Below are 57671 nucleotides of genomic sequence, written 5' to 3'. Positions count from 1 at the left end.
TTGCTTTAGCTTGTCCAAAATCGGTCTGCCCGGTATGCGTACGGGTATTATCGTGGCCGATGCGAAAGTGATCGAAGCGGTCAGCGCGATGAATGCCGTGGTGAACCTAGCACCGACACGCTTTGGTGCCGCGATTGCCACGCCATTGGTCGTAAACGATCGTATCAAGCAGTTGTCTGATAATGAGATTAAACCATTTTATCAAAAGCAAGCAAAACTCGCGGTGAAGCTATTAAAAGACGCATTGGACGATTATCCGCTCATGATTCATAAGCCTGAAGGCGCAATATTCTTTTGGCTATGGTTTAAAGACTTACCGATTAGCACGCTTGAGCTATACGAGCGGCTAAAAGAAAAAGGCACCTTGATTGTGCCAAGTGAGTATTTCTTCCCCGGTGTCGATGTCAGCGATTATCAGCATGCACACGAGTGTATTCGCATGAGTATCGCGGCGGATGAGCAGACGCTAACAGATGGTATTAAAGTGATTGGTGAGGTGGTTCGCGAGCTGTATGATGAGGCTAAAAGCAAGTAACCATACCTGCAACTCAAAAAGTAAAAAACGGACTGATTAATAGTCCGTTTTTTTATGGCGTCTGGTCAATGCAGTGGGTTTATTGGTTGGTCGAAAGACAGTCGTCCATTTATTCAGCGCAAAAAGCACATAGGTCAGCAAGCACGTATTAATCAAATCGCGGATACTTGCGACCAGCTGTTCTCGGCTTAAGCCTGCCAAACCTAGCGAGTCAATCGTCTCTCGATTGTCTAAATACTCGCCCAAAAACGCAATACCAGTCACAATGATTAAGGCAATAAATGATCGGATACCTTGGCTTTTGATGATAGGACGTAGCGCCATCAAACAAAGCAGATAAATACCGACGCCAACGTAGATATGTAAAGCGTCTTTGGCAAGGCCAGTTGTTTCAACAACATTGAGTTTAAAATCGGTAAAATCCACTGAGATATTCCAAATATAAGCGAGCAGAAAATAATTGAGCGTATCACTAAACAATAATATAGTCAGTGAAACATAATATCGATACATCACGCTCTGCTGATATTAATTTTCTTGCTGGCTGTGCCTACGCAGACAGAGGCTACAAAAAATTGATATCAGCAGTACCGTAGCGTTTTTATAGTATGTTGACAATAACTAAAAATGAATTTTGAAGAATGACAGTAGTAGACAGTAAAAAAGGTAGATTATACAAGTGATAATCTACCTTTTGCTGAATTAAATCGTCAACTCACGTTGATCGTCTATTTATACATTCCACTCTACAAAATTCTTTAATAACTGCAAGCCATCAGTATGGCTTTTTTCTGGATGAAACTGAGTCGCAAACAAATTATCTTGAATCACACTGGCACAAAACGGTTGACCATAATCACATACCGCCGCCACTTGCGCGCTATCTGCAGGTTCGCAATAATAGCTATGTACAAAGTAAAAATGCGCATGGTCATCAATACCCTGCCAAAGTTGATGGTCAAAATCCATACCGCTGATGGTATTCCAACCCATATGTGGCACTTTGATGGTTGCGCCTTGCTCATCTGTCCACGTCGGATCGAACGCTTTTACTTGCCCTTTTAGAATATCAAGACAAGCGGTGCCGCCGTTTTCAGTAGATTGCTCAAATAACGCTTGCATACCGACGCAGATGGCCATCACAGGCTTACTAAATATTGCCTGCCGTACGACGTCATCAATGCCTGCATCACACATGCCAGCGATACAGTCGCGCATGGCACCGACACCTGGGAAGACGATCTTGTCTGCTGCTGCCACGACTTTTGGGTCGTTGGTGATCGTAACGTCAGCACCGACATTGGATAGCGCCTTACTCACAGAGTGCAGGTTACCCATGCCATAATCTAATAATGCTACTTTGGTCATTAAAACGCCTCTTTAGTCGATGGCAGGGTGTTGAGCGCGCGCTCATCATACTCACAAGCCATACGTAGCGCACGTGCAAATGCTTTAAAAGTTGATTCGATTTGATGATGGCTGTTTTTGCCTTTGAGATTGTCCAAATGCACCGTCATCCATGAGTGGTTGACGAAGCCATAAAAGAACTCACTAAACAAATCAACATCGAAGCGGCCGACGTGCGAGCGCGTAAACGGAATGTCCATATGCAGACCCGGACGTCCTGAAAGATCCACAACAGCGCGCGTCAATGACTCATCTAATGGCGCATAAAAATGCCCATAACGACGGATGCCTTTTTTGTCACCAAGCGCTTTATTAAATGCTTGTCCAAGCGTGATGCCCGTGTCTTCAACGCTATGATGGTCATCGATAAAGGTATCGCCTGTACATTTGATGTCCAAATCAAACAAACCGTGACGCTTAATTTGATCGATCATATGATCCAAAAATGGCACACCCGTGTCTACCACGCCTTTACCCGTTCCATCAAGGTTGACGGTACAAGTGATTTGCGTTTCGGCAGTATTGCGTTCCACTGTTGCGATACGCTCAGGGCGACCATATAAATTTAGGTTTGTTGCTTGATTTTGCTCAGTTGCATTGGCTGTCATGGCTATTCTCTATCCGTTTTTTATCAGTGAAAAGCGGTCAATTATAAATAGGACAAAATATCGCCCATTACTGTATATTACCTCGCCGCTAGTGCTTCGATCAGCATCAGCAAAAAATGATATATACAAATAATATCAATATATTAGGGTTTGTACGTATGACATATTACTTAGCCTCATCATAGCAAACCCTAACATTTACTGCCACGACCAAGCGTCAAACCACGCACAAATTTATGTCATTCTGCTAAAATAGTGACTTTAATTTAATCAATCATCACCTAAACTCAATCAATCATCACCGACTCTATCACGCCGCGTTGTACTGGCTTATAAAAACGGTCTGTTTATAGGAATTCACATGCCTTTAGAAGCGATTGCCATCAATAGCTTGGATACGCCCCTGATTAAAAAGCCTGCGCGCAAGAATGAGCTATCAGAGCGTCTGCACGCCTTATATGACAGTGATGATGCGCAGCCTAGTGGCGCAGAAGTCTTAAGTCTCGTTGAGCAAGGTTTTAAACGCGGGCAATATCTCTACGTCGGTATGTTCAATGACAAACCGATCGCCGCTGTTGCCTGTTTCGACGATGGACAAACCGATGCCAAACGTTTGCAATACCTGACCGTCCATCCGCAAAACCGCGACCGCGCCATCGATGCAAAGTTCATAAAACTGGTCTATGATGCCGAGGTCAAAAAAGGCGTCCGTGAATTTGTCCCTGCCGATGCCGATATTCATCGCATTATGAGCGAGTACGAACTACTGCGGGTTAAAGGCTAAATGAGGCAAAAAAGCCATTGATTTTGACCAAATCAAATTATTTATGATCTTTTATCATATATAATGCAGAAATAGCTTGACAGTGGCACGTATATTTAGTTTAATAGCGTCCTCAACGAAGACGGCTCGATAGCTCAGTAGGTAGAGCAACGGATTGAAAATCCGTGTGTCGGCAGTTCGATCCTGCCTCGAGCCACCATTCGTTAATAGATTCTAAAAAGCCCCGAACAGCGATGTTTGGGGCTTTTTTTTATGTCTGAAATATTTTAAGCAATACTGGTTACGACAAGCGTCTTCGCAACAAGACCTCGCAGCGCTCGCGTGAGTCCAAATCATAAATCGTTGCGCGGTAATCAATACCGTGACGCCCTTCAAAAAACACCACTCGATCACCCACAGCTAGGAAGCAAGAGCTACGGGCATCATAGATAAACCCATCAATGACAAACGCCAAATCACGATCAATCTCTCTGACTGTGTAGGTCTCGCCTTGCGGTACTAGATTTTCGAACCACGCACTATGGGCAACTGGCGTCGCTAAAGTCCCTACCGTCAACATTGCCGACATGGTGATGCCAATTCTTGACGACCTCATAAAAGACGAGCAAAGGGTCAGTATTTTATTCATGATCGATGGAGTCCTGATTATTGATTACGCTGGCACGCTTGCCGTATTTTATAACAACTCGTCTGCAAATAACGCTCAAATTGTCACAGCTGCACAACATTTTTGGCCTGTTTTTTCAACCGCTTGGCTCAGTATACTAAATATCCATGGTCTTAGCAGGTGATGTGATGAGAGAGTTTGATTACGATTTGGATTATAAGCATTTAGATTTACGGGCGCAGCCTGAGCTATATCGTGTCGGGCGCGGTGAGCAAGGCGTCTTATTGGTTGAGCCTTATAAGTCTGAAATACTGCCATACTGGCGCTTTGCCACGCCTGACATTGCCCACGAGAGCAGTGAGACGATCTATCAGATGTTTTTAGATTATCTGGCAGCGGATGATTTTGTCGGTGCGGACATGGCGCGTAAATTTATTCAAATGGGTTATACCCGTGCGCGTCGTTATGCCAACCACAAAGGCGGCAAAAAATACAAAGGCCCTGTACCCGATGATAAAAAAGGTCAAAGCGGTGCGCATGGACGCGACGAGCTGCCTCGGCAAGTCGAAGACCCAATCAAGGCAGAATCAGCACGTATTTTTAAAGCGAAATGGGACGAATGCCGTGAGAATAAAGACTATTTAAAAATGAAAAAAGCCCATCGCGAGCGCTATAAAGACGTTGAATAAGTAAAACTGAGTAAGCAGAAAAGTATCATTGATACCATAACGTTACCTTTAAAACACTCAGTCATTGTTAAAAACAATCGTGACTGCTGAAAAAATAGCCCCTATTAAAAAAATCAGTCTTAGTGACTCATTATGCTAAGGTAATGATAGCTGAACACTGTAGTCAGTCAACTGTGGTCAATAAACTATAGTAAGTTCAATATAAAAATAAGCCAGCGTGACTGGAATGCTTATATCTTTAAACGAGAAGTTTCGCAGCCTCTGTCTGCGAAGGTACAGCAAACAAGAAAAATTTATACCAGTTTAGCGTTGGCATATAATGTGTCTGGTTTATTTAGGGTCGACCATAAAAAATAAATACCTAATAATATAACGTGGAAAAATAATAATGAATCTAGATCGTAAAAAGCTTTTGATTTTTGATTTTGATGGCACACTAATTGACAGTGTACCCGATTTGGCCGATGCGACCAACGCGATGTTGACCACACTTGGCAAAGATACCTACCCTATCGACACGATACGCAATTGGATAGGGAACGGCTCGCGTCTACTCGTTGAACGCGCTTTGGTTGGCAAGGTAGACGTGGCAGAAGGCGATCTAACGGTCGAGGAAGCCGATCATGCCGAGCAATTGTTTTTTGAGGCGTATACTAATATTGGTGGTAGCAAAACCATCGCCTATCCTGATGTCGATAGCGGCCTAAAAAAACTGCATGCCGCGGGTTACACGCTTGCTTTGGTAACCAATAAGCCCATTCGTTTTGTCCCAAAAATCTTGCAAACGTTTGGCTGGCAAGACCTGTTTAGTGAAGTGATGGGCGGTGATAGTCTGCCTACCAAAAAACCCGATCCAGCACCCCTATTGCACGTCTGCGAAGCTCTAAACATCAGCGTCGCCCAAGCAGTGATGATTGGTGATTCTAGAAATGACATATTGGCGGGTCAAAACGCCAATATGGACACGCTTGGTCTGTCTTATGGTTATAACTACGGGCAAGATATCCGCGATTTAAACCCGACTGAAGCGTTTGATCATTTTGCAGACTTGGTGGATTGGATTATGCAAAATAACGCTTAATTTATCAAAAGTTACACTATAAATACTAACTCTCAAACGGTGGTTATTATTTACCACGATAGCTGAGTGCTTCTGACACATGCGCGCTTGTGATATCGACACTCGCCGCAAGATCGGCAATCGTCCGTGCCACTCTTAGGACGCGATGGTAACCACGCGCCGATAAATTTAGGCGCTGCTGCGCGAGTTGTAATAATTGCTGTTCGTTGTCACCTAACTGTATGTATTGATCAATCTCACTAGGACTAAGCTCGTTATTCACTTTCTGCTGTCGCTTCAATTGATACTCATAAGCCGCCGCGACCCGAGCGCGCACTTGCTCAGAGGTTTCTCCTGCTTGAGCATTTTGCAAATCTGCAATTGGTAGCGCAGGTACCGTAATATGCAAATCAATGCGATCCAGTAGCGGACCTGATAGTTTGTCTTGATAACGTCTGATCTGCTCGGGTCGACAGCGACAGCGCCCTGAGGTATCGCCATCGTAACCACACGGGCATGGATTCATCGCCGCCACCAACTGAAAATTAGCAGGAAAAGTCATTTGAGAGTTGGCACGGCTGATGGTGATTTGCTTAGCTTCTAAGGGTTGGCGCAATACTTCCAGTACAGTCCGATCAAACTCTGGCAACTCATCAAGGAACAAAACGCCTTTATTGGCGAGTGTAATCTCACCAGATTTGGGACGTGAGCCGCCGCCAACCAATGCCACTGCTGATATGGTGTGATGCACTTGTCTAAAGGGTCTGGTGCCATAATCATAATTGCTATCGGCAACCGAATACGTGCTGGCAACTTCTAACGCATCCTCAGGACTCAAATCTGGCAAGATGGTCGGTAGTCGTGAAGCCATTAATGTTTTGCCCGAACCGGGCGGCCCCTTGAATAGCAATGAATGCCCACCTGCTGCCGCAATCTCCAGCGCGCGCCTCGCATGATGCTGGCCTTTCACATCAGCTAAATCCACTTGATAGCCAACTTGCTGTGGCGCAGGACTTGGCTGCACTACCTGCAATTGCCTGTCAGAATCTATAACACCTGATAAAGACTGTAAATGGTCACAAACGTCTTTTAAGCTAGGTGCGGCGAGTATTGTTATGCCGTCAACTCGACTGGCTTCAGCACCATTGTGGCTCGGTACAATGAGGTGCGGCGTCGCTTGCAATGCCGGTAGTGTTGGGCTGTACGATTCGCCTTTATCCTCGATTGCTTGCGACATTTTAAGTGCCAATCCTTCAGCCTTGATTGCTCTTGCTACTGCCAGGCTACCAGTTACTTGTCTCAACTCGCCATTGAGTGCCAACTCACCAATAAACTCAAACCCTAATAGCACGTCTGGTGATAACTGTCCGCTTGCCGCCAATATACCTATCGCAATGGGCAAATCCAAACGAGCACCATCTTTAGGCAAGTCAGCGGGTGCCAGATTGATCGTTAGACGCCGATTGGGAAACTGAAAACCAGAATTAAGAATCGCAGAACGCACGCGATCTTTACTTTCTCGTACCGCCGCTTCAGGCAGGCCAACGATGGTGAGAGCTGGCAAGCCTTGTGATAAATGTACCTCAATGATGACTTTGGGTGCATGCAAACCAACGACTGAACGGGTATAAACTTGAGCAAACGACATGATGGCTTCCTAATGTAGGTAGAGGATGATGATAAAGTATTATGGATTAGTGCGCAAATGTCGTGTTTTAAGGCTCGATTTATTTACTGGCGTAGACATCAAAAATTGTTATATGATAAATGGGCAATAAAAGGATTTTATTGATCATATAAAGCTCAATGATGGCTGTTTTTCTGCAGCTTTATACAACCCTACTTAACCATGGATGGATAAGCTTATGAGCATTCAAGTGCTTAATCGGCGCGTGCCTAGACTCGCGTTTATTACAGTGGCGGTCTCAATAGGACTGTCTGGTTGTTTTGGAGATGACGACGATAACAACTCGACTCCTCCTCAACAAACTTACTCAGCAGATATACAGCGGACTGAATTTGGTATACCCCATATTACGGCCAGTGATTACAAAGGACTGGGCTATGGCGTAGGTTATGCCTTCGCCGAAGACAATATCTGCTCGCTCGCACGTGAAATCGTCGTTGCCAAAGGTCAAAGCATGTTGTATCTGGGCGATCAAGGCAACGTGGCAAGCGATGTTTTTTATACTTGGTATAACTCTTCCGAAAGACGTGCGACCTTCTTGGCCGCACAAGACAAACAAGTAGTCGACGCCGTCACAGGCTATGCAGCCGGTTATAGCCGATACCTACGTGACAAAGGGGTTGATAATATTGATCCTGATTGCGCAGGGGCTGACTGGGTACGTGAAATCACCATTGACGACTTACTAGCACTCTATGGCAAAGCCAACCTACGCGGCGGCTTATCTAACTTTGTCGGTCCAATCGTCGCTGCAGCGCCTCCCAATCAAGATGCCGTCATGAGCAGCAGTCGAATGCGTACCGTTGGCCCAGAGCCAGACGTTGAGTTCGATATGTCTACAATCAATGTGATGAATGGTGGCAGCAACGCTTATGCGTTTGGTAGCGAAGTCACTGGCACTGACAGCGGTGTGCTATATGGCAACCCTCATGAACCATGGGAGGGCGTGCAGCGTTTTTATGAGTTTCATTTAACCATGCCAGGCGAGCTTGATGTCATGGGTGTTGCACAACAAGGACAGCCCTTCCCCAATATTGGCTTTAATAAAGACGTGGCATGGAGTCATACCGTCTCTACGGCCAAGCGGTTTACCCTTTACCAGCTTAGTTTGGTCAATGGGGATCCGATGAAGTACAATTATAAAAACAGTGAAGGTGTCTTTGAGCAGCGCGATATCGAACAAGTGCCTGTCACCATCCAACTGCCAGACAATCAGACGTTGGTTCGCCCTATCTATCTGTCGCAGTATGGGCCGATGCTTGCCGCCAATTTACTCAATAGCCAACTGCCCACATGGGGCGCCAATAACTTAGCCTTCACCATTCGTGATGCCGCATCTGAAAACCCACGCGCACTCAATCAATGGCGCAGTATGAACCAAGCAAAAAGTGTGGAGGATTTGGTCGATAGAATGCAGGATACGCTTGGCCTTGGGTTTGTCAATACCATTGCTACTGACCGCTACGGCAAAGCCTTGTATGCAGATATCTCAACCGTACCGCACGTCACCAAGCAGCAACTAGAGGCTTGTAGCGCCAATGCAGGTCCATTCCTTGGCGCATTGATTGCTTCAGACTTGCCAGCGCTCAATGGTAGTACCGCTGACTGTGAATGGGGCAATGACGCCGACTCGCCGCAAGCAGGCATTTTTGGCCGCTCAAACTTGCCTTTTTTAATTCGTGATGACTATGTGGCCAACTCAAATGACAGCTACTGGCTAAGCAATCCTAAGCAGCCATTGACTGGCTTCTCACCTCTATTGCGTCGTCACCTAGTACCCTTCTTAGGGCCAAATCCTGTCAATGGGGTGCCACTATTGATGCGTACTCGCATGGGGTTAACTCAGATAGCTGACCGCTTAAGTAATAAAGACAACCTTGGTGGCAGTACCTTTAACCTAGATAACTTGCAAGACGTTGTCTATGGCAACCGCAGCTATGTCGCCGAGCTGGTACTGGATGATGTGTTGGCAGACTGCCGAGCCAACCCAGCGTTGCCATTGAGCAGTGGTGGTACAATTGACGCCACTCAAGCCTGTTCTGTACTTAGCAACTGGGACCGCCGTAACAATCTTGATAGTAAAGGCGCTCATGTGTTCAGAGAGTTTTGGCGCAAGGTCAAATTCGATGAAACCACTGACAATGCCTTTAGCGTAAAATTCGACGTTAATGACCCTGTGAATACGCCGCGTGGTCTTATTATTGATGACAATACACGTAAGGCGCTCGGCGATTCGATTGCTTTCTTCAACACCAAAAACATCGCTCTTGATGCGTCTTTGGCAGATTTGCAATACGTCATTGATGCAGGTAACAACGATACAAAGATTGCGATGCATGGCGGACTTGGACGTGAAGGCGTGTTTAACGTGGCTCAAGGTCCAGGTCTCAACGATGATGGTACTTACAAACCTATCAATACAGGGCCAACCTATATGCAGACCGTGACATTTGATAGTCAAGGCCCTGTTGTAGAAGCGCTATTGGCTTACTCACAATCAGCAGATAGCACGCGACCTTATCATCGCGATCAAACAAAGCGCTACTCAGCCAAAGACTGGATTCGCCTGCCCTTTAGCAAGGCTGAAATCAACAATAAAGCCGTTGGTAACCCAATTCAATTAAGAGAATAGCAGTCGCAAAATTCAAACGAAAGACAAAGACCTCAGCTCAACGCTGGGGTTTTTTGAATTAAGGAAAACAATATCTTTAATAAAGAAGGACACATGCTGACCACCCCACTGCAAATAAGGATTTGCTATAATGGTCGCTCTGTATGTAGCCATTGATGATATATAGTTAAAGAACAATAAAAGCGCTACGGTACGGCTCATATCAATTTTTGCAGCCTCTATCTGCGCACACGCAGCAAGCAAGAAAATTGATATCAACCATGCATGATGTATCGATATTACTTTTCACTGACTATATAAGTCACCATCCTAGAGTCAAAACAAGGAATACCGCATGACAGACCACTCAGAACGAAATGATCCGCAACCTTACAATCGTGCGGAAGAGCAACCGTCGACCACGCGCCCAGTTGTGCAAATAGAAAGCCCTTATGCCAGTACACGCGGCAGTATCACGACTAAGCAACTGCCCCCTTTCGATGAAACGATTATCAATAAATACAACCGTTCAGGGCCACGCTACACGTCTTATCCAACCGCTCTAGAGTTCACCCCTATTCCCAATGGACTTGAGACCAAAATCCTTCAAAATCGTGAAACGCGTGCCCCCTTGTCTTTATATTTTCACATTCCGTTTTGTCGTCATCTTTGCTACTACTGCGCCTGCAATAAAATCATCACCAAAAAAAATAGCGATTCAGGGGATTACTTGCAGTATTTGATCGCTGAAATCAAACATAAGCGTCGTTTATTATCCACGTCTGAGGATGGCCGCAAGCCTTTGGTAAAGCAGCTGCATTTGGGCGGCGGTACACCCACGTTTTTACGGAATGAAGAAATAACTCAGCTGTGGACATTTTTACAGACCCAGTTTGAATTTTTGCCTGAAGAGGAAGGTGATTACTCCATTGAGATTGACCCACGTGAGCTGAGTGATGACACGCTAAAGGTACTACGCAGCCTTGGTTTTAATCGCATCAGCTTGGGGGTACAAGATTTAGAGGAGGCGGTTCAAATTGCGGTCAATCGGGTACATTCTGCGGAATTAATTGAAAATATTTTAAATGAGGCACGCGAATTGGGTTTTCACTCCATCAATATCGATCTCATTTATGGTCTGCCGCATCAAACACCAGAAACGCTAGACAGTACCGTGCGCCGCATCATTGAGATGTCACCCGATCGTCTGTCCGTGTTTAATTACGCGCATTTGCCTGAGCGCTTTAAAGCCCAACGCCAAATTAAAGACACAGATTTGCCAGACCCAGCGGCCAAACTTGCGATGCTTGGCAATACCATCAATACCCTGACAGAAGCTGGTTATCAGTACATTGGAATCGACCATTTTGCCAAGCCTGATGATGAGCTGTCAGTGGCTCAGCGCGAAGGCAAGTTACATCGTAATTTTCAGGGTTATACAATCATGGGCGACTGTGACTTACTCGGTTTTGGCGTGTCCTCTATCAGCCAGATTGCCAATGCCAATACTCGCTATATTCTACAAAACGATACCGACTTGGACGCTTATCAGACTAACATTGATGCCGCAAAAAACAACCCTATGGTCATGCCTGCGGTCAAATACATCAAAACCTCAATTAAAGATCGCTTGCGTGAATACGTCATCATGAATTTGCTGTGTCACGACTATATCGACTTCAAAGATGTGAATCAAAAGTTCGGTATCGATGCGATTACCTATTTTATTAATGAGATTCAACAATTGGGTGAAATGCAGTCAGATCGCCTCATTGATATGGATGCCGCAGGTATTCGTGTCTTACCCAGAGGTCGCCTACTTGGTCGCAACGTCGCAATGGTATTTGATGAATATCTTGATAAAACACACAAAAACCGTTTTTCGAAAGTCATTTAGAAAAATGACACTTTAAGCTACTATAGCCAATCCATTTTAAAAATGGCACAGATCTACTGGGATGAATTTTTCGAAGCATCTGTCACGCTTGGGAACAGCTAGCGAGAAGCATTTATACCAGTAGATCGTTACGATCTCACGTACTACTTTTACTTTGGATTGACTATATCAGCCACAAAAAAGACCTCAAGTGAGGTCTTTTTTTAGCATTGCTATATCTGATTTATACTTTTAACTTATCACCGACCATGCCTTTTACCGTACTCAAAATATCGGCCGGTAACACCACCATTTTTGCATTGTCAGATTCTGCCAACTCACGAATCGCTTTAATATACTGCTCACCCAACAAATAAACAATCGGCATCTCTTCGTCACCCATCGCATTGGTAATGAGTCGAATCGACTCTTCAGACCCTTTGGCAAGCACCACTTGCGCTTCTGCATCACGGCGCGAGGCTTCTAGACGGCCGTCCGCTTCTAAGATAGCAGCTTGCTTTTGACCATCGGCACGAGTCACTATCGCACGGCGTTGGCGCTCTGCTGCTGCCTGCTCTTCCATCGCCGTTTGCATAGTATCAGAAGGGTTGATGTCCTGAATTTCTACGGTTTTGAGGGTAATACCCCAATCAGAGATGTCTTCTGAGATGGCATGTTTGAGCTTGGCCTTGATTTCATCTCGGCTAGACAAGGCATTATCTAGATCCATCTCACCGATGATTGAACGTAATGAGGTTTGTACCAAATTACGAATGCCATACTCATAATCTTCAATACCATAGACCGCTTTATCAGGACGGACAATATTAATATAGGCAACCGCATTGGCGATAATCACAACGTTGTCTCGAGTGATCACTTCTTGTGATGGGATATCTAATACGATGTCTTTGGTCGTGACTTTATACGCCACATCATCAACAAAAGGAATAATCAGGTTTAGGCCTGGTTCTAACGTTTGGCTATATTTACCCAAGCGCTGTACCACCCATTTATACCCTTGCGGTACGATTCGAACCCCTTTAAAAATAGTGAACACAACCAGCGCAACCAGTACGATCATGACAATACTAAAGCTTTCCATATCTCACCCCTATTATTGTACGTGCATGTTTTTATTGATGACAGCTTGCGATTTCATACTACTCACAACCAGCTCGTTACCCACAATATCTGTGACCACGACCCGCTCACCGACTGCTATCGTCTCTCCTGTGGTACGGCACATCCATTCCGCCGCGCCGACAATCGGTACGCTAAAACGTACGACACCTGCTCTATCAGGTAGAGGTTGTACGACAATCATACCTGTTTCGCCAACGATGACACTGCCACCCAATCCGGCTTTAGTGCGATCTACTGACAACGGCTTCACAAACTTGAACCAAACCACCAAGAAGACAGCAGACAGTATCAACCAAACCATGATTTGAACAGAAATAGAAATAGGGAGTAACCAAGTCAGCGCCGCCACAATAATGGCAGCCGCCCCAAACCAAAGGCTTGCAAACGTTGGCACAAACATCTCAATAATCAGCAATATAAAACCCAGTACCAGCCAATGCCACGGTTCAATCATCCATAGAGTTTCCATAATTGCCACCTTCCCTATCGTTGCCATTCCAGTTTTTAATGTAACACACTTTTGGACTTTATAATTTCTTAACAATCATTAATATACGCTACGCGCACTACGAAAAATTTATTTATAAAAAGGGTATTAACATAAAAAAAACGACCACCTAAAGTGATCGTTTTTATACTTTATAACTTACTAAAGGTTTAGAATTTGTATTGTGCACCAATAGTCAATAGAGTCACGTCTTCAGCAACATAGTCATATTCTGCTTCAACACTCACATTAGGATTAAAGTTATAACCCAAACCGATACCACCAGCAACACCACTATCACTCTCGCTCGAACTCGCAGAGTATCCTAAAACATTATCTACAGAAACATCGATCTCAGCTTTAGCAAAACCTAATTTACCTTTAGCATATAGAGCAGTATTAGGGAACTGATAACGGTAAGTACCGTAAGCACCATAAGTTTTTAGATTATAGTCAGCATTGACACCACTAAGACCTGTATCAACATCAACGTCATTAGAACCTACATACTCAATTTCAGCACCAAAGTTAGAATCGAAGTTATAACCAGCATAAACACCATAAGCAGTAGGATCGTCTAGATCACTATCATCTACCATAAACTTACCAGCTTTGATACCTACGTAAGGCTGACCAGCATAATTCATTGCTGCTTGTGCGCTCATCGTCATTACTGAGCCGGCGATTACTGCAAGTAAAGCTTTTTGTAGACTTTTCATAAACTATTCTCAACCTTGGGTGCAATAAGCAAATAATTTGTTTAATATCAAATACTACTCAACTATTTTTCATTCGTAATTAGTAGTGACGGTATAATACCAAATTATTTTTTAAAGTAAACATGTGTTTTAAAATATTTTTTATACGCAAAAAAAACGACCACTTAAAGTGATCGTTTTTATACTTTATGGCTTACTAAATACTTAGAATTTTAGTTGAGCGCCAACCGTCATTAGGTCTGCGTCACTACCTAGCATGTCATACTCAGCTTCAACACTGAAGTCAGGATTCACTGAATAACCAAGGCCTACGCCGCCAGCAAGATTGGTATCTTTATCTGACTGTGATACGTTAACTGGACCAACGTTATAGTTAGATTCTACTTCAGTTCTAGCAACACCTAGCTTACCTTTTGCGTATAAGCCTGTGTTTGGGAAAGCATAACGGTAAGTACCGTAAGCGCCGTATGTTTTAGCATCGATATCGCCGCCTCTGTAGTCAGCGTCGTCTGAACCAACATACTCAGCTTCAATACCGAAGTTAGGATCGAAGTTGTAACCACCATAGATACCATAAGCAGTCGGATCATCAGCGCCATCAACGTCTAGATCGAACTGACCTACTTTTGCACCAACGTATGGTTGACCAGTGTAGCCATTGCCATAAGAGACAGCTGCTTGAGCACCCATACTTAGTAAAGAACCGGCTGCTACTGCAAGTAGTGTTTTTTGTAGAGTTTTCATTGTTAGCTCCTTAGAAAAGTTTTGACAAACAAGTTATCTATTTATATTGGTCTTTTAACCGCATCGCCTTGTTTGCTAACGATGAGTACATAGTAACAAACTATTTCAAACAATCTGTCAGTGTTTGATGGTATGAGAGTTAAGATTTGAAAGTATTTATCAGTGTGTGGGTTACAAACACTGAGATATGAAACTTTCTGTTACATCTCTTGATTTTGTGCAATACTTCCTACTCGCTATATCATCTATTGCTCTTAGCTCAGAAAATATCAAAGGACACTTCATTATGCTGGCTCCTATACATGACCGATTAAAAGCTGAACTTGCTCAGTTAAAAGACCAGCAACAGTACCGTCAACTGCCCAATCTTAAGCATCAAGGACGTCATGTCATTAGTGATGGTAAAACGCTCCTCAATATTGCCAGTAACGACTATTTGGGGCTGGGCGGTGACACCGCACTACAGCATGAGTTTTTTGAATACTTACAACAGCTGCCTGCTGCTGACTGTCCCAAGATGAGCGCTACTTCGTCACGTCTTTTGACAGGGAATGATGCGCAGCTACAACTATTAGAAGAAGAGCTGGAGCAATGGTATGAAATGGCAGCAGGTGAAAAAGACAGCGCCAGTAAAAAGGCAGCGTTGGTTATAAACAGTGGTTATCACGCCAATATTGGTATTTTGCCTGCCTTAACAGCACTGCCTATCAAAACACTTATTTTGGCAGATAAACTGGTACATGCCAGTATCATCGATGGTATTCGCTTAAGCCAAAACAAAGCGTGTACCTATCGGCGCTATCGTCACAATGACTATGAACATTTGGCAATGCTACTGACGCAAGCTGAAGATACTGTAGAGCGTATTATTATCATCACTGAAAGCATTTTTAGTATGGATGGTGACCGCGCAGATTTGCCAGCCTTAGTACGTTTAAAAGCCAAAGATGCTCGCATTGAGCTCTATGTAGATGAAGCGCACGCTGTCGGTGTGCTAGGTAAGCAAGGATGCGGGCTCGCAGAAGAAACGCAAACGCTTGCTGATATTGACTATGTGGTGGGTACATTTGGTAAAGCGTTCGCTTCGATTGGCGCTTATATCTTATGCGATGACACTGTGAAGTCATGGTTGGTCAATCACATGCGCCCGCTTATCTTTAGTACAGCGTTACCACCGATAAATCATGCATGGACCCGTTTTATTTTGGCAAAAATGCCAGAACTGCAAGCAAGCAGACAACATCTGGCTCAGATATCTGTCCAACTTGGCCACGCCATTAGCCCCTCACATCGAGCCTCATCAGCGCCACAAGACGTGTCTTATCAATCCCCTATTGTGCCTTATATCTTGGGCGATAATGCCAAAACCATCACTAAAGCAGCGCAGTTACAGGCAGCTGGATTTTATGCCCTGCCCATTAGACCGCCTACCGTTCCTGCCAATACCGCGCGCATTCGCTTGGTGATGAATGCCAAAATAACCACGGCAGACTGCGCGCGTTTGATTGAACATTTATAATTGATATAAACCCTATCAATGATATGGCTCACGTAACCATTTACACCATTTCGGATTGAATGAACATGATGGAAAACCCTACTCCTTGGTCTGATTTGAGTGCCCGCAAGCAGACCATCGCTCGTCATTTTTCCCAAGCCAATACCTATGATCAGCATGCTCATATTCAACAACATGTTTGCCAAGACCTACTGGCTCGTATCGCGCATCGGTCTCAAGACAGTGTGCTTGAGGTAGGCGCAGGTACAGGACAAATGACTCAGTTATTAGCAACATCGTTACAAAGTAAACGCTGGATCATTAACGAGCTGTGCGCAAAGCAAACTGCCCATTTGCAATCCATATTGCCCACAGCTCAGCTGCGTATTGGTGATGCTGAAACCATGGATTTGGATGCAAACCATAGCTTAATTATCAGTGCCAATGCCATACAGTGGTTTGATGATCCTCTGCGTTTTATATCGCAATCTTCTATGCGGCTAAAAACAGGCGGCCAGCTATTACTGAGTACCTTTACCGCCAATAATTTTTTGCAGATTAAATCCCTTACTGGTCAAGGACTGCATTATCCAGATATCACAGCGTGGCAAGCCGCATTGCATGACCATGGATTCGATCAGATTGAGCTATCGACGCAGCGCTTTGATATACCATTTACCAAGCCCTATGAGGTACTCAAGCATATGAAAGTGACTGGTGTATCAACCAATCAAACGCAATTACTGAGAGCAGGAGAAGCTTCAGAAGCCGCTCCTTTTACATGGACAAAAGCACGTTTGCAGCAGTTTGAACGTGAGTACTGGCAGAAGTTTTCGGGGCAGGATGACCACGGGCAGCCTTGCGTCTATCTGACCTATGAGGCATTGATAATCAATGCCTATCAGCCATAAAAAAACGCACCTCGAAAGGTGCGTTTTTTATATTGATACTAGCTGGCTTTAAGAAATATTATTTCTTATCGTCATTTACTTCAGTGAACTCAGCATCAACGACGTCATCGTCAGCTTGGTTGCTTTCTGCTGCATTATCCGCGCCTTGTTGGAACTGGCTTGGATCCATACCTTCTGCGCCTGCACCACTATCAGCATAAATCTTTTGGCTGATTGGCAAGAAAGCATTGTCTAATGCTTCAAGCTTGGCTTTGATGTCATCATGATCATCTTCTTTAGCCGCTGTTTCAAGTTCAGTGATCGCAGTATCGACGGTTGATTTTTCTTCGTCAGTCACTTTGTCGCCTGCTTCTTTCAACGCTTTTTGTACCGCATGGATACGACCATCTGCTTCGTTACGCACTTGCGCAAGATTCGCGAATTTCTCATCTTCAGCTGCATTGGCCTCAGCGTCACGAACCATTTGTTCGACTTCTTCATCCGACAAACCAGAGTCCGCTTTAATCTGGATGCTTTGCGCTTTACCAGTACCTTTGTCTTTCGCTGAAATGTTCATGATGCCATCAGCGTTGATGTCAAAAGTAACTTCGATCTGTGGTAGACCACGTGGTGCTGGTGGAATGTCCGTCAAATCAAAACGACCAAGCTGTTTGTTTTGGTTAGCGATTTTACGCTCACCTTGATACACCTGAATCGTTACCGCTGGCTGGTTATCTTCTGCCGTTGAGAATACCTGTGATTTTTTAGTCGGAATCATGGTATTTTTCTCAATGATTGGCGTCATGACACCGCCCATTGTTTCGATACCAAGCGTCAATGGCGTCACATCAAGTAGCAATACGTCAGTTTTGTCACCAGACAATACCGCGCCTTGAATCGCTGCACCAGCTGCTACTGCTTCGTCAGGGTTCACGTCTTTGCGTGGCTCTTGACCGAAGAACTCTTGTACGTTTTGCTGTACAAGCGGCATACGAGTTTGACCACCAACTAAGATGACGTCATCGATATCGCCGATTTTTAGACCAGCATCTTCAAGGGCAATTTTACAAGGGCCCATGGTGCGCTGTACCAATGCTTCAGTTAAGCTTTCTAGTTTCGAGCGGCTAATCGTTACCACCAAGTGCTTAGGACCACTGCTATCAGCGGTGATATATGGCAAGTTCACTTCCGTGCTTTGCGCGCTTGATAGCTCAATTTTCGCTTTTTCTGCGGCTTCTTTTAGACGCTGCATTGCCAAAGAGTCACCTTTTAGGTTGACGTCTTGGTCTTTCTTGAACTCATCAACCAGATAATCAATCAAAGCTGAATCGAAATCTTCACCGCCAAGGAATGTATCACCATTGGTTGCAAGTACTTCAAACTGCTGCTCGCCATCTACGTCAGCGATTTCGATGATTGAGATATCAAAAGTACCACCGCCCAAGTCATAAACAGCAACGGTGCTATCGCCTTGCTTTTTATCCATACCGTAAGCAAGAGCTGCAGCAGTTGGCTCGTTGATGATACGTTTTACATCAAGACCGGCGATTTTACCCGCGTCTTTAGTAGCTTGACGCTGTGAATCGTTAAAATAAGCAGGTACTGTTACGACCGCTTCAGTTACGGTTTCACCAAGATAATCTTCTGCTGTTTTTTTCATTTTTTTCAAGATTTCAGCAGAAACCTGTGGTGGTGCTAATTTTTTGCCGTTGATTTCAACCCATGCATCACCGTTATCTGCTTTGGCGATTTTGTAAGGCACCATGCCGATGTCTTTTTGCACGACTTTGTCATCAAAGCGACGACCGATCAAACGCTTAATCGCAAACAATGTGTTGTTTGGGTTGGTGACCGCTTGACGCTTGGCTGATTGTCCAACCAAAGTTTCATCGTTTTTATATGCGACAATCGATGGGGTGGTGCGAGTGCCTTCAGCGTTTTCGATGACTTTAACTTTGTCACCTTCCATCACTGCCACACATGAGTTAGTTGTACCTAAATCAATACCAATTACTTTACCCATAATCAATTACTCCTAATTGTTTTAAATATAAATGGTGTTAAATGCTGACCGCTATCGGTCACTTGTTGCTTTATATCGGTTTGTCTGTTGCGTTTTTCAAGTCAACAATCTAGCAAAATTGGTCTTTCCTGTGATTTTTTGTGATAAACCCTAATATAAGTAGGGTTTATCACAAAATCTTATTGTCCGACACGTACCATGGCTGGGCGCAAGAGACGACCATTCAAGCTGTAGCCTTTTTGCAATACAGTCCCGACGGTGTCTGCTTCGGCGTCTGCATCAATACCAACCGCTTCATGCAAGTCCGCGTTGAATTTTTCGCCTTGTGGATCCACGGCTTCTACACCGTTTTTGTTGAGGACGGCGACAAGCGCTTTATGCGTTAGTTGAACACCTTCAGCAACTGGATCGTTGGCATCTGCATTTTCCATCGCACGCTCTAAGTTATCGACGATTTCTAATAATTCTTTCGCGAATTTTTGTAACGCAAATTTTTTGCTTTTATCGGCTTCTTGTTCCATACGCTTTTGCGCATTATAAGCCTCTGCATTGGCGCGAGCAGTGCCTTCTTTAGCCTGCTTCACTTCGCCTTCTAACTCAGCAATGCGAGCTTTGAATGTGTCTAGATCGATCTCACTGTGGACAGTTAGATCTTCATCTGAGTTATTTCTTGGATCAAACTCTTTCATGGTCTCTTCTAAAATACTATCACTGTGCTCAATATTATCATGCGCCACATTTTGCTCTGGGGATTCGTGGTTGGTCTTTTGCTCGCTCATGATGACTCCTTAGAATGTTAATAATGACGATTGGTATTAGGCACAGTCAATTGGCTAATCGCTAGCTCTTCTGCGCCTTTATTGTATGCTTAACGGTTGTTACTCATTGTTTTTATGAATGCGCTTTACTAGCTGCTTGATAAAGGTCATGGCCATAAATTTCAAGCCTAAAACGAAGGAATTTTTCTCATTTGCAACAAATACCGTTTAAACAAGGCGCAAAATGGGTGCTAAACCTTATGTTGTCTCATTAGGAACTGTGAGTACAGACAACTAATCCACTTATAAAGGTAGCCGTTATTCCCAATCGTTTACTATTAAGTCCTAAGTTATTACCAAAAAACACGCAGTGTTGAAATGGCTTCCTCTATCATTATGATAAATAGTGTGATTTACACTAAAGTAACCGCTGTGATAAGACAGCAGGTACTGACCATCATTTATGAGAAGTATTATGTTCAAATCAAAAGAATCGTCAGTCAACAGTCTATTGAATAAGGCATTGACTACGCTAAAACTTGCGACGAGCGCTCAAATGGAGAGCGATCTAGAAAACAGTCGTATTTGTGCAAAGCCTCTGACTATTAAAGAAAAAATATTGAGATACAAACCACTAACCAGTTGCCAGACTCATACATTGCATCATGCTATGAAAGGGTTGGGCTATCTGCCTGCACCCGTACTTGAAAATTTAACGAGCTATCTGGGAGGGCCTACAGCAGAGCAATATCCGCATGCCAATGCTCATCTTCGTCTGATTCTCGCTGTCAATCGCAAGCTTAAAACCCCACTTGATCTCATGCCGATGCAGGAACTGCGTGAAAAATTTGCGACCGATGCTGTCGCTATGCAAGCGCCAAAAGTATGGAAACAAGCCAGCGATACCATGCTAAGCAATATCAAGCGCAACAACATTAAGCCCTTCACTAAAAAAGGGCAAACGCTGGTTCGATGGGAAGATAAGGTTATTGCCGATGCGGACGAAGGCGATATGACGATTCGTTGCTATCAAGCGAGCAAGCGCTCTAGTAGAATTGGTCTAAAAAAACATCATATTACCAATCCTGATAAAACCGTCATGTTGTTTTTACATGGTGGCGGTTTTTGTATTGGTGATATCGATACCCATCATGAGTTTTGCCATACCGTTTGTGAGCGTACTGGGTGGTCAATCGTCAGTGTGGATTATCGCTTAGCGCCTGAGAACCCTACTCCAGCGGCGCTCAGAGATTGTATTACTTCCTATGCTTGGCTCGCTGAGAATTGCCATACGTTAAATGCTTTACCATCACGGATTGTCTTAGCGGGTGATAGTGCGGGTGGTGGGTTGGCTACCTTAATGGCACAGCAGCTGACCGCGCCATTACAAAACGCTTGGCTAGACTTAGGTATCGACGGGCAAAAGATGTTTGAGTTATTAGAGCGTTTGCCCAAGCCACTGGCACAAATGCCTATATACCCTGTCACCGATATTGAGACTGATTATCCAAGTTGGGAGTTGTATGGTGATGGCTTATTATTGGATCATGCCGATGTGGCAGTATTTGGTGAGGCTTGTTTTAAGAACAGTCCATTGCCTCGTATCCATGTTCTCAACTCTCCTATGCTTGGTGACAACAGCAAAGTATGCCCCACTTATGTCATCGTTGCCGAATTGGATGTGTTGCGCGACGAAGCCATTGCTTATGCCGAGCAAATAAACCGTTATGGTATCCTCGTTAAAACACATACTGTCCTTGGGGCACCGCATGGTTTTATTCATCTCATGAGTATTCATCATGGTTTGGGACAAGAAACAAACGATATCATCGATGGCTTTGTACACTTCGTACACGATCTTTTGAGTACGAATGTCCAGTTAGCCGCGTAGTAATCAATCAATTTTTTGATTGTCTTTATTGCCAACCAAGTTGATGAGCCAAATCTCAGAACGTGAACCCAAGCGAAAAGGAATACCCCAGAAGCCATAACCAGAGGACACCACGAAATGACCTTTGCCAATGGCTTCATACCCGTAACCCAAACGGTTGATGGCACTGACGATAAAGTTGGCAGGAAAGATTTGTCCATTATGAGTATGTCCAGATACTTGCAAATCAATTGGCAACTGACTGTGTTCCTCAATATCGCTTGGTCGATGATCAAGCAATACAATCGGTTGTTCGATATCTACGTGCGCCAGTAATGCAGTCGTCGCCACGCGTTGGTGTTTATGATTGTCAAAACGACCAACTAGCCAAATCGGGGTGCCTTCGTGCTCTATGCTCACGACATCATCGTTCAATAATTTGACCCCTGCATTTTTTAATGCCTCGCTGATTGGCTGCTCATGACCATACAAATCATGATTGCCTAGCGTGGCATAAACTCCATATGGCACGCTATCACAGAGCATTTTTAAATTAACGGCCATCTTATGATCAACAAACGCGTCTGTGTTGTCGTCCATGATGTCACCAGGCATCAGCAGTATATCGGCGTTATTCTGCATAAGAAGATGTTGTAACCTATCTATCGCCCCACTACCAAACAGCTTTCCTAAGTGTAAATCACTGGCTACCGCAACCCTCAAGGTTTTGGACAGCACTTTATCTATAGTGATCGTCACTTTACGTACAACAGGAACGTAAGCACTGTATAACGCATAAGCAAACAATCCTAAAAATATAGCTAAAGCCAACGCTCGTAAGTCTTCATCGATTGCAGCAGATACATTTATTCCATCTCCCATAAATGAGGCTAGGAGCCAATACGCACCGTACAATATGCTCGTCAGCAAAGCCGTCAGTAGCACAAAATGCATGACCAACATCCAGCCACTTATCCAGCGATAGCTATTGGCAAAAACTCTTTTGACACTTAATAGTAGCAAGCCATTCGTAATAACAAATATAACAATCCACACGATGGTTGGTAAGTTTCCTATCTCCCAAGGTTGTAGCCACCACTGCAAGCTTAAAGCCGTACCAAGGCTAAACAGCTGCAATAGTGCAAAAATGGTGATAAAAAAAACATAGCGCATGGGCGATCCTTGAGGGTTGCTTTTAAAGCTACTTTGCTAAAATGAACCTTGATAATGTTAGAAGCAAATTTTGGAGCAAACAGAAAAACCTCTACTAAGATACATAGAAATAGTAGAGGCTTACGAAGTCACTATTAGGTTTCACATGAAACAATTTATCATGATATTAAAACAACGTTTCACGTGAAACAAAAAATCATACTTTTTGTTCTTCCAATGCTTGACGAAGGGTTGGCTGCTTGAATTCATATCCTGCATCAAGTAACGCTTGTGGCAATACTTTTTGTCCATCCATAAGCAGTGTTGACATCTCCCCAAACATCAGTTTAAGTAAGGCTTCTGGCAAAGTGAAAAAGGTAGGACGATGTAAGTGAGAACCCAACGTTTTGGTAAACGTATGATTGGTCACTGGATTGGGGGCCGTCAGGTTATAGATCGTCACTGGTGTGTTATTGTCAGTTTCTAGCGCATTGTCATCATTCGATACACTTTGTTGATTATTGGTCTGGTTGGCAAGATGCTGCTCCATAATAAATATCGCTGCCCCTACCCAGTCTTCACGGCTTATCCAGCTCATGACTTGTTTACCATTTCCCAATTGTCCACCAACACCCATTTTAAAGGGGGTCAAAAGCTTACCAAGCATACCGCCGTCAGGATGCATAACCACACCTGTACGAACAATAGCGACTGGCACCCCATAGGTAGTCGCTCTCACTGCCAGTTTTTCCCACTCATCACACAGTTTGTGAGCAAAATCTGTCTCAAACCCACTACTTTCAGTTAAAGGTTTATCTCCTTGAGTACCATACCAGCCAATCGCTGAACCACTGATCAATAATTTGGGTTTGTGCCCAGTGCTGGCAATGTAAGCAAGTAGAGATTCAGTAGGTTTGATTCGACTGGCAAGCAGCGCTTCTTTACGGTCATCACTCCAGCGTTTATCTGCAATACCTGCGCCCGCTAAGTTTAAAACAACTTCAAAAGCTCTGTCGGACGTTGCCAATTCGTCATAAGTCATCAGATCAATATTATCAGGATGCGCTTGACTGCTGTCACGCGTCAGCCAAGTGATCTGTAAATCTTTATTCATGCTCTGATAACGTTGCGTGATCTCTTTACTAAACGCACTTCCTAAAAACCCTGAGCCACCACTGATTAAAATATTCATCGTCATATCCTTACGTTGTGTTTTTCATTATTCTAAAGAAGATAACTCTTGGTAATTATCGTGTCCTTTTTCGCCCCTCTTGTCAAAATGGCTTTTACATGACTTTGGTAAGGCAATGTTCTTACAAGACTAAAGACAAGGTTTGTATTCAAATAATTCACTAAATTCATTTACGCAAAATATTTATGGATTGGACACTCATTTTCATCCTTCCTATTGCGTCTCACCTTCTTTATATTTTTCCATCGACTATCTATAAAACTTATAACTACCGCTTTATCTGGCAATACATGCTGCTTAGTCAAATGCGGCGCGGCCCTATCTAAACGCTTTGCCAGTTCGGGTAAATGATTTGAAGGTACGGCAGGAAATAGATGATGCTCTACGTGGTACAGCAGATTGAAAGTCAGTAAATTGACCACTGGGTTACGCTCTGTACGGGCGATCGTTTCATCACAATCATGATGCACGCCCCACACAGCGATAATACCGACACTAGCGTTTGCCAATATCATGATTAATAGGTGATACATCAATACTTGTGCTGACAGGGTGATAGCAGAGACATTGAAAAGCGTTAAGCCCATCAAAGTTAAGGTAACCATAATGACCAAAGCAATCAGACCAAACTCCAACCAAATGATACGCTGATTATGCTGGCTGCTTAGACGTAACCCTTGGCGATAAATATCCAGTCGATAGGTCACCCCACCTACCATCGCTTGCCACCATGAAATCTTTGCCAGACTGCCTTCCATATCACTATCGCCCAGCGGGTCGCGATGATGTCCCATATGAGTGGCGCGAATACTGTGCAAGCTGGTCAATAGCAATACACTTAGTAGCAGTAATAGCACGGTGGTGGCACGTTTACTTGTACCCAAACTGCGGTGATAGCCATCATGGGCTTGGCGAAAGGCGGCTGCAAAAAACAAATAAGAGGCACCGCATGCCAGCACATACCATGATTGACTGGCAAACCACCACGACAACAATAAAAGCGGATAAGGTAAAATGACGTTGTAAGTAATTTGGCGCCGACTGAGGTGGCGTAAGTCTTGCCATTCTACCGAGCCAATCGTCTGTTTCATCTTTGACGGTTTATACCCATATTTTTGTGTGTTGTTCGCTTTCATTTTATCCACCCATTGATTATGGCTAATAAAAGAACCTATTCATTTTCATTAATTTCTGTCAAAACAGAAATAAATACCTAAATTTTTTATTTTTAAGCGTGCGTATTCTTGCTAGCGTAAAACCTTTTTAATACTGGCACCCAGCTTTAGTATTTTTTTGAGTGCGTTTGTCGGTAGTTTAAGCATCTCAGAAGACCAAGTAGTCACCGTTTCTACGAATTCTTGCGTTTCACGGATACGGGTCTTTACCTCATTATTTTCATGTTCAAATTCAGGACTGTCCATCAACTCTTGTAAGAACTGGACCGTTGGATCCAGTTCGCGCTTTTGGCGCTCAATCACGATAATACGTGCCAGCTCCCAAACATCAGTATTGGTACTAAAATGATCACGGCGATCGCCTAATATTGAGACTTTTTGTACCAAGCCCCAATGCTGCAACTCTTTAATGCTATTTGAGACATTGGAGCGTGCAACCCCAAGCGTTTCGGTAATCTCTTCTGCATTTAACGGCTTGCCAATGATATATAACAAGGCGTGAATCTGCGACATGGTACGGTTGACGCCCCATTGCGAGCCCATCTCACCCCAGTGCAAAATAAATTTTTCAGTAACGGGGTTTAGTTTCATGATGGATACTCATTTTATTATGGATACAGTATTGATCGACTGCTTAAGCTGTTCATAGAACCATCTTGCGCCATTCTTTTATTTCTGTCAAGACTGAAATAAATAAAAATATTTTTAAGTACTCATAGTATTTTTAGCGCAAAATTGATCCAGTCATTGCATCCCGTATTTGGCTTGGGAGCGTATAGCCCAAGGTATCGGCTTGCAAATAGCTGATTTGTTCGCCAAAATAATGATGGGCTTCAGAAAACGTAGTGGCGGGCGGTTGTCCAGATGGATTACAACTGGTAGAAACCACTAATCCAAATGGATTGTGCGGACTGACTATTTGCTGACAAAGCCCTCGGATAATCGGATGTGCAATGACTCTAACTGCCACTGTCGGATGCTGACCTGTTATCCATGCAGGAATACGGTTAGCCAATGCCTGCGGAATCGGGAGTAACCAAGTATGAGCCTGCCGATATTGTAAGTCGGTATGCTCGCTGTCCGTTTGCCAGCTCTCTAAAATTGGAGCGCGCTGCATCTCATTTAATGGCGCTAATAAAGGCGCTAAACGCTCTACGCTGTCAGTGATGACAATCATACCTTTGGCTTGAGGTCGATTTTTGATGGCCAAAATTTGCTGAACTGCTGCTTCATTATAAGGATCACAACCTATCCCCCACACGCTCTCAGTAGGGTATGCAAGCAGTTGTCCAGCCTTTAGACAGTCAGCCGCTTGAATGACAGAAGAGGTCGTTATGGAAGTAATTTGGTTCATGGTGCCAGTCATTTATGATGTTAAAGAAGTCAATATGAATCATAGCATATCAGTCACACTGACTCAGTAAGTCACGGTAAAAAATAGCTAACGGACGGCTATGAAGTATTGGTTCATTACAAAGAAACGTATCATGCTAACTACGAGAATACCGTCCACCTTGAACGTTGATTGCGCCCAATAGCTCAAGCTCCATCAACTGTCCTATCAGACTTGGTGCGGTTAACTTAGTAGCAATGATGAGGGCATCTAAGTCTTGTCCATGCCAATCAAGCTGCTCATAAACCACGCTCAAATGCTCAGGAATAACGATAGCAGTGCGCTGAGGCTTTATACTCACTGGCGACAATTGGCTAGCATTTTTACTCGTAGAATAAGAGGAACGGTGGCTCAGATGGTTCGCTTGGTTCTCTAGTGGGTTGTCATTGATAATTACGGTAGGTGCTTTAGCATCAGTGTCTGAAGTATCTAAATAAGGACTGTGAGCCAATTGACTGTTCACATCCTCAATCACTTGTTGCGGATGATAAATCAACGTCGCGCCTTCCCGTATCAAATGATGACAGCCCTCAGCATTATTATTATCAATATGACTTGGAACAGCAAAGACTTGTTTACCTTGTTCAGACGTCAGGCGTGCCGTAATTAGGGAGCCACTTTGAACAGCAGCTTCTGTCACAATGGTCGCCAAACTGAGACCAGCAACCAAGCGATTACGACGAGGGAAGGTATGCTTATGCGGCTGAGTATGCGGTAGCAGCTCACTGATGATACAGCCGCCTTTCTCAATAATTTGAGTAAAAAGTTGGTCGTGATGATTGGGGTAATTCACATCAATACCCGTCCCCATCACTCCAACCGTACGACCTTGATAGTCGGAATCAGCCTGTGCCAATGCTCCTGAATGCGCACGTTTATCCACGCCAAGTGCAAGGCCGCTGGTGACAACATAGCCAGCTTGCGCCAAATACTGCGCCATATCAAACGTGGTTTTTTGGGCATGAGCAGTGGGTTTTCGACTACCGACAATGGCAACCTGCGCTTGCTGTAAGCGCATTCTATTACCACGATAAAACAACAAAGGCGGTGGATCGTAGATTTGTAAAAGCTGGGCAGGATAATCAGGTTGGTCAGCAAACAGAAGGCCATAACGCCCTTCTGTGAGTGCTTGCTGAATATTATCAATACTTGTGCGAGTTTGTTCAGGTTGCTCATGGCGTTTAAGATGAGTGTGATGCAGACCCAACTGCCGCCACGCCTCTACTTTGGCCTGCCAAGCAAGCCTAGCATGACCAAAAGAGGTAATAAGCTTATGATAGGCGGAGAGAGAGGCGTTTACCTCAAACCATAGCGCCAATACGGCGCGCTGATCGTCGGTCAATAAAGAGGAGACTGCCGTCATAGTCAGTTATCTCGTACAGGCGGACTTAGCTGGTTTATTTATCAAACCAGCGATAGATCGTTATAAGTAAGGCGGCGGTAATAGCTGATCGCCCACGTTGAGTGGTAGCTCAGAATCTAATACATACGCATAGCTAATATGGTCAAAGGTATTAAAAATCATTACCGTACCACTTGGCTCATTTGGCAAACGAACAGGCATGTCATTGTCTTTAGTATCACGCACCAATGGGCCTTTTTGATAGACTGTCAGCACATCACCAGGTTTAGCGCCTTGCGCACTACCTAGATTGATGGCGACCACACTACCCTTCGCAGCTGAGCTGATAGAATCCATGACTCGCACAACGAGTCCACCACGGCTTACAGACGCAGGCTCAGGATAAAACACTGGCGGAATAGAGTTATTCAGCTCAACAAATACTCGGTCCCCTTCACGTACTTCTTTGCCATAACTGTCTGTGAGCTGTAGGCTTGTGACACCATTGGTTTCTGTCGCTGTAACTAATCCTGTCGCCACTTGGGTAACCTCTAAGCCAATCACTTTTTGCGTTTTGGGCTCCACATATAGCTCACCTTCGCGGTAAATACCATAGCGCTGACCCACGATAAGGGGCACGCCTTTGGCATACACTTTATCACCACTTGCCGTGATTAAATTACGGTTTTTAGAAGCTAATATATAAGGCGTGGTATTGAAATCTTGGGGATTGACGATGATCGCTTTATCTAACCAATGTTGAATAGCAGACAGCGGGATAGGAGGAATACTGTTGGCAGTAGAAGTGACGGTGACTGTGCTGGCAACTGTATTGCCTAATAATTGTTTTTCGACCCCAGCGCACCCTTCGCCAGTGTCCACACCGATGAGGGTTTTGCCTTGAATCACACACAAGATGAGAATGTCATCAGGATAAATAAGATTTGGGTTTTTGATTTGTTTATTAGTGGCCCAAATTTCTTTCCATCGCCACGGACTGTCCAGATAGCGTCCTGAGATGTCCCACAAGGTGTCGCCTTTTTTGACGATATAGCGATTGGGCGCATCTGCTTTAATGGTTGGTGGTGGGTTATTTGCGTAAGCCGTGGTCATTAGCATGGCACTACTAAAGGTTGTCAATAACAGTGCTCTTGCTATCTTTTTTAAGCTCATCTTCATTATTATATCCACAATATATACCACTGTTTGACTGGTATGATTCTTAAAAGAGCATCTGGCATAATAATGACCCGCCAACGCTGTTTCTAATATTACAATCATATCTACCATAACACAATCATAAACAATTTATTACAATGGCGTAACCTTAAAACCGTTACTCGTGTGGTTTTTTTTAGAAGATGTCGCTATAAATTTCCAGTATATTAAGCTGAGGTTGGCATGACATGCTGACGTATTTGCTCAGCCACCAGTTCAGCATTATTGTCTAGTACCACCACGTGCTGCGGCAAACTCTCTAGACCTTCTGTATGAGCAGGACGTGCAATATCTGTCTGACCAATGGCTTCAACAATCGTCTCCGCGAACTTCACCGGCAATGCCGTCTCTGCACAAATAATCACTTCGCCGTCTAGCTGCAACTCTTTGGCGACTTTGATACCATCAGCGGTATGTGGATCAACCAGTTCACCATACTGCTCATAAAGCGCTTTGATAGTTTGTAAGCGGTCATTGTGAGTCGATTTACCAGCGGCAAATCCATAGCGCGTATTCACTGCTTCCATCACATCTGACAAGTCAAAACCTTTGCCTGATTTTACACCGTCGAATAACTCATGAACACGCGCACTGTCTTTTTCAAGCAACAGATAAACAAAACGCTCAAAGTTAGAGGCTTTGGAGATATCCATTGATGGGCTTGAAGTGACGTAGGTTTTTTCAGTCGGGCGTGGTTGATACGCACCTTTATTAAAAAAGTCATTTAAGACATCGTTTTCATTGGTCGCCACGATCAAACGATCGATTGGCAAGCCCATTTCACGAGCGATGTGGCCTGCGCAAATATTACCGAAGTTACCAGATGGCACGCTAAAGCTGACTTTTTCGTCGTTGCTTGTCGTCACCGCAAAATACGCTTTGAAATAATAAACGATCTGCGCCAGTATGCGTCCCCAGTTGATGGAGTTCACGGTTCCCAAGCTATAGGCGGCTTTAAACTCAGCGTCTTGTTGCAGTGCTTTGACGATATCTTGACAATCATCAAACATACCATCGATGGCGATATTGTGGATATTGCTATCGGTCAAGCTATACATCTGCGCCCGTTGAAACTCACTCATTTTGCCATGAGGTGATAGCATAAAGACTTCAATATTGTCTTTACCGCGCAGAGCATATTCTGCGGCACTACCCGTATCGCCACTGGTCGCACCAATGATAGTAATACGTGCGTCTTTTCTTTTGAGTACATATTCAAAGGCATTGCCCAAAAACTGCATGGCCACATCTTTGAATGCCAGCGTTGGGCCATTTGATAAACCCAAGATGTATAAATTGTCTTCAAGCTTGCGGACAGGAACAATGTCGGCAGAGCCAAATACATCAGCGGTATAAGTACGCTCAATGATATCTTGCAAATCGTTGACAGGAATATCAGTCGCAAAACGCTTCATGATTGCCAAGGCAAGCTGTGGATAGCTAAGTGTTCGCCATTCATCAAGCGTGGTATTGTCAATGTTTGGGTAATGCTCAGGCAGCATCAAACCACCGTCTGGTGCAAGACCCATTAATAGCACATCACTAAAGTCCATCGGCGCTGTCTGACCACGGGTACTGATATATTTCATTAGATTGTCCTGTCTACAATAATGTTATTCAATAGTTAAAATGGCTCATTCAGAAGTTTTTTGCAACAACGCATAATAAAAGCCGTCGCCGCTCTCGCTATCAATCGGCAAGCATTGGCGGCCAATCGCTTGTTCGATACCCCAATTACAATCGTCGCTAAATTCAACAGCTGCTACATTAGTATAGTAAGTCATAAAATCCTGCATTTGTTCGACGTTTTCTTGCTTTAAGATAGAGCACGTGACATACAACAGATAACCGCCAGCTTTGAGCTGTGGCCATAGGTTATGCAAAATATCAGCTTGTAGCAATGCCGTTTGCTCGATGTCTTCCTCAGTACGCAAGATACTGATATCAGGATGACGACGGATCACACCTGTCGCCGTACAAGGTGAATCTAGCAATATGGCGTCAAATACGAGTTTGCTCTTTTTCTTACCAGCCCCTTGCCATGTGGTTGCATCCGCACAGACAATGTTAAGCTCAATATTTTTTTCAGCTTGCTGCAAGTCATGCTGACTTAAATTCAAGCGTTGTAAATTAGTATGAATGCGTTCGATACGTGGTGCTTCGTTATCGATAGCAGTTAGCTTCACTTTCGAAACCATAGAAACTGATTCATCGTTTTGTTTCACGTGAAACAATGAAGACTCATTTGAGCTAATTAATTCTAACCAATGAGCGAGCTTGCCACCAGGCGCAGCACAAGCATCTAAGATATGTAACTCATCGCTCTTTTCATCACTGTCAGTATCAGAGCTTTCTGCGCTAAGCTTAGCCATCAATGCTTGATTAATAATGGGTGCGGCAAGCTGAGCATGCATATCCTGTACGCTAGCAGCGCCGTCAGCAAAATGAGGCAGCGCATTCACGGCAGTGCTCTGATGTAGTCTTAATCCTGTCGTTGATAGCGTCGTCGCTGATGCGTTCGATAAACGGATACCGCTCGTCAGCTCAACCAAGTCGGCGTCAATCTCCGCCCCATCCAATGTGTGCTGATAATCTTCTACTGAGCCAATAGCAGTATTCACTCGTAAAAACATCGGTGCTGCTTGGCGTAAGCCTTGAGTCAGCTCATCATACTGCTCACTCCAGTCTTGCTTAAGCTGATAAGCGAGCCAATTGGGTAGGCTATGTTTTTTATCGCATTTTTTACGAAATTTGCTGGGGTTTTTAGCGACTTTACGCAAAATAGCATTGACCAGACCACTTGCATGAGCAAATTCAATGTCTTTGACCGCTTCAACGGTTTCATGAATGGCAGCATGATCAGCGACTTCTAAATACAGCAATTGCACCAAACCCACTTGGATCGTCGTGCGAACTTCAACCTCATCAATCGGGTTGTCCGCTAAGGTATCGAGCAAACGTGCAAGCGCGTGCCACTGACGTAACGTCGTCAATAATAATGCATGAGCAAAGCCTTTGTCACCGTCGTGCAAGCTGTTTAATAATGGGTCGAGCACACTTGAGAGCGACTGACCATTTTGGATAGCAAGCAAGGTGCGAATCACACGCACGCGCACGCTGCCATTCATAATAAGGTTACTTGATGGCTTAAGCTTGTTGTTTCTGGGTGCATTGTTTTTAGACGTGCTGCTGGTGTTTCTCATTAAATTGGATTTCCTTGACGTAGGATGGATAACGTCTTGTGCAAGTAAGGTTAAATGTGGGTGTGCTATTTTGATTCTGCTGTGAACTGGTCGCCATCGTTGAGCTGATTGCCATGACAGACTTGTTCCGCCGTCATCGGCTTCCCACCTGCAAACTGTAGGCTGGTGATCGCCAAGGTACTGGCAAGGGGCTTACTGCTATCTTGCATATTGCTATTTTGATGACTGTCATTGACTGTATTATCAAGCGTTTTCTGATAAAGGCTTTGTGTGCCACAAGCAACTAAAACGGCTTTGCGACCAACACTCACGACAGTGCCGGCTGGCTTATCTGTTTGCTGCGTTGTATTGATGGGTAGTGACGAGAGTATTTTGACACGTTGTCCTGCCAAAAAAGTATAAGCACCAGGCCATGGCATCAATCCACGAATTTGTCGTTCAATCACAGTAGCAGACTGCGTCCAATCAATCTCGCCTTCGGTTTTGATAAGCTTTTCGGCATAATTGGCTTGCGTGTCATCTTGAGCCGTTGCCTGTGCCTGATAATGGGACAAATCTTTTAATACCGTGGTAATAGCGGTCGCCCCAAGCGCTGCCAACTTATCGTGCAGACTCGATGCGGTGTCTTCTGCCGCAATAGGACAACTGACCTTATAAAGCATGTCGCCTGTATCTAGCCCTTTATCCATTTGCATAATAGTGATGCCAGTCTCGTCATCTCCTGCTAATAGCGCACGGTGGATAGGCGCCGCCCCGCGCCAGCGTGGCAACAATGAGCCATGAATGTTTAGGCAACCATGAGTAGGCGTGGTCAATACACCAATCGGCAAAATAAGACCGTAAGCTGCCACAATCATGACGTCAGGCTGATAAGTACGCAAAATCTGACGCGCCGTCATGCCCTCCACGCTAGATTTTTTGAAAGTAGCTGGCTGCTCGACCGCTATATCATGGTTTAATGCAACTTGCTTGACTGCTGACGCGGACAGTTTTTGACCACGTCCTGCTTTACGATCAGGCTGGGTGTAGACAGCGACGATGTCTATATTTAGTGCTTCTTGCTGACTGATAAGCGCCTCAAGACTGAGCGCAGCAAATTCAGGCGTGCCAGCGAATACCACTCTCAATCGCTGATTGGATTGAATAGGGTTGGTAGTAAGAGAAGCAGATAAATCAGAGACTGAATCAGTTGTAGTCGAAGCACTTGTAATCATAATCAGGCAGTATATGTAGGTGGTTCCCCATTATAGGGGAGTTTGCAATGTTGTGCCATGATTGTAATAGCAGCAATCGAGCGTGACTAATGATACCGTTTGTCTTTATAATAAAAAATCTGAATGGATTCGGCAGATCCTCTATCACGCTGAGCTTGTTACTTATTCATAGTCCCTTCTTGTGTCGACATAGGACCACGCTTTCATGCAACAGTTTCAGTCCTTACAACGCTTAATTATATTTTACGGGCTGACGGTGCTAGTGATGCTGGCACTGTATTACTTCACACTTTTTTATGATGTAAAGCAGCACAATGAAGAACAAAGTGTCGATATTTTTCATACCTTACAACACGAAATCACCAGTCATACCATTCCAGTAAATACTGAGATTAAAACGCTTTTAGAGCAGCCAGCGTTTGAGGATATCAGTTATCAGCTGATTTTTATGATGCCATCTGGGCAGACGTATATTCATCGCCACGTCCGTCCTAATGAACCTGCATTTGCCACCGTGACTTTTCCTATTATCCTCTCACCCTTTGACGATAACAGTCATAGCGCCTATACACTGAGCAATCGCGCCCTAACAGGCACTATCAAACTCAAAAGCGGTCACCAAATCTATATCATATTGCGCCATAAGCCGATTGCTATTGATTGGATATCTTACCGTTATTGGCTACCATTGATGACAGCGATTATGTTTTTCCTTATCGCCATCATCTATATGCTCAGTCGTCGCAATAATTGGGAGCAACTCCTGAGCTATACCGACAGTTTAAGTAGCCACGCAAAAGAAGCCTATAGCCCGCCGCCGTTTTTGCACAAAAACTCTACGCCTGAGTTTTTGTATCTAGGTCATGCATTAAGCCGCGTCAGTTATCAGCTGCACAATGACTATCGCCGTATCAAAACCCTCAATCATCGTCTTGAGCGTTTGGTTGAACAAGCGCCTTTACCGATGCTCATGATCATGCGTCATGGTCAAATCAGTTTTTTTAACCAACGTTTTGAGCAAATTTTTATAGAGTCCTCACAAGAGGATAAGCGTTATGAGTTGACAGATTTTGTGGCGGGCAAGGACGCATCCACTCAGCAATTATTACAGACGTTAGCAAGCTTGCGATTGACTCGTACCTTGATTGTTTATGGCTTACAGAATAAACAAACTTATCAGCTTCACGTCACGCCTTGGTTTGGTGAACATGAGCAGATTCATGGTTTTACGGTACTTCTGAGTAACATCCATGAATTTGCCAACCAAACCGAACAATTACAGCTACAAAACCAGCAGTTGCAACAAAAGCTTGATGAATTAAATAAGTTGCGCTCTTTGACAGGGTATCAGCTACGTATACCACTAGAAGCGATGATTGATCTGCTTGAGCCAATTGACCCCTCTACCCTGACTCCAGAAAGGCATGAAATCTTAAAATCACTGATCACTGCCAGTCAAAGCATGTTGAACATGCTCAATAACACCTTCGGTATAGAAGAGGTGGAAGTAAGAAAAACGCGGCTTACTATCGAGCCGATAGATATCTACAAACTTGGGCAAGAGATCAACAATCTAGTCATCAGCAATGCACGGCAGCAAGGCATAGAATTGATTTATTTCTTTATGCCCGACTGTCCACGTTGTATTGACACTGATGACATCCGGTTACGCCAGATACTGTTGAACTTATTGAAAAATGCCATAAAATTTACCACCTCAGGTCATGTCTCCCTCATTATCGATCGCGTGACCAAAGCACAGATTATGGACATTGGCAAAGATCATTTATTGCCTTCCAATGAGAATAAACTGGCAGAACCATCATCTCACTGGGTTCGTTTTAGTATCGAAGATACAGGTATCGGCATATCGGCAGACAAACAGAAAAATTTGATGACAAGCCTTTTCCAGAATGACCAACAAGCCCATGAGCACATAGAGCAAAATACGGTTAAAACAGGCATTGGTTTAAACAATGCCAATAGCTTTGCTCAGTTACTGGGTGGTTTTATTGAATTAAAAAGTACAGTAGGTAAAGGCAGCATCTTTAACCTATATCTGCCGTGTCGTAGGCCAAACTATCAACCCATTTATCATCACAATCAGCAGCTGACAAACATTCACCTCATTGCCATCGTCAATCAACCACTGGTCGCTACAAAAATACAGCGCTTATGCACATATTTGTCCGTGTCGACTACTATTTATACCTCTATAGATTTGGTTGATATCCAGTCACTTATAGACAAAGTAGCGCAGATGCGCCCGACACTGGTACCGATATTGCTATTGGATTATGAATACTATGAGACGATTACCACGCCTATCGTGATAAATACCACAAGCGGTCATAATACAGAGCATCAAAAGCCAGAAACGGTCCATATAGAGCATGACGTAGTAGAGCCTATAGAAACGGTAGACAAAGCATTAATTAATCGTGACAGACAAGAAGCTTTGAACATCTTACTGACCTATCCATCACTACCAAAAATATTGTTTAGCATAAAGCCTGAGCGCCGTATTCCCTCTGTGCTGTTAGGAAAATACGATGGATTCTTAAACAAACCACTAGACATGACTTTATTACTGTCTGAGATGTTGCGTTTAACCTCAACAGCAAGGCAAAAACTGGTTCAACCCCTAATGCATGAAGAAAACAGCAGTCCGCTAACACCCGTGACAAACGAATCGATCAGCGTCTTCCTCAATGAAACGCCTCTTCCGCTGATTTTGGTGGTAGAAGACAGTCCAACCAACCAAAAAATAACCTGCAAAATGCTAAGTAAGCTGGGTTATCGTAGTATCGTTGCAGAAGATGGTCAGCAAGCGCTCGACTGTTTAAAGAGTCAACGCCATGAAATTTTACTGATTTTGATGGACTGTCGAATGCCAGTCATGGATGGACTACAAGCCACTCAAGCAATCCGTGCGCAAGGCGATGATATTCCTATCGTTGCGCTAACAGCAAACAACACCCAGGAGGATCGCGAGGCTTGTATACAGGCAGGTATGGACGAGTTTTTAACCAAGCCCATTAATAAGAAAGCGCTAGTGACAGTTTTACAAGCTTTTATAACAGCGTCATAATCACTCTGAATACCCTTTCAACTAGCGACTCACAAAAATTCATTCACCCTCAATGGAGATTTATTGAGGCTATACCATAAAGCTTATTTCATAAAGCCATTATCTGCTAAGAAGGCTTCTGTAATTTGGCTTTGTGGGCTTGGTGCATTCATACCACCAGTTTGTGACTTGCTCAACAAACGCTCTAAGTAACGTGCGACGATATCCACCTCAACATTAACCTTATTACCAACCAGCCAGTGCTTGGCGATATTGGTGACTTGGGCCGTGTGCGGGATGATATTTAAAGAAACGATATTGTCGCGTACAAGATTGGTCGTTAAGCTGATACCATCAATGGTGATAGACCCTTTGGTCGCGGTGTAATGCGCCAACTCTTGCGGTATCTCAATTTCGATATAGATAGAACGTGCATCTTGTTGTAGCTTACTAACGATGCCGACGCCGTCTACATGACCTGCAACGATATGACCACCAAAGCGAGTGGTGGGTAGCATTGCTTTTTCTAAATTGACAGTATGTCCTGCTTTTAACGTTTCTAACGCAGTCCGCGCAATAGTTTCACGTGAAACGTCAACAGAGTAATGATTACTGCCAAAATCGACGACAGTGAGACAAATACCATTTGAGGCGATAGAATCTCCCAGTTTCACATCGCTAAAATCTAATTCATCTGACTCTATTGTCAAACGTATGTCGCCACCCGTGGGTTGCATAGATTTTACTTTTCCAACACTTTCTATAATTCCGGTAAACATACAAACCTCATCTTGTGGTGATATCGTCGCGATAGACACTATATATTGATTATATTGTGACTTTTTCCTATCGCTGATAATAAATAGTGCACTTCTATTTTTAGGGAAACATAGCGTTTTTCAAGCGTATTAGGGTATAAGTTGTGGATAAGTAAAAAAAATCAGCCTTTAAACTACTATAAACCTATCTTATCTAAAAGTTATCCACAAATTGGTCATATTTCTAAATAGTTAGAAGGCACGGTAGAATTAAAACTAAAATATTGATTTTATTAGTATTTTTATAATTATTCTATGGAAAATACTTTATATAAGTTTCATGTGAAACAAAGTTATACACAGTTTCATGTGAAACCTATTATCTCTGTTATGACTTATCCACATTTAGCTCACAATGTATATAGGTTGTGGATAAGTATCTTAAAAGCGATAAGTTCAAGTCTATATCTCAACCTATAAGGGTAATAAGGTCAACTTAAGATCGTGCCCTATCTTTTTATGACTCTCTATCTCAAACCGTAATTGCTGCGCCAAGCTCAATGGATTGAACTCGACCATGGCTCTTGCTGTATTGCCCAATACACAAGGTGCTTGATAAACGATTAGCTCATCAACCAGTTGCTGACTTAAAAAACTGCCCGCAATACCAGCACCCGCTTCTACCAAAATGTCATAACAGTGATGCTCACTCACCAAGTTTTTTAGTAAAGCAGTCAAATCATCTGTACGCCAATAAAGCGTCTCTGAACGACGGCATAGCTGATACTCAGAATGTGGGTCATGGCTTAAACGTTGGCGTCTATCCAGAACAACGACTCTCGGTGTTGGTACTTGTTCTAATGAAACGCCCAATTGCGTAGAGCGTACATTGAGCTGAGGATTATCAGCAATAATAGTTTCACTGCCAGTGATGATAGCGCCGCTGCGTGCACGTAATGTTTGCACATCTTCACGAGCATCTGCTGAGGTAATCCATTTTGATTCACCTGAAGCCACTGCCGTACGACCATCCAGACTGGTCGCCATTTTTAGGCGCACATAAGGCATCTGAGTGCGCATGGCTTTTAAAAACCCACGATTGAGCGCTTCTGCTGGTGCTGTCAGGACGCCCACCTTGACCTCGATTCCTGCCTGCTGCAATATGGCTACACCGCGACCTGCGACCTGTGGGTTGGGGTCGAGACCTGCAATTACGACACGTTTTATGCCTGCTTTAATAAGGGCAATTGCGCAAGGTGGGGTGCGTCCTGTATGACTACAAGGCTCCAATGTCACGTACGCAGTTGCTCCGATGGTTTGGGCACCCGCGTCTTTGATTGCAAATACTTCTGCATGCGGCTCACCCGCTTTGGGATGAAACCCTTGGCCCACGATTGTTTCTGCCTGAACGATGACACAGCCAACGGCTGGATTGGGTCTGGTGGTATACAAGCCGTGCTTAGCTTGCTCAATGGCAAGCATCATAAAGTAACGGTCTTGAGCATCTAGCGCGTGGTTTTGAGTTGGCATAAAGGAAGCTTAAAAGATTGGGTGAGTATTATTGAGAAAATAGTGCTTTAACAAAATCATGGGTTCAAGCGTGTCTACAACAGAAAGGTATTTTTCATCAAAAAATAGCCCAATCATAAGACAATATAGTCAATCCAATATAAAATAAATACACTGCTATCAATATCGCATGTTCTTGCTTGATGTGCCTTCGCAGACAGAGGCGACGAACATATATTGTTGGCAGGCCATTATCATTGTTGGACTTTTTTTATTTAGGATTAACTACACTCACCCACTTTTTAGTCTTTTTCATTTGGGCGAATATTGGCGATTTCTTGATGAAAGGCATCAATATCTTGAAAATCACGATACACGCTGGCAAAGCGTACATAGGCAACATCGTCCAATGCTTTGAGCTCACTCATGATGATCTCGCCCAAGACTTTACTGCTAATCTCACGCTCACCCATCTGCCTGACGCGCTTTTCAACACGGCTAATCATTGCCTCTTGCTCATCAATGGTAATCGGACGTTTTTGTAAAGGCAATAAAATAGAGCGTCGCAATTTTTCGTTGTCGTAAGGCTCAATTTTGCTACTTGATTTGATGATTCTTGGCATCACTACCTCGACCATCTCAAAAGTGGTAAAGCGCTCTTGGCAACTGTTGCAAGAGCGGCGGCGGCGAACTTGCGCACCTTCCGCAGCAAGGCGCGAGTCGATAACCTTCGTGTCTGACGCATTACAATACGGACAGTGCATTCCATCTTCCTTATTCTATTAAAAGCAAGTGCCGCCACTTATTGGGCAATCATTACTTATCAGCTTACCCAAGCGGCATGTTCGTGGATTATTTACCAATACAAAAGCTACCAAATATCTTACCCAGTAAATCATCCGCGCTAAATTCACCCGTGATCTCACCCAGACTTTGCTGTGCTTGACGTAAGCTTTCAGCAACCAGTTCTCCTGCCATAAACACTGTGAGCTGCTCGTGTGCTTCTGTCAGGTAATCTGCTGTTCTGCGTAATGCATCTATATGGCGCGTGCGAGCAATCAAGCTGTTCTCTGGCGGATGAAACCCTACCTTGGTACATAGCGCCTCAATTAATGTATCAATACCAACACCTGTTTCACATGAAACATTGACTTGCTCATATCCTTGATTTTCTATTTCTTTTTTTGAAACAATAGCGGTTTTTTCGGCATGGCTGTCACTGAGTAAGTCGCTTTTATTGGCAATAATCAATAAGCGTTTCGCCTCTGGTAGCGCTCCAAACAACTGCTCAGCAAGCTGTAGTGGTGTACTTTCTTCTTTCAGATCACGGGTCACATCATAGACCATTAGCAGCATATCAGCTTGAGTAATCGCTGTACGCGCACGCTCAATACCAATGCGCTCAACCGTATCTTCTGTTTCACGCAGACCGGCAGTATCGGTTAAATGCAATGTCAAACCATTGAGTACGACCGTCTCTTGTAGCGTGTCACGAGTGGTACCAGCCACATCGGTCACAATCGCTCTCTCTTGCCCTGCCAGTCGATTCAGCAGGCTTGATTTACCTGCATTTGGTCTACCTGCCAACACCACATGGATACCATCACGCAACAACTGACCTTGTTTGGCAGTCGCTAATACTTGTTGAATCTTCGCCTGTGTTTGCTCAAGCTTATCTTGTATAACACCATCAGACAAAAAATCTACATCTTCTTCATCTGGAAAATCAATCGCCGCTTCCACATGTAAACGCAGATGAATCAGCTGCTCTAATAATTGATTAATCTTTTGAGAGAACTCACCACTTAGAGAGCGAATGGCACTACTGGCGGCAGCTGCACTGGTTGCATCGATCGCATCAGCGATGGCTTCTGCCTGTACCAAATCCAATTTATCATTATCAAAAGCGCGATAAGAAAACTCACCCGCACTCGCTTGTTTTGCACCCAGCTCAAATACACGTGCGAGCAACTGGTTCTGTAGGATCATGCCACCATGACCCTGTAGCTCAATCACATCCTCGCCAGTGAATGAATGCGGGCCTTTAAAATACAACACCAGCCCTTCATCAATGACGGTGCCATCAGCCTGATAAAAGCGGCAAAAACTGGCCATACGTGGCGTGAAAGCAGATTTACCTGTGAGGGTACAAGCAATCTCATAGGCACGGGCACCTGATAAACGGATAACGCCGACCCCACCACGACCAAGCGGCGTTGCAATGGCAGCAATCGTGGTCGCTCCAGATGAATCAGATTTTTCAGACGAATGGGGTACGGTTAACGCCCTCTCTAAGGAATCCACAGTCACTCTCAGTAGCTAAAAACCCCATTATAGACGGCTGGACGCAGACTGACAAAGCAAACTTTGAAAGGTCGTCTAATCGTTGATGTTTTCGCATGCATGTTGATAAGCTGTGGATAAAAATTTATCACCTATAAAAAAACCACCGCGCTAGCGGTGGTTCTTGTTTTCATATTTTTGCGAGCTTGTCAGTTAATCGAGTACCTTAACCGTACGACGTTTTTGCTCTTCTTCAACTTTTTTATTGACGATGTATTGCTGAGTCATACTGAATAAGTTGTTCACTGTCCAGTACAGTACCAAACCAGCTGGGAAGAATAGCATGAAAGCGGTGAAGATAATCGGTAAGAACTTCATCACTTTTGCTTGCATTGGATCCGCGGGCTGTGGATTCAGCTGTTGCTGTACAAACATCGACGCACCCATCAGTAACGGTAGGATAAACCATGGATCCATCGCTGACAAATCTTGAATCCATAGAATCCAAGGGGCATGACGTAGCTCAACACTTTCAACCAGTACCCAATATAACGCTAAGAAAATCGGCATTTGCATCAAGATTGGCAAACAACCTGCCATCGGATTGACTTTCTCTTCTTTGTAGATAGCCATCATTTCTTGAGACATCTTCATGCGATCGTCGCCATGCTCTTCTTTTAGCGTCTTCAGTCTCGGTGCGATAGCGCGCATTTTTGCCATTGAGTAGTAGCTCTTATTAGAGAACCACATCAAAGCAATTTTAACCAAAATGGTCAGTATGATGATTGACCAACCCCAGTTACCAACAACTTTATGAACACCTTCCAAGATAGCAAACAAGACTTTTGATATTGGCCAAAGTAGACCGTAATCAACCGTTTTATTAAGACCAACAGCAACGTCTTTGAGCTCAGACTGTACTTTTGGACCAGCATACAACGTAGCATTCAACGTGATTTGCTTGTTTGGTGCTACATTTACTGGCTGACTATTAAAGCCAATAAAGTAATCATTTCCTGTTTCACGACTGAAGAACTTACCTGTGAAGTTTTCAGGTGTCCATGCAGAAACGAAATAATGCTGCACGATCCCAACCCAACCTTTATCACTGGTCGTGTTCAATTCACCATCGCTAAACTTACCAAATTTTAATTTGTTGTAAGGATCGTCAGGCGTACCCCAAGCACCGCCCAAATAGGTCGCCATGCTCAGCGCACCTTTATCAGACATACCAGGATCTTTACTATCATCACGCTTTAGCTGCGCAAACATTTGACCTTGCCACGCGTTTGTAGAAGCGTTTTGGATCTTATAACTGATATCGATCGGGTATTTGTTGGCAGTGAAAGTAAAAGTCTTAGTGACTGTCACGCCGTCTTTTTTGTAAGTCAGTGGTACAGACAGGGTTTGCTGCCCTTCTTCCATTACATAATTATTTGCCGTATGGCTATAAACAGCGCGGCCATCTGCTGTATCGATACCGTTTGGACCAATAAGACCAGACTGAGCCACATACACACGATTACTATTATTTTCTAGCAATACGAAAGGCTTTTCGCTATTGAGCGTTGCGTCATATTGTTTGAGAGCAGCATAAACAATATCACCGCCTTCTGGGCTGATTTTTATATCATAGCGATCGGTGGTTACCGTGATCAAACCTGTATCTTGAGCAGAAGCAGGAGTAGCCGTTACAACGTCGTTACCGACAGGTTGCGTCTGTGCCGGAATATCACCTGCTGCCCCAGTAGTAGAAGGAATGTCAGCACCTACTGAAGCAGTCGTTTCTGGCACCGCATCTACAGCTGGCGCATCGGCATAATCATCTCGCCATGCCAAAATCAGCAGATAAGCGGTGATTAACATCGCAATGATGATCATCACCCGAAATATCTTTTGCATAAACCTTTCCTAGATTAAAAAATTAGGGAATGAAAAATTAGGGCATGTGTCATGACCACCCGCCCGCTTGTCTTGGTATGTGACAACAGCATTGGTAGTCATTTACATAAAATGTGCATCATTTTACTAAAAATCTGCTTTAAATGATACCAAGAGTGTGGATAACTTGTGGGTAACTTATTAATCACAATACTAAAATAAGCCATGCCTTGCTATGACTGCGCCTTCATTAAGTGATTGAGACGACAAACATAACTGTTGTGGTCTCTATAGACGCCTAATCCATGATGACTTACATGTGGAAAAATAGTATGAGGGAGGTAGTGATACTCATAGGAAGCTAAAGGTAGAGGAACAAAATCAATACCGTGCCCACCTAATGGGTGACATCTACTGATACGTTTTAACAGCAACCAACTGCCAGCCCAAACTCCATGCCATACCAATGCCTGTTTACCATAATTTGAGCACGTTGGATAGTAGCGACAACGCGCAGGTAATATGGGGCTTATTATCTTTTGATAGAAAACAATAAAATTAAAAAATAATCTAAAAATTATGCTTTTAATTTTATTTAATAAAATTTTCATTTTATTTTTTTTCTATTTTTTTAAAAATATTATTTATTTGATTTTTTAATTCTCTTTTATCTATATCTTTTATTGATTTTTTTACGATAAAAACAATATCTTTGTTTTCTATATTAAATGCTTTAGTACGAAACTGTTCACGTATTTGACGTTTAATAAGATTACGAGCAACAGCGGTAGGTACTTTACGCTTGGTGATGGCCATGCCCACTCGTGGTTTTTCTTCGGTATTAGCGCGTACAAAGGCCATCAGATGGCTCTGATGAAGCTTTCGCTCTGGCGCATCGAATACTTCACGGAAAGCTGCTGGTGTGAGCAAACGCTGCTCTTTAGTGAAACGAGCGGTAGGTGTAGCTGAAACAGTATTGGACATAACACAACCTAGTGTAAGAGCGAGTGGCAAGTTTACGAATAATAGCAAAAGATAGAAACAAAAAAAGCGCCTGTGTGGGCGCTTTTAATATATGGCTACGTATCAGTGTTCAGTGTGGTAATTGACTATCACTATCGATAGATGACAAGAACACGATAAGCGTTACAGGCCATACGTATCGTAATTTACTGATTATACAGTAAGACGATGACGTCCTTTAGCGCGGCGACGAGCTAAGACCTGACGGCCTTTTTTAGTTGCCATACGAGCACGGAAACCGTGAGTACGTTTACGCTTGATCACGCTTGGTTGGAATGTACGTTTCATAACTCACCTATCAAAATAATGGACTAAATTCGTAATAACGGAGGATTATATCATTCCATAAGGTATTGGTCAATAAAGTAATTTCACTTAGATATTCATCTGACTTTTTGTGTTGGATGAGATTTATCGTTTGATGATTACTGATTACTGATTACTGATTACTGATTACTGATTACTGATTACTGATTAAGTATCCAATTATTTACTCATAGACAACGCTTGTTATTTTATTCAATTTTAGAAGTTATCCACAGTTTACCTCGAACTCTATAATAATAATTTAATTAATATATATAAGTATTGTTGTTATTGGGAGCCATTTTTTCTGTGGTTAACTCTTATTTTTCTTTATTTATCAAAATACTAGGCTATGGGTAAGCCTGTGGATAAGCTGTGGGTTAAATATGGATAACTTAGTATCTGTACTTATCCCCAAAACTATCCACAAGCTTATCCACAAAAAACAAGGTGTTATCCACAGGCTGATTATGGTAGATTAGCGTCCTATTGGATAAACGATTTTATATAGTTTATCAAGTGAACTTTTTGAGTGATTACTTATGGGTAGCGTTCGGGGTTAAGTGATAGCTTAGACCGTTAAAATGCATCTATTATTTAAATTATAGGGTTAATACTTTTCATGATAGACACAGCAAATATCTGGGACAAATGTCTAAACGACTTACGGTATAACGTGAAAGACAATGTATTCACGATGTGGTTGAGACCATTATCAGCACATCAAGAAGCGCAAACGTTGATCATACTTGCTCCTAATGATTATTTTGTCACTTACATCAAAAAAAACCATTTACAAGATATTCAGCAGCTGGTTGCTAAGCACAGTCAAGGAAGTATCGAGGAAGTCGTTGTACGTGTTGATAACGCCGACCGTGATAGAGAAGACAGTAGTCAATCGCAGTCAGGGTCTTTGTTTGCTGAAGATAACCCCTCCCCTACCCTCGCAGATGACAAATTTGAAACCATTCATCACAACAATGCCAAAGCCGATATCGATGCCAACATGCGTCATGCAGAGTTCTCTGACTCTGCCGATGCAAAATCGCTGAGCTATCTAAATCCAGATTTTACTTTTGAGACATTTGTCACTGGTAAGTCTAATAATCTAGCCTACAAGGCGTGCTATGAGCTTAGTAAGCGCCAATCAAAAAATCGGCATAATCCTTTATTTATATACGGACCTTCTGGTTTGGGAAAAACGCATTTAATGCATTCTGTAGCACATCGCTATTTAAAAAATAATCAAAGTTTTTATTATTTCACTTCTGAAAAATTTATTAATCAATTAGTTTATTCTTTAAGAAATAATAAAATAGAAGATTTTAAAAAGAAAATTAAAAAAGTAGATTTATTGATTGTAGATGATATTCACGTATTAGCAGGAAAAACCAAAAGTAGTAATGAGTTTTTGACCTTGTTTGCTGATTTTACCAGTGGTGATAAACAGCTAATTTTAGCGTCTGATCGTCATCCGTCACAAATGACAGAATTTGACGAACGTTTTAGGTCACGTTTTTCTTGGGGATTAACGGTTGCCGTCGATCCACCGGAGATTGACACTCGAGTTCAAATTTTGCAGAAAAAAGCATCTTCGTATGGCATGACCTTACCTAAAGAATGTGCCCTATTCATTGCCCAAAATGTCGTCTCTAATGTCAGACGCTTAGAAGGTGCTCTCAATCAGGTTTTTGCCAATGCCAATCTGACTGGTGCTCAGATTACGCTGGAAATGGTGCAATATGCGCTAAAAGATATTGTGGCTATGCGTGTTCAAGCGGTGAACATGGACAACATCCGTAAGGTAGTCGCTGAGTATTATGATGTGACGGTAAAAGACATCATGGGTCGCAAACGTACGCGCAGTATTGCAAGACCACGTCAAATAGCCATGGCGTTATCAAGAGAACTAACTGGAGATAGTTTTCCTGAAATTGGTCAGTCGTTCGGTGGCCGCGACCACACAACGGTGATGCATGCCTGTGACAAAGTGAATGAGCTGAGACTGGCGGATCCTGCATTTGATAAGGACTACAAGACGCTGGCGCTTATGTTGCAAGCAGGTTAATAGATAAGGGTATCGCTGTATTTTCGTGAAGACAGATGATTTATAATATCGGACATATAAGCACACAGATACCTGATGGATTATCCTTGGTAGACAAGGTATTATTGAGTCACTATTTTATATTTATACAAAGAAACCATTCAAATAAGAGTAACCAATAAGAGTAATTAAGCATGCAATTATCGATTAATCGAGAGTCGTTACTAAAAGCCATTAATTTAATTGCCAAAGCGGCTGATAAACGCCACAACATGGTTATTTTGGGAAATATTAAGCTACAGCTGTCTGAGTCAGCGCTTGTTTTGACTGCCTCTGATCTAGAAGTGGAGCTGACGTCGACATTGAAATTGCCTGCGGGTGCCTGTGTAGAAGCAGGTACAACCACATTGCCTGCAACGAAACTAAAAGACATCTGTAAATCATTACCTGCTCAAGCCCAAATCAATCTTGCCACTCAAGCCAATGAGCGTTGCCTGCTGACCAGTGGCAAAAGTCGTTTTACCTTGGGTACATTACCTAGCGAAGATTATCCAAGTCTGGGCAATCCTGAAAACATCACGCCATTGAATATCAGCCGCAATCGTCTGATAGACTTGATTCATAAAACACAGTTTGCGATGGCGATTCAAGATGTACGTTACTATCTGACGGGTATGTTGTTTGACGTATCACAGCAGCAGTTGACGACAGTAGCCACTGATGGACATCGATTGGCTTTGGCGCGTAGTGTGATTGATGTGAGTGCTGATCTTAATATGCAATCTATCTTGCCACGTAAAGCTGTGATTGAGCTTGAGCGATTGGCTTCTGAGCTTGGCAAAATGCTGGGTGAGCAAGACAATCAAGTCACGCTCAGTTTTGGTCGTGAATTCTTGCAAGTCAGTTTGCCATTTGGTGACGTTGATAGTGCAGGGCAAATCACCCAAAACTTAATGGTGACTTTTACGGCTCGTTTGATCGATGGCAAATTCCCTGATTATCGCCGTGTGATGCCGAGCAATACTGACAAGCTTGCTTTATTCAATCAAGAAAAAATGACAGACGTACTGCGCCGTGTGGCCATTTTGAGTAATGAAAAATCTCGCGGCGTGGTATTTAACTTTGCCAGCGACGGTATGGTTGAAGTAAGAGCCAACAACGCTGAGCAAGACGAAGCGGTCGAAATGATACAAGCAAAATATCAAGGCGAACCAATGGAGTTGTCTTTTAATGCAGCATACTTACAAGACGTTCTCGGCGTGGTCCAAGGTGATATACAAATGCATATGAGCCAATCAAACGCCTCTGTATTGGTCAATCAGTTGAACGATGAATTTCATCAGTATGTCATCATGCCGATGCGTATATAGTGCTCGGTAAATAATATTTGGATTACTGGGAGTTGAGCCATAGAGCAGTCTGCAAGCACTGTATATAAATACTGTGATTTCCATAACTTTATGAAAAATTTTAACTTCCAAAACCTTGTAAAGTTCTTAAAGACAAACTTTTGTATATAAATATAAACTATGTTAATAGGCGGCTGTCGGTATTATGATTGAACGTCTACAAATCTCACACCTTCGTAACCTGACCCAAGTCAACCTACCATCAGCGGCGTGCAATGTCATTATTGGTGTCAATGGTAGTGGAAAAACATCGTTGCTCGAAGCCATATTTTTGTTATCAAGAGGCAAAAGTTTTCGTCATCATCAACCAAAACGCTATATCCAGCATCATCAAAACACTGCAACTGTCCATGCCAAGATCAATGACGGCAGTACTTTGGCTATTCAAAAGCAAGCTGACGCGACGACGATTTTGCGGTTGAACCAAACCACCGTCTATAACCAAAGCATCTTAACCGAGCAACTCCCAACCTTATTAATCGATCCTTCAACCATGGATATGTTAGAGCAGGGTAGTGCCAGTCGTCGGCAGCTGCTGGATTGGTTAGTGTTTCACATGAAACAAGGCTTTCATCCACAGTGGGTAGCTTATCAACGTCTATTAAAACAGCGCAATAGTTTGCTAAAAAAAACACGTCATTTAACACAAGTACAGCTCGCTGAGCTAAGATCTTGGGACAAGGGGTTGAGTAATCATGCTGCATTGATTCACCATTATCGCGAACGCATATTCGAAGAATGGCAGCCTTACTTTGCCAAAAGCATTACTCAATTACTGCCAAGCTATGCTGAACAATTAAGCTTAAGCTATAGTGCGGGCTATGACACCAGTATCGCCCTTGATGTGCAACTTGATGAGCGATTAGAGCAGGACTTACAGCTGGGGTATACTCGTATTGGTAATCACCGAGCGGATATTCATGTGCATTGGCGCTCTCATGGTTCAACGAAGCTCAATGATGCTCTAATCAATGAGAAGATAGATACTGATGTGAATAAAGCGTTGCCAGTCTTAAAAGAACAAGCAGCAAACGTGCTGTCTCGTGGTGAAAAAAAGCTGCTGATTACCGCGCTGCGTTTGTCACAACTACCACTACTGTTAAATAACGCAGACTCAGATTTATCTACTGGCTATGCCACCTCTCAAATCACACCAGTGGTGTTGTTAGATGACATCACTGCCGAGTTAGACAATAGAGCGATACATATTTTATTATCGACATTATCGAAGCTACCATGCCAAGTATTCATGACCAGTTTGACCGATGATATTGTGCCATTGGTACAGTCGTTATGGTCAACTCCGAACGTGTTTCACGTGAAACAAGGTCAAGTATTTTTATCTTAATGTGCCTGCTTTTTCCTATCTATCGTGTATTTCATACATGTCCCAAGACAGCCTATATTCATACCATTCCTTCTAATAATATTTACCATTCTTAAAGACAGGTTTAATAGCCATAAAACTGCCAGTAAACAGTGACTTAGAAGCAAAAAAATGCTAAAATACGGCTTTATTTTTGTCCTGTTTTCAGCAAGTTGTTTGATAGCGTTATACAGATATTTTTTATTGGCCAGAAATTTTAAGTGATTGATAAACATGCTTTTTATTTCTTCTGTTTTGGCATTGTTTTATTTTAAGACAAAACCACTAACATTGGATAAACGAGAGATCAACTTAAGCTTTTTAAGCTCGTCAAATATCTTCTATAGTTTTGGCTAATAGCCTCTAAAAAATAACCCCTATCAAAATTTTTGACTATAAAAGTTAAGTCTAAAATAACGTTATGAGGCGTCGCCGTAGTGGTGCGTTAATGACAGACGGCTGATTATGGCTAGATTAAGGAATGCACATGAGTGATTCATTACCTACAGAGCACCAGCAACTGACATCAGACAGCGTTGCCGAAACGACTGCACCAGCTGCGGTTTCTGAAGGATTACCCTCTGATTATAGCTCCAAAGATATTCGTGTATTGCGTGGCTTAGAAGCAGTACGCGTGCGCCCTGGTATGTATATCGGTGATACGGATGATGGTACTGGTCTCCATCACATGGTCTTTGAGGTAGTGGACAACTCTATCGATGAGGCGCTTGCTGGTCATTGCGATCAAATTGACATCATTATCCATGAAGACGAATCGGTTAGTGTGATGGACAATGGTCGCGGCGTGCCCGTCGATGTCCATCCAGAAGAAGGCGTGTCAGCAGCACAGGTCATCATGACAGTTCTTCATGCTGGTGGTAAGTTCGATGATAACAGCTATAAAGTATCAGGTGGCCTACACGGCGTTGGGGTATCGGTTGTTAATGCCTTGTCGAAAAAGCTTGAGATGAACATCTGGCGTGAAGGCTATCATTATCATCAAACTTACACTGATGGTGTGCCAGACGCAGATATCCAGCAGATGGAAGCCACGGACAAAACGGGTACGCAGATTCGTTTTTACCCAAGTGCTGACGTCTTTACGGGTACTATCTTCGAGTACGATATTTTGGCCAAGCGTTTGCGTGAGCTGTCGTTCCTAAACTCAGGCGTGCGTATTGTTTTGACCGACGAGCGCATCGATAAGCGTCACGAGTTCGAGCATAAAGGCGGTCTATTAGAGTTTGTCAGCTATATCAATGCTGGCAAAGATGGCGTCAATGAAGTGTTTCATTTCAACAGTGAACAAGATGATGGCATCAGTGTCGAAGTCGCGCTGCAGTGGACAGACACTTATAACGAAAAAGTGTTGTGTTTCACAAACAACATTCCACAGCGCGATGGTGGTACGCATCTATCAGGTTTCAGATCTGCACTAACACGCGGTCTAAACAGCTATATAGATCGTGAAAACTTGTTCAAAAAAGAGAAGGTCGTCGCGACTGGCGATGATGCGCGTGAAGGATTGACCGCCATCGTGTCTGTCAAAGTCCCTGATCCAAAATTTTCAAGTCAGACCAAAGACAAGCTGGTGTCGAGCGAAGTAAAATCGGCGGTTGAATCGGCGATGAGCGATAAGTTCAATGACTACTTGTTAGAAAACCCAAGTGCGGGTAAAGCGATTGCTAATAAGATTCTTGATGCGGCTCGCGCTCGTGATGCAGCTCGCAAAGCGCGTGAGATGACGCGCCGCAAGACCACATTAGATATTGCAGGGCTGCCAGGTAAATTGGCGGATTGCCAAGAAAAAGATCCGGCATTGTCAGAGCTATACATTGTGGAGGGTGACTCAGCAGGTGGGTCAGCCAAACAAGGCCGTAGCCGTAAAACTCAGGCTATCTTACCCCTAAAAGGCAAAATCCTAAACGTAGAGCGTGCCCGTTTTGATAAGATGTTATCGTCTGCTGAAGTGGGTAACTTGATTACTGCGCTTGGGTGCGGTATTGGCCCTGATGAATACAACCCTGATAAAGTCCGCTACCATAAAATCATCATCATGACCGATGCCGATGTGGATGGTTCACACATTCGTACCTTGCTATTGACCTTCTTCTTCCGTCAAACGCCTGAGCTGATCGAGCGTGGTTATGTTTATATTGCACAGCCACCGCTTTATAAAGTGAAAAAAGGTCGTCAAGAGCTGTACCTAAAAGACGATGAAGCGCTTAAAGCCTACTTGTTGTCATCGACTATTGACAATACTAAGCTACATATCAGTGCTGATGCCCCTGCGATTACTGGTCAGGCGCTCGAAACACTTTTAAATGACTATAACCAAACGCAGCTGATTAAAGCGCGCTTGCAGATTCGTTTCCCAGCGGTGATTTTGGATGCCTTAACGCATACACCGAAGCTTAGTACAGACATGACTTATGACAAGTCTGCCATGCAGGCTTGGAAAGACGCCATGCAGACTCAACTTGATGCGTTTGGTAGTGATCTAAGTCCTGAGATTGAATTGGTCAATATTCATGCGCCTCAGCCTGAGAACATGGATGCCGCTGCCGCAGATTTGCTGGGTATGACATCAGGCATGGCCAGTCTAGAGAAAGCCGATTCAGACACGGAGACTGGTAACGAGGCGCTATCTGCAAAAGCGCAGTGGCTACCACGTGTCACCGTCTATGTGCATCAGTTGGCGCATCATTATCTGCTCGATTCTAGTTTTATCAATTCAGGCGAGTATAGCAAGCTACTGCGTTTGTCTGCGGAGTGGAACACCTTGTTAGAAGACGATGCCTTTATTCGCCGTGAAGCCAGTGCAGGCACGACCAAAGATATCCCCATCCGTGATTTTGATTATCTCTGGCAGCAGATGATGCTCGATGCTCGTCGTGGTTTAGCCATCCAGCGCTACAAAGGGCTAGGGGAGATGAATGCTGATCAGCTGTGGGATACGACAATGGATCCTGAAAACCGTCGTATGCTGCGTGTCACTATCGAAGACGCTATCGCTGCTGACCATATGTTCACTTGCTTAATGGGTGATCATGTTGAGCCGCGCCGTATCTTCATCGAAGAGAATGCATTGACGGTGTCTAATCTAGACATCTAAGCATCGCTTACTGGCATTTAAAATAAAAAATACCGCTTTCTTCATAAAAGCGGTATTTTTTTGTTTCACGTGAAACTTTGCTTATAACTTATAAGTTACAACTTTTTGTTTCACGTGAAACTTAGGCAAAGAGTATTTTTAGTAGTTACGCTTCGTCAGTATTGAAACGCCATGCCAAAACACGCGTGTTTTTTTGACCTTGACTCATCTCAATAATGCGCATTTGAGCTACATCCAATTGTTTGAGTAATAGCTGCAACGGTTTCACGTTTTCAGATTTTGAGACCAAAGTGGTAAACCAGCCAACGTGCTCTGCAAAGTTTTGACTCTCTTTTGCCATTTTTGTCAAAAAAGTAATCTCGCCGCCTTCACTCCAAAGCTCTTTATGCTGACCACCAAAATTGAGGTTTTGCGCCGCATTGCCTGATTTGGTTGAATGACGGCTTATTTGCTCGCTTTCATTTTTGCCGCGATGTCGTTGCAGGTTATGCTGCTTACGGCTATTGGCTTCCATCGCTTCTTCGAGTGACGCATGAAAAGGTGGGTTGCACACGACCACATCAAAGTAATCTTGACGACCGATGATATTTTTAAAGATAACCTTAGGTTCAGGTTGCAGCTTTACTTTTACCGCGCTTTTTAGCTTTGGGTTGGCCTCGCAAATAAGCGCTGCTGTGTTGACCGAAACGGGATCGATGTCACTTGCGGTAAAGCGCCAGCCGTAGCTTTGGCTACCGATGATGGGATAGATGGCACTGGCACCAGTACCAATATCGAGCGCATGGATCTCTTTACCAGTAGGCGGTGTATTATCGTCATTGACGTGCGTGGTTTGCGCCAGTAGATCGGCAATGTAATGGATATAATCCGCGCGTCCTGGGATGGGCGGACACAAGTAGCCTTCAGGAATGTCCCAAAACTTAACACCATAATAGTGCGCCAATAGTGCCTTGTTAAGGACCCGTACGGCTTGGTGGTCAGAGAAATTAATCGTCGGCTCACCCTTTGGATTGGTGATGGTGTGATCGGCAAGCTCAGGCAAAGCGCGGGTCAATACCGCAAAGTCATAGCGACCCTGATGCGGGTTGCGCGGATGCAGCTGACCGAGTTTTTTAGCCGTAGAAGGCGATCGATTTCTGTGTTTTTGGTTTGAAGGCTGACTTGTCATAGTGTGGGGCTTTGATATCTGAATATAATCAACCAGTTTAGCAGATTTCACAAAAAACTGATGGCTTATCGGCTACGTAAAATAAGATTTAATCCCAATACAATCATCGCTGATCCCAAGACGCGGTCTATCCAATGCTCGAAGCGCTGAAATCTTTGGTGAATGGCAGGAATAGATAGCAACATGACGACTGCGCTGAACCACGCCATCTGCAACACCATCATCCACACGCCATAGATAGCCAACTGCCATAGCGGAATATCGGGCGATAACACCAGCGTAAATATGGCAACAAAATACACGGGCGCTTTTGGATTAAACACATTACAAAAAAAGCCACGACGTAAAATAGCAAAGGAAGTTTCTGTATTTTCTGCTCTGTTAAACGACTTTTTGGTCGCGACATTCTGGTGAGACGGTACTGGTTGTGAAACGCTCGCGTCTGCATCTGCCGAATGGACTAAATTAGATGGTTTTTTGGGTTTGGCCCTAATACCTTGCCAACCGAGATAAATCAGATAGCCACCGCCTAGCCATTTAATCGCGGTCAATAGTGGCTGCGAATGGGCAATGATCGTTGCCAGTCCCAGCACCGAATAAATGACATGTATGCCTAAGCCAAACGTGATGCCAAGACTACATATCAAGCCAGTGCGCCGACCCTTTGCTAAGGTTTGTTGCGAGACCAAGACAAAATCAGGGCCAGGCGAGGCAGCTGCGAGCAAGTGAACGCTGGTGATAAGCAAAAAACCGTGCCAAAATTCCATAAAGTGCTCTAAATGACGTCTTGATTGGCTAATAGTTGCACTTATCGCAAAGGATATCAACCGCTATTCACGTGCCTCTTTATGAACCACGACCGTCATAAATCCACGCGTTGCTGCTTGTGTTCTAAAGCAAGGGTGCTATATTAAAAACACAGTGAGAATCACTGCCTCACCCATTACGTGAATTTTGACAAGGATACAGTCATGACGACGGACAGCAATACCCATACCGACAACCGCATCACCTACGAGACGCAGGGTCACATCTGCCTAATTGGTCTTAATCGTGCCAGTAAGCGCAACGCGTTTGACAGCCATATGATTCAGCAATTATCCGACGCACTCACCCATTACGAGCATGACAATGACCTACGCTGCGCGCTTATCTTCGCACATGGCGAGCACTTCACCGCCGGTCTGGATTTGATGGAGCTACAAGATAAGTGGGACAAAGGCGCGTTTGAGTTTGATCACGATCAAATCGATCCGTGGGGCATCAGTGGTCAATTACGCAGCAAACCTGTGGTCGTTGCGGTACAAGGCACTTGCTTTACCGCTGGTATCGAGCTGATGCTTAATAGTGATGTGGTCATCGCAAGTGACAACTGCAACTTTGCCCAAATGGAAGTGCTGCGCGGTATCATGCCGTTTGGTGGGGCGACGGTCAGGTTTGTACAAGCCGCTGGCTGGCAAAAAGCCATGCCGTATCTGCTTACTGGTAAGCCGTTTAACGCGCAAACGGCGGATCGACTCAATCTGATCAGTGAAGTGGTCGAAAATGGCACTGAATACGAGCGCGCACTCACGATTGCCAAAGAGATCTGCCAAGCGGCCCCACTTGGTGTGCAAAGTCTACTGTCGTCAGCACAAGATGTGAGTCGTAGCGGCATCGGCGCGGCATTGGCCAATATCCATAGCTATCTGCCAGATCTGTTTTATTCAGAAGACGCGCGTGAGGGTGCGATGGCGATGGTTGAGAGAAGGGAACCTGAGTTTAAAGGTAAGTAGCGCAACCATCGCTTGTGATATATGAAGCTAATATTTTAAGATTGCACGATTTTATTACTATGCTAAAAGGGCCACAAAGGCTAACGACCACTTATGACTGATCATTTTTATCTACTATTATTTTTGCTGTTTTTGACTTTTATGCTCAGCTTGTCAGTGGTCATGTTCCTAAAATCCATTAACAAAGAAGGTGGCCTGTCAGATATTTTGCGCAAAAAATTACAGCGCTGGCTACCTTTTGATTTTATGGAAGGTCGCTTCAACATTGATAGGCCAGAATATGTTGGCTTACGGCAAGTCTTGAAACATGGCTTACGAGAAGATTATTTTTATATCAATATCGCTACAAAGAAGCACTTTGTAGAGCTGAAAAATTATATTGCTGTCAGAGAAAAAATCGGTTTTTATGAAAAAAAATGGCGCTTTACCCTTTGGGTGATACCTGCCGTGCTGATGGTTTGCATACCGTTACTGCCATTGCAGAATGGAGTGGATAAATATGTGATGCTAGTGCCTTTGGCGTTGCTGTTCTTTTCGATTCATAAGCTAAAAGCCATGCCTTATCGGGATGAGTTCCTCGCTATCCAAAAGAGAATGTTGCAGCAGATATATAACGCCGTGTTTGATGACAATCGCTTTGATAGTATTGAGTTAGCCGTCAAATTAAGGAAAGTGAATAAGGTACAAGTCTTATCCAATTATTATGAGCTAGAAGCGATTGTCGATCAGATGAACGTAAAAGGTGTGGAGTAGGATAGGGTTTAGACACTAAACTCAACCTTTTCATTTGTCGAAAATTGAACCATTATATCGATAAGTTGATTAGGCTTAATTTTATGCTCAACCATTTACAATTATATCTATAATTTCCTTCTGAACATATGGGAGGTACTCTTCATAAAACGTAGCTGGCCGTACATTTGTTAATTTCCCTTCATCTTCAGGAATATTGATTTCGAAGCTTGTCTGATGTAACCAATTGACTCTGATAAACAAGCTATTCCAGTTTGATATATCAGTACTGTCATATTCACCAGACTGCAAACATTGTATAAAGCTCTTTGTTACTATTCCTATGCCTTTAACTTTTATATTTCGAATGTATCTAGGGCTTACACCTTTAAGATAGATAATATCACCTACTTTGAGGTGAGAAACAGCCTCATACAAATCTTTAGAATTATTTTCATTCCAGCCAATTATAAACTTACCTTCTTCAAAAAAAACACCTTTCACTTCTTGGTTATTCCATTTTGAACCTGCACCATAAATCGCCATAAATATAGACTCTTCTAATTAATTATACTAGTAATATAGTCTGTAATAAGATTGAATAATAATATCGTTTTTAATTCTCAAAGAATTTTTTATACATACATTTACCAGTCCATATTAGCTGATTGGTCGAATTGATAACATAGATGTTTAATAAAGCTTTCCATGTCTTCGGTTGAAGTCATTGCTCTAGCATATGCCCCGTCACTTGCTAGAGTAAGAATCGTAGGTAAACTACTATCCATAACATAATGCATGGCAGATTTAAGCTCAGATAGCCATAAGTGACTGATAAAATTTTCGAGCAATAAAATGACTTCATCTTCATCAAATGAAAGATCAACAAACAGTGAGAATTTATTTTTTCCTACTTGATTAGGCATAATTACAGGAATAGCACCAATGTTTGAATGAAACATGAATGTCTCGCCATTTTTACCAAATGCCCCATGAGCAATAAAATTTCTAAGTTGTCGTCTAATAAATATTAGCTCATCAAAAAAAATCTTATTTTGAGGAATATCAATATTTATTGCATTTTTGTATTTTACCTGCCATTCAGCTCCAACTAGGTTAGCTACCTGTTTTCCATTACCTATACTTTTCGTAATAATACTTAAATGTACAAATAGATGTTCGGTCCAACTAAAAAATGCCTCAATTGCTGAAGTGGCTAACCAATTTGCATTTTGACGAAACTCTGCGGTTGGGAATTGGATTATAGTTGCTTCACCATAAGATGTTTTTTGAGTTTGCTTGTTAATCTCATCTTTTCTTTTGGTAGCTTCTAGTTGCTGG

The 57671-nt window shown here is 43.4% G+C and carries 49 protein-coding genes and 1 tRNA gene (2 of these 50 running past the window's edge); 17 read left to right on the top strand and 33 right to left on the bottom strand.

Going from position 1 to position 57671, the window contains the following annotated elements; genetic code table 11:
* Positions 1-535, top strand: partial view of a valine--pyruvate transaminase gene (locus tag FW759_RS10890; RefSeq protein ID WP_446443007.1) — the final stretch only. The gene continues 791 nt to the left of window position 1, outside the view; 535 of the gene's 1326 nt are visible here — the last part of the coding sequence; its start codon lies off the left edge, out of view; the stop codon is at positions 533-535.
* A gap of 36 nt (positions 536-571) precedes the next feature.
* Here the strand turns inward: FW759_RS10890 and FW759_RS10885 are convergent, their stop codons facing one another.
* From FW759_RS10885 to hisB, 3 genes are all read right to left on the bottom strand, one after another.
* Positions 572-961 carry a hypothetical protein gene (locus tag FW759_RS10885; protein ID WP_443508098.1) on the bottom strand — a complete coding sequence of 130 codons (390 nt, stop codon included), beginning with the start codon at positions 959-961 and terminating at the stop codon, positions 572-574.
* A gap of 306 nt (positions 962-1267) precedes the next feature.
* Entirely contained in the window at positions 1268-1903 is a 636-nt protein-coding gene (gene hisH, locus FW759_RS10880; RefSeq protein WP_446443006.1) for an imidazole glycerol phosphate synthase subunit HisH, read from the bottom strand.
* Entirely contained in the window at positions 1903-2550 is a 648-nt protein-coding gene (gene hisB, locus FW759_RS10875; protein ID WP_062845739.1) for an imidazoleglycerol-phosphate dehydratase HisB, read from the bottom strand. Before hisB ends, hisH begins: the two co-directional genes overlap by 1 nt.
* A gap of 361 nt (positions 2551-2911) precedes the next feature.
* Here hisB and FW759_RS10870 point away from each other — a divergent pair, with 361 nt between their 5' ends.
* On the top strand, positions 2912-3334 hold the full coding sequence (locus tag FW759_RS10870; protein ID WP_446443005.1) for a hypothetical protein: 423 nt from the start codon (positions 2912-2914) through the stop codon (positions 3332-3334).
* 123 nt (positions 3335-3457) lie between these two features.
* A tRNA-Phe gene (locus FW759_RS10865) sits at positions 3458-3533 on the top strand.
* A gap of 81 nt (positions 3534-3614) precedes the next feature.
* On the opposite strand, the gene FW759_RS10860 is transcribed toward FW759_RS10865, so the two are convergent.
* Positions 3615-3962, bottom strand: coding sequence for a hypothetical protein (locus tag FW759_RS10860; protein WP_446443004.1), 348 nt, complete (start codon positions 3960-3962; stop codon positions 3615-3617).
* A gap of 167 nt (positions 3963-4129) precedes the next feature.
* Here FW759_RS10860 and FW759_RS10855 point away from each other — a divergent pair, with 167 nt between their 5' ends.
* Complete coding sequence (locus FW759_RS10855) at positions 4130-4630, top strand: DUF4385 domain-containing protein (protein ID WP_446443003.1); 501 nt, start codon at positions 4130-4132, stop codon at positions 4628-4630.
* A 388-nt stretch (positions 4631-5018) separates the two neighbouring features.
* Positions 5019-5711: a phosphoglycolate phosphatase gene (locus FW759_RS10850; protein ID WP_446443002.1), complete on the top strand. Its 693-nt coding sequence runs from the start codon at positions 5019-5021 to the stop codon at positions 5709-5711.
* Positions 5712-5757: 46 nt separating this feature from the next.
* Here the strand turns inward: FW759_RS10850 and FW759_RS10845 are convergent, their stop codons facing one another.
* Positions 5758-7338, bottom strand: coding sequence for a YifB family Mg chelatase-like AAA ATPase (locus tag FW759_RS10845; protein ID WP_446443001.1), 1581 nt, complete (start codon positions 7336-7338; stop codon positions 5758-5760).
* Between the two features lie 217 nt (positions 7339-7555).
* Between FW759_RS10845 and FW759_RS10840 the strand changes: the two genes are divergently transcribed.
* Together FW759_RS10840 and hemN are read left to right on the top strand one after the other, a co-directional pair.
* Complete coding sequence (locus tag FW759_RS10840; RefSeq protein WP_446443000.1) at positions 7556-10009, top strand: penicillin acylase family protein; 2454 nt, start codon at positions 7556-7558, stop codon at positions 10007-10009.
* A gap of 334 nt (positions 10010-10343) precedes the next feature.
* Positions 10344-11885: an oxygen-independent coproporphyrinogen III oxidase gene (gene hemN / locus FW759_RS10835; protein ID WP_446442999.1), complete on the top strand. Its 1542-nt coding sequence runs from the start codon at positions 10344-10346 to the stop codon at positions 11883-11885.
* A gap of 223 nt (positions 11886-12108) precedes the next feature.
* On the opposite strand, the gene FW759_RS10830 is transcribed toward hemN, so the two are convergent.
* From FW759_RS10830 to FW759_RS10815, 4 genes are all read right to left on the bottom strand, one after another.
* Positions 12109-12969, bottom strand: coding sequence for an SPFH domain-containing protein (locus FW759_RS10830; RefSeq protein WP_062845748.1), 861 nt, complete (start codon positions 12967-12969; stop codon positions 12109-12111).
* Positions 12970-12981: 12 nt separating this feature from the next.
* Positions 12982-13479: an NfeD family protein gene (locus FW759_RS10825; protein WP_446442998.1), complete on the bottom strand. Its 498-nt coding sequence runs from the start codon at positions 13477-13479 to the stop codon at positions 12982-12984.
* Positions 13480-13667: 188 nt separating this feature from the next.
* Positions 13668-14216 (bottom strand): porin family protein, encoded by a 549-nt coding sequence (locus FW759_RS10820; protein WP_443531226.1) that lies wholly within the window; start codon positions 14214-14216, stop codon positions 13668-13670.
* A 204-nt stretch (positions 14217-14420) separates the two neighbouring features.
* Positions 14421-14960, bottom strand: a complete 540-nt coding sequence (locus FW759_RS10815) for a porin family protein (RefSeq protein ID WP_095569447.1) — start codon at positions 14958-14960, stop codon at positions 14421-14423.
* A gap of 286 nt (positions 14961-15246) precedes the next feature.
* Here FW759_RS10815 and FW759_RS10810 point away from each other — a divergent pair, with 286 nt between their 5' ends.
* Positions 15247-16479: an 8-amino-7-oxononanoate synthase gene (locus tag FW759_RS10810; protein ID WP_446442997.1), complete on the top strand. Its 1233-nt coding sequence runs from the start codon at positions 15247-15249 to the stop codon at positions 16477-16479.
* Between the two features lie 68 nt (positions 16480-16547).
* Positions 16548-17369 (top strand): methyltransferase domain-containing protein, encoded by an 822-nt coding sequence (locus tag FW759_RS10805; protein ID WP_446442996.1) that lies wholly within the window; start codon positions 16548-16550, stop codon positions 17367-17369.
* A gap of 58 nt (positions 17370-17427) precedes the next feature.
* On the opposite strand, the gene dnaK is transcribed toward FW759_RS10805, so the two are convergent.
* Both dnaK and grpE read right to left on the bottom strand, forming a co-directional pair.
* Entirely contained in the window at positions 17428-19371 is a 1944-nt protein-coding gene (gene dnaK, locus FW759_RS10800; protein WP_062845753.1) for a molecular chaperone DnaK, read from the bottom strand.
* 179 nt (positions 19372-19550) lie between these two features.
* On the bottom strand, positions 19551-20150 hold the full coding sequence (grpE, locus tag FW759_RS10795; RefSeq protein WP_062845754.1) for a nucleotide exchange factor GrpE: 600 nt from the start codon (positions 20148-20150) through the stop codon (positions 19551-19553).
* Between the two features lie 454 nt (positions 20151-20604).
* On the opposite strand from grpE, the gene FW759_RS10790 reads away from it, so the two are divergent.
* Complete coding sequence (locus FW759_RS10790) at positions 20605-22020, top strand: alpha/beta hydrolase (RefSeq protein WP_446442995.1); 1416 nt, start codon at positions 20605-20607, stop codon at positions 22018-22020.
* 3 nt (positions 22021-22023) lie between these two features.
* Here FW759_RS10790 and FW759_RS10785 read toward each other — a convergent pair whose 3' ends face one another.
* The 10 genes from FW759_RS10785 to fmt all read right to left on the bottom strand — a co-directional run bounded on the left by FW759_RS10785 (position 22024) and on the right by fmt (position 33888).
* A complete protein-coding gene (locus tag FW759_RS10785; protein ID WP_446442994.1) occupies positions 22024-23172 on the bottom strand; it encodes a metallophosphoesterase in 1149 nt (382 codons plus the stop codon).
* 196 nt (positions 23173-23368) lie between these two features.
* The gene (locus FW759_RS10780; protein ID WP_446442993.1) at positions 23369-24343 is read right to left on the bottom strand and encodes an epimerase; all 975 of its coding nucleotides are present in this window, start codon (positions 24341-24343) and stop codon (positions 23369-23371) included.
* A 170-nt stretch (positions 24344-24513) separates the two neighbouring features.
* Positions 24514-25479, bottom strand: a complete 966-nt coding sequence (locus FW759_RS10775; protein WP_446442992.1) for a fatty acid desaturase family protein — start codon at positions 25477-25479, stop codon at positions 24514-24516.
* A 111-nt stretch (positions 25480-25590) separates the two neighbouring features.
* Positions 25591-26109: a GbsR/MarR family transcriptional regulator gene (locus tag FW759_RS10770; RefSeq protein ID WP_201508288.1), complete on the bottom strand. Its 519-nt coding sequence runs from the start codon at positions 26107-26109 to the stop codon at positions 25591-25593.
* Between the two features lie 133 nt (positions 26110-26242).
* Positions 26243-26872, bottom strand: coding sequence for an L-threonylcarbamoyladenylate synthase (locus tag FW759_RS10765; protein WP_446442991.1), 630 nt, complete (start codon positions 26870-26872; stop codon positions 26243-26245).
* Positions 26873-27008: 136 nt separating this feature from the next.
* Positions 27009-28274, bottom strand: coding sequence for a DNA-processing protein DprA (gene dprA / locus FW759_RS10760; RefSeq protein ID WP_446442990.1), 1266 nt, complete (start codon positions 28272-28274; stop codon positions 27009-27011).
* Between the two features lie 60 nt (positions 28275-28334).
* Complete coding sequence (locus FW759_RS10755) at positions 28335-29432, bottom strand: LysM peptidoglycan-binding domain-containing protein (RefSeq protein WP_446442989.1); 1098 nt, start codon at positions 29430-29432, stop codon at positions 28335-28337.
* A gap of 206 nt (positions 29433-29638) precedes the next feature.
* On the bottom strand, positions 29639-31060 hold the full coding sequence (gene thrC / locus FW759_RS10750) for a threonine synthase (RefSeq protein WP_446442988.1): 1422 nt from the start codon (positions 31058-31060) through the stop codon (positions 29639-29641).
* A 45-nt stretch (positions 31061-31105) separates the two neighbouring features.
* On the bottom strand, positions 31106-32674 hold the full coding sequence (locus FW759_RS10745; RefSeq protein ID WP_446442987.1) for a transcription antitermination factor NusB: 1569 nt from the start codon (positions 32672-32674) through the stop codon (positions 31106-31108).
* A 65-nt stretch (positions 32675-32739) separates the two neighbouring features.
* Entirely contained in the window at positions 32740-33888 is a 1149-nt protein-coding gene (gene fmt, locus FW759_RS10740; protein WP_446442986.1) for a methionyl-tRNA formyltransferase, read from the bottom strand.
* A 205-nt stretch (positions 33889-34093) separates the two neighbouring features.
* Here fmt and FW759_RS10735 point away from each other — a divergent pair, with 205 nt between their 5' ends.
* A complete protein-coding gene (locus FW759_RS10735; RefSeq protein ID WP_446442985.1) occupies positions 34094-36979 on the top strand; it encodes a response regulator in 2886 nt (961 codons plus the stop codon).
* An 83-nt stretch (positions 36980-37062) separates the two neighbouring features.
* Here the strand turns inward: FW759_RS10735 and FW759_RS10730 are convergent, their stop codons facing one another.
* The 8 genes from FW759_RS10730 to rpmH all read right to left on the bottom strand — a co-directional run bounded on the left by FW759_RS10730 (position 37063) and on the right by rpmH (position 44700).
* Positions 37063-37737 carry a riboflavin synthase gene (locus tag FW759_RS10730; protein WP_353670637.1) on the bottom strand — a complete coding sequence of 225 codons (675 nt, stop codon included), beginning with the start codon at positions 37735-37737 and terminating at the stop codon, positions 37063-37065.
* A gap of 453 nt (positions 37738-38190) precedes the next feature.
* The gene (gene ribD, locus FW759_RS10725; protein ID WP_446442984.1) at positions 38191-39246 is read right to left on the bottom strand and encodes a bifunctional diaminohydroxyphosphoribosylaminopyrimidine deaminase/5-amino-6-(5-phosphoribosylamino)uracil reductase RibD; all 1056 of its coding nucleotides are present in this window, start codon (positions 39244-39246) and stop codon (positions 38191-38193) included.
* 281 nt (positions 39247-39527) lie between these two features.
* Entirely contained in the window at positions 39528-39989 is a 462-nt protein-coding gene (gene nrdR / locus FW759_RS10720) for a transcriptional regulator NrdR (protein ID WP_062845766.1), read from the bottom strand.
* Positions 39990-40077: 88 nt separating this feature from the next.
* Entirely contained in the window at positions 40078-41457 is a 1380-nt protein-coding gene (gene mnmE, locus FW759_RS10715) for a tRNA uridine-5-carboxymethylaminomethyl(34) synthesis GTPase MnmE (protein ID WP_446443023.1), read from the bottom strand.
* A 264-nt stretch (positions 41458-41721) separates the two neighbouring features.
* A complete protein-coding gene (yidC, locus tag FW759_RS10710) occupies positions 41722-43410 on the bottom strand; it encodes a membrane protein insertase YidC (RefSeq protein ID WP_095569429.1) in 1689 nt (562 codons plus the stop codon).
* A gap of 212 nt (positions 43411-43622) precedes the next feature.
* Positions 43623-44000, bottom strand: coding sequence for a membrane protein insertion efficiency factor YidD (yidD, locus tag FW759_RS10705; protein WP_446442983.1), 378 nt, complete (start codon positions 43998-44000; stop codon positions 43623-43625).
* A gap of 1 nt (position 44001) precedes the next feature.
* Entirely contained in the window at positions 44002-44373 is a 372-nt protein-coding gene (gene rnpA, locus FW759_RS10700) for a ribonuclease P protein component (RefSeq protein WP_443531206.1), read from the bottom strand.
* A gap of 192 nt (positions 44374-44565) precedes the next feature.
* Positions 44566-44700, bottom strand: coding sequence for a 50S ribosomal protein L34 (gene rpmH / locus FW759_RS10695; RefSeq protein WP_007394757.1), 135 nt, complete (start codon positions 44698-44700; stop codon positions 44566-44568).
* Positions 44701-45340: 640 nt separating this feature from the next.
* Between rpmH and dnaA the strand changes: the two genes are divergently transcribed.
* The 4 genes from dnaA to gyrB all read left to right on the top strand — a co-directional run bounded on the left by dnaA (position 45341) and on the right by gyrB (position 52655).
* A complete protein-coding gene (dnaA, locus tag FW759_RS10690; protein ID WP_062843451.1) occupies positions 45341-46786 on the top strand; it encodes a chromosomal replication initiator protein DnaA in 1446 nt (481 codons plus the stop codon).
* Positions 46787-46959: 173 nt separating this feature from the next.
* Positions 46960-48135: a DNA polymerase III subunit beta gene (dnaN, locus tag FW759_RS10685; protein ID WP_131395799.1), complete on the top strand. Its 1176-nt coding sequence runs from the start codon at positions 46960-46962 to the stop codon at positions 48133-48135.
* A 184-nt stretch (positions 48136-48319) separates the two neighbouring features.
* A complete protein-coding gene (gene recF, locus FW759_RS10680) occupies positions 48320-49522 on the top strand; it encodes a DNA replication/repair protein RecF (RefSeq protein ID WP_443531205.1) in 1203 nt (400 codons plus the stop codon).
* A gap of 505 nt (positions 49523-50027) precedes the next feature.
* Positions 50028-52655 carry a DNA topoisomerase (ATP-hydrolyzing) subunit B gene (gyrB, locus tag FW759_RS10675; protein ID WP_446442982.1) on the top strand — a complete coding sequence of 876 codons (2628 nt, stop codon included), beginning with the start codon at positions 50028-50030 and terminating at the stop codon, positions 52653-52655.
* Positions 52656-52800: 145 nt separating this feature from the next.
* On the opposite strand, the gene rlmF is transcribed toward gyrB, so the two are convergent.
* Together rlmF and FW759_RS10665 are read right to left on the bottom strand one after the other, a co-directional pair.
* Positions 52801-53823, bottom strand: a complete 1023-nt coding sequence (gene rlmF, locus FW759_RS10670; protein ID WP_131395801.1) for a 23S rRNA (adenine(1618)-N(6))-methyltransferase RlmF — start codon at positions 53821-53823, stop codon at positions 52801-52803.
* A 65-nt stretch (positions 53824-53888) separates the two neighbouring features.
* Entirely contained in the window at positions 53889-54590 is a 702-nt protein-coding gene (locus FW759_RS10665; RefSeq protein ID WP_131395803.1) for a LysE family transporter, read from the bottom strand.
* A 204-nt stretch (positions 54591-54794) separates the two neighbouring features.
* Here FW759_RS10665 and FW759_RS10660 point away from each other — a divergent pair, with 204 nt between their 5' ends.
* Positions 54795-55598, top strand: coding sequence for a crotonase/enoyl-CoA hydratase family protein (locus tag FW759_RS10660; protein ID WP_062843456.1), 804 nt, complete (start codon positions 54795-54797; stop codon positions 55596-55598).
* A 93-nt stretch (positions 55599-55691) separates the two neighbouring features.
* Positions 55692-56351, top strand: a complete 660-nt coding sequence (locus tag FW759_RS10655; protein WP_446442981.1) for a hypothetical protein — start codon at positions 55692-55694, stop codon at positions 56349-56351.
* 87 nt (positions 56352-56438) lie between these two features.
* Here the strand turns inward: FW759_RS10655 and FW759_RS10650 are convergent, their stop codons facing one another.
* Both FW759_RS10650 and FW759_RS10645 read right to left on the bottom strand, forming a co-directional pair.
* Positions 56439-56876, bottom strand: coding sequence for a hypothetical protein (locus tag FW759_RS10650; RefSeq protein ID WP_062843458.1), 438 nt, complete (start codon positions 56874-56876; stop codon positions 56439-56441).
* 101 nt (positions 56877-56977) lie between these two features.
* Positions 56978-57671 carry the 3' portion of a hypothetical protein gene (locus FW759_RS10645; RefSeq protein ID WP_446442980.1) on the bottom strand. Its footprint extends 491 nt past the window's final position, so only the last 694 of its 1185 coding nucleotides appear in the window; its start codon lies off the right edge, out of view; its stop codon occupies positions 56978-56980.

It is taken from the genome of Psychrobacter sp. 1176_08 (genome assembly GCF_052850615.1).
The sequence above is the reverse complement of the archived record's forward strand: the minus strand, read 5'-3'. Positions and strand labels throughout refer to the sequence as shown.

Excerpts from the sequence above, each read along its gene's own strand:
- FW759_RS10855 (WP_446443003.1), top strand. The coding sequence starts at position 4,130 with ATGAGAGAGTTTGATTACGATTTGGATTATAAGCATTTAGATTTACGG.
- fmt (WP_446442986.1), bottom strand. The coding sequence starts at position 33,888 with ATGATTACAAGTGCTTCGACTACAACTGATTCAGTCTCTGATTTATCT.
- FW759_RS10850 (WP_446443002.1), top strand. The coding sequence starts at position 5,019 with ATGAATCTAGATCGTAAAAAGCTTTTGATTTTTGATTTTGATGGCACA.
- FW759_RS10825 (WP_446442998.1), bottom strand. The coding sequence starts at position 13,479 with ATGGAAACTCTATGGATGATTGAACCGTGGCATTGGCTGGTACTGGGT.
- FW759_RS10830 (WP_062845748.1), bottom strand. The coding sequence starts at position 12,969 with ATGGAAAGCTTTAGTATTGTCATGATCGTACTGGTTGCGCTGGTTGTG.
- FW759_RS10805 (WP_446442996.1), top strand. The coding sequence starts at position 16,548 with ATGGAAAACCCTACTCCTTGGTCTGATTTGAGTGCCCGCAAGCAGACC.
- grpE (WP_062845754.1), bottom strand. The coding sequence starts at position 20,150 with ATGAGCGAGCAAAAGACCAACCACGAATCCCCAGAGCAAAATGTGGCG.
- dprA (WP_446442990.1), bottom strand. The coding sequence starts at position 28,274 with ATGACGGCAGTCTCCTCTTTATTGACCGACGATCAGCGCGCCGTATTG.
- FW759_RS10770 (WP_201508288.1), bottom strand. The coding sequence starts at position 26,109 with ATGAAACTAAACCCCGTTACTGAAAAATTTATTTTGCACTGGGGTGAG.
- FW759_RS10790 (WP_446442995.1), top strand. The coding sequence starts at position 20,605 with ATGTTCAAATCAAAAGAATCGTCAGTCAACAGTCTATTGAATAAGGCA.
- FW759_RS10815 (WP_095569447.1), bottom strand. The coding sequence starts at position 14,960 with ATGAAAACTCTACAAAAAACACTACTTGCAGTAGCAGCCGGTTCTTTA.
- yidC (WP_095569429.1), bottom strand. The coding sequence starts at position 43,410 with ATGCAAAAGATATTTCGGGTGATGATCATCATTGCGATGTTAATCACC.
- FW759_RS10785 (WP_446442994.1), bottom strand. The coding sequence starts at position 23,172 with ATGCGCTATGTTTTTTTTATCACCATTTTTGCACTATTGCAGCTGTTT.
- FW759_RS10755 (WP_446442989.1), bottom strand. The coding sequence starts at position 29,432 with ATGAAGATGAGCTTAAAAAAGATAGCAAGAGCACTGTTATTGACAACC.
- FW759_RS10660 (WP_062843456.1), top strand. The coding sequence starts at position 54,795 with ATGACGACGGACAGCAATACCCATACCGACAACCGCATCACCTACGAG.
- FW759_RS10860 (WP_446443004.1), bottom strand. The coding sequence starts at position 3,962 with ATGAATAAAATACTGACCCTTTGCTCGTCTTTTATGAGGTCGTCAAGA.
- FW759_RS10745 (WP_446442987.1), bottom strand. The coding sequence starts at position 32,674 with ATGAGAAACACCAGCAGCACGTCTAAAAACAATGCACCCAGAAACAAC.
- FW759_RS10775 (WP_446442992.1), bottom strand. The coding sequence starts at position 25,479 with ATGAAAGCGAACAACACACAAAAATATGGGTATAAACCGTCAAAGATG.
- FW759_RS10765 (WP_446442991.1), bottom strand. The coding sequence starts at position 26,872 with ATGAACCAAATTACTTCCATAACGACCTCTTCTGTCATTCAAGCGGCT.
- ribD (WP_446442984.1), bottom strand. The coding sequence starts at position 39,246 with ATGCCAACTCAAAACCACGCGCTAGATGCTCAAGACCGTTACTTTATG.
- FW759_RS10870 (WP_446443005.1), top strand. The coding sequence starts at position 2,912 with ATGCCTTTAGAAGCGATTGCCATCAATAGCTTGGATACGCCCCTGATT.
- recF (WP_443531205.1), top strand. The coding sequence starts at position 48,320 with ATGATTGAACGTCTACAAATCTCACACCTTCGTAACCTGACCCAAGTC.
- thrC (WP_446442988.1), bottom strand. The coding sequence starts at position 31,060 with ATGAAATATATCAGTACCCGTGGTCAGACAGCGCCGATGGACTTTAGT.
- hisH (WP_446443006.1), bottom strand. The coding sequence starts at position 1,903 with ATGACCAAAGTAGCATTATTAGATTATGGCATGGGTAACCTGCACTCT.
- dnaN (WP_131395799.1), top strand. The coding sequence starts at position 46,960 with ATGCAATTATCGATTAATCGAGAGTCGTTACTAAAAGCCATTAATTTA.
- FW759_RS10655 (WP_446442981.1), top strand. The coding sequence starts at position 55,692 with ATGACTGATCATTTTTATCTACTATTATTTTTGCTGTTTTTGACTTTT.
- hisB (WP_062845739.1), bottom strand. The coding sequence starts at position 2,550 with ATGACAGCCAATGCAACTGAGCAAAATCAAGCAACAAACCTAAATTTA.
- dnaA (WP_062843451.1), top strand. The coding sequence starts at position 45,341 with ATGATAGACACAGCAAATATCTGGGACAAATGTCTAAACGACTTACGG.
- FW759_RS10845 (WP_446443001.1), bottom strand. The coding sequence starts at position 7,338 with ATGTCGTTTGCTCAAGTTTATACCCGTTCAGTCGTTGGTTTGCATGCA.
- hemN (WP_446442999.1), top strand. The coding sequence starts at position 10,344 with ATGACAGACCACTCAGAACGAAATGATCCGCAACCTTACAATCGTGCG.
- FW759_RS10735 (WP_446442985.1), top strand. The coding sequence starts at position 34,094 with ATGCAACAGTTTCAGTCCTTACAACGCTTAATTATATTTTACGGGCTG.
- rnpA (WP_443531206.1), bottom strand. The coding sequence starts at position 44,373 with ATGTCCAATACTGTTTCAGCTACACCTACCGCTCGTTTCACTAAAGAG.
- nrdR (WP_062845766.1), bottom strand. The coding sequence starts at position 39,989 with ATGCACTGTCCGTATTGTAATGCGTCAGACACGAAGGTTATCGACTCG.
- yidD (WP_446442983.1), bottom strand. The coding sequence starts at position 44,000 with ATGAAAATTTTATTAAATAAAATTAAAAGCATAATTTTTAGATTATTT.
- FW759_RS10820 (WP_443531226.1), bottom strand. The coding sequence starts at position 14,216 with ATGAAAAGTCTACAAAAAGCTTTACTTGCAGTAATCGCCGGCTCAGTA.
- rlmF (WP_131395801.1), bottom strand. The coding sequence starts at position 53,823 with ATGACAAGTCAGCCTTCAAACCAAAAACACAGAAATCGATCGCCTTCT.
- FW759_RS10665 (WP_131395803.1), bottom strand. The coding sequence starts at position 54,590 with ATGGAATTTTGGCACGGTTTTTTGCTTATCACCAGCGTTCACTTGCTC.
- FW759_RS10730 (WP_353670637.1), bottom strand. The coding sequence starts at position 37,737 with ATGTTTACCGGAATTATAGAAAGTGTTGGAAAAGTAAAATCTATGCAA.
- gyrB (WP_446442982.1), top strand. The coding sequence starts at position 50,028 with ATGAGTGATTCATTACCTACAGAGCACCAGCAACTGACATCAGACAGC.
- FW759_RS10810 (WP_446442997.1), top strand. The coding sequence starts at position 15,247 with ATGCTGGCTCCTATACATGACCGATTAAAAGCTGAACTTGCTCAGTTA.
- FW759_RS10780 (WP_446442993.1), bottom strand. The coding sequence starts at position 24,343 with ATGAATATTTTAATCAGTGGTGGCTCAGGGTTTTTAGGAAGTGCGTTT.
- dnaK (WP_062845753.1), bottom strand. The coding sequence starts at position 19,371 with ATGGGTAAAGTAATTGGTATTGATTTAGGTACAACTAACTCATGTGTG.
- FW759_RS10650 (WP_062843458.1), bottom strand. The coding sequence starts at position 56,876 with ATGGCGATTTATGGTGCAGGTTCAAAATGGAATAACCAAGAAGTGAAA.
- FW759_RS10840 (WP_446443000.1), top strand. The coding sequence starts at position 7,556 with ATGAGCATTCAAGTGCTTAATCGGCGCGTGCCTAGACTCGCGTTTATT.
- rpmH (WP_007394757.1), bottom strand. The coding sequence starts at position 44,700 with ATGAAACGTACATTCCAACCAAGCGTGATCAAGCGTAAACGTACTCAC.